The sequence below is a fragment of the Mucilaginibacter phyllosphaerae genome (assembly GCF_004378255.1).
GTDB classification, from domain to species: domain Bacteria; phylum Bacteroidota; class Bacteroidia; order Sphingobacteriales; family Sphingobacteriaceae; genus Mucilaginibacter; species Mucilaginibacter phyllosphaerae.
This window is the reverse complement of the sequence record NZ_SNQG01000007.1, coordinates 230,686-278,198: the sequence shown is the minus strand read 5'-3', so window position 1 is coordinate 278,198 and position 47,513 is coordinate 230,686. Positions and strand designations below refer to the sequence as shown.

At 43.9% G+C, this 47,513-nt stretch carries 52 protein-coding genes and 1 pseudogene (1 of these 53 running past the window's edge); 25 read left to right on the top strand and 28 right to left on the bottom strand.

The genetic code is table 11. The annotated features are described in order from the left end of the window. Positions 1 to 254: 254 nt before the first annotated feature. Positions 255 to 1,628, top strand: coding sequence for an aspartate kinase (locus E2R65_RS18400; RefSeq protein ID WP_134337959.1), 1,374 nt, complete (start codon positions 255 to 257; stop codon positions 1,626 to 1,628). A gap of 36 nt (positions 1,629 to 1,664) precedes the next feature. Here the strand turns inward: E2R65_RS18400 and E2R65_RS18395 are convergent, their stop codons facing one another. From E2R65_RS18395 to E2R65_RS18380, 4 genes are all read right to left on the bottom strand, one after another. Then, entirely contained in the window at positions 1,665 to 3,020 is a 1,356-nt protein-coding gene (locus E2R65_RS18395; RefSeq protein ID WP_134337958.1) for a sensor histidine kinase, read from the bottom strand. Positions 3,021 to 3,163: 143 nt separating this feature from the next. After that, positions 3,164 to 3,385 (bottom strand): DUF6965 family protein, encoded by a 222-nt coding sequence (locus E2R65_RS18390; RefSeq protein ID WP_134337957.1) that lies wholly within the window; start codon positions 3,383 to 3,385, stop codon positions 3,164 to 3,166. A gap of 52 nt (positions 3,386 to 3,437) precedes the next feature. Continuing rightward, positions 3,438 to 5,429 (bottom strand): HRDC domain-containing protein, encoded by a 1,992-nt coding sequence (locus tag E2R65_RS18385; RefSeq protein WP_134337956.1) that lies wholly within the window; start codon positions 5,427 to 5,429, stop codon positions 3,438 to 3,440. A 280-nt stretch (positions 5,430 to 5,709) separates the two neighbouring features. Then, complete coding sequence (locus tag E2R65_RS18380; RefSeq protein ID WP_134337955.1) at positions 5,710 to 6,780, bottom strand: AI-2E family transporter; 1,071 nt, start codon at positions 6,778 to 6,780, stop codon at positions 5,710 to 5,712. A gap of 160 nt (positions 6,781 to 6,940) precedes the next feature. On the opposite strand from E2R65_RS18380, the gene E2R65_RS18375 reads away from it, so the two are divergent. Then, on the top strand, positions 6,941 to 7,360 hold the full coding sequence (locus tag E2R65_RS18375) for a hypothetical protein (RefSeq protein ID WP_134337954.1): 420 nt from the start codon (positions 6,941 to 6,943) through the stop codon (positions 7,358 to 7,360). On the opposite strand, the gene E2R65_RS18370 is transcribed toward E2R65_RS18375, so the two are convergent. Continuing rightward, a complete protein-coding gene (locus E2R65_RS18370; protein ID WP_134337953.1) occupies positions 7,361 to 7,750 on the bottom strand; it encodes a hypothetical protein in 390 nt (129 codons plus the stop codon). It abuts the gene before it with no gap. A gap of 161 nt (positions 7,751 to 7,911) precedes the next feature. Between E2R65_RS18370 and E2R65_RS18365 the strand changes: the two genes are divergently transcribed. Then, positions 7,912 to 8,475 carry a DUF6252 family protein gene (locus E2R65_RS18365; protein WP_134337952.1) on the top strand — a complete coding sequence of 188 codons (564 nt, stop codon included), beginning with the start codon at positions 7,912 to 7,914 and terminating at the stop codon, positions 8,473 to 8,475. Between the two features lie 9 nt (positions 8,476 to 8,484). Here the strand turns inward: E2R65_RS18365 and E2R65_RS18360 are convergent, their stop codons facing one another. After that, a complete protein-coding gene (locus tag E2R65_RS18360; protein ID WP_134337951.1) occupies positions 8,485 to 8,955 on the bottom strand; it encodes a DUF4112 domain-containing protein in 471 nt (156 codons plus the stop codon). A gap of 336 nt (positions 8,956 to 9,291) precedes the next feature. Here E2R65_RS18360 and E2R65_RS18355 point away from each other — a divergent pair, with 336 nt between their 5' ends. From E2R65_RS18355 to E2R65_RS18345, 3 genes are all read left to right on the top strand, one after another. Beyond that, positions 9,292 to 9,618 (top strand): DUF6686 family protein, encoded by a 327-nt coding sequence (locus E2R65_RS18355; RefSeq protein WP_229704609.1) that lies wholly within the window; start codon positions 9,292 to 9,294, stop codon positions 9,616 to 9,618. Positions 9,619 to 9,763: 145 nt separating this feature from the next. After that, positions 9,764 to 9,943, top strand: coding sequence for a hypothetical protein (locus E2R65_RS18350; RefSeq protein WP_134337950.1), 180 nt, complete (start codon positions 9,764 to 9,766; stop codon positions 9,941 to 9,943). A gap of 114 nt (positions 9,944 to 10,057) precedes the next feature. Further along, positions 10,058 to 10,768 carry a DUF92 domain-containing protein gene (locus tag E2R65_RS18345; protein ID WP_134337949.1) on the top strand — a complete coding sequence of 237 codons (711 nt, stop codon included), beginning with the start codon at positions 10,058 to 10,060 and terminating at the stop codon, positions 10,766 to 10,768. Here the strand turns inward: E2R65_RS18345 and E2R65_RS18340 are convergent. The 4 genes from E2R65_RS18340 to E2R65_RS18325 are packed head-to-tail and all read right to left on the bottom strand — an operon-like array spanning position 10,760 to position 14,049. Continuing rightward, positions 10,760 to 12,016: an aspartate kinase gene (locus tag E2R65_RS18340; protein ID WP_134337948.1), complete on the bottom strand. Its 1,257-nt coding sequence runs from the start codon at positions 12,014 to 12,016 to the stop codon at positions 10,760 to 10,762. The two genes, E2R65_RS18345 and E2R65_RS18340, sit on opposite strands and share 9 nt — an antisense overlap. Beyond that, positions 12,003 to 12,821 carry a DUF3298 and DUF4163 domain-containing protein gene (locus E2R65_RS18335; protein ID WP_134337947.1) on the bottom strand — a complete coding sequence of 273 codons (819 nt, stop codon included), beginning with the start codon at positions 12,819 to 12,821 and terminating at the stop codon, positions 12,003 to 12,005. Before E2R65_RS18335 ends, E2R65_RS18340 begins: the two co-directional genes overlap by 14 nt. 2 nt (positions 12,822 to 12,823) lie before the next feature. Next, positions 12,824 to 13,336: a GNAT family N-acetyltransferase gene (locus E2R65_RS18330; RefSeq protein WP_134337946.1), complete on the bottom strand. Its 513-nt coding sequence runs from the start codon at positions 13,334 to 13,336 to the stop codon at positions 12,824 to 12,826. 32 nt (positions 13,337 to 13,368) lie between these two features. Beyond that, positions 13,369 to 14,049: a YggS family pyridoxal phosphate-dependent enzyme gene (locus tag E2R65_RS18325; protein WP_134337945.1), complete on the bottom strand. Its 681-nt coding sequence runs from the start codon at positions 14,047 to 14,049 to the stop codon at positions 13,369 to 13,371. 43 nt (positions 14,050 to 14,092) lie between these two features. Here E2R65_RS18325 and E2R65_RS18320 point away from each other — a divergent pair, with 43 nt between their 5' ends. Genes E2R65_RS18320 through E2R65_RS18310 form a run of 3 tightly spaced genes read left to right on the top strand, consistent with a single transcriptional unit; the run spans position 14,093 to position 17,923 of the window. Continuing rightward, positions 14,093 to 14,491, top strand: a complete 399-nt coding sequence (locus E2R65_RS18320) for a DUF4296 domain-containing protein (protein WP_134337944.1) — start codon at positions 14,093 to 14,095, stop codon at positions 14,489 to 14,491. After that, positions 14,475 to 16,841, top strand: a complete 2,367-nt coding sequence (locus E2R65_RS18315) for an endonuclease MutS2 (protein ID WP_134337943.1) — start codon at positions 14,475 to 14,477, stop codon at positions 16,839 to 16,841. Before E2R65_RS18320 ends, E2R65_RS18315 begins: the two co-directional genes overlap by 17 nt. Before the next feature lie 11 nt (positions 16,842 to 16,852). Beyond that, the gene (locus E2R65_RS18310; RefSeq protein WP_134337942.1) at positions 16,853 to 17,923 is read left to right on the top strand and encodes a GDSL-type esterase/lipase family protein; all 1,071 of its coding nucleotides are present in this window, start codon (positions 16,853 to 16,855) and stop codon (positions 17,921 to 17,923) included. A gap of 68 nt (positions 17,924 to 17,991) precedes the next feature. Here E2R65_RS18310 and E2R65_RS18305 read toward each other — a convergent pair whose 3' ends face one another. Further along, positions 17,992 to 18,531, bottom strand: coding sequence for a hypothetical protein (locus tag E2R65_RS18305; protein WP_134337941.1), 540 nt, complete (start codon positions 18,529 to 18,531; stop codon positions 17,992 to 17,994). Positions 18,532 to 18,765: 234 nt separating this feature from the next. Between E2R65_RS18305 and E2R65_RS18300 the strand changes: the two genes are divergently transcribed. The 5 genes from E2R65_RS18300 (at position 18,766) to E2R65_RS18280 (ending at position 23,275) form a co-directional block, all read left to right on the top strand. Continuing rightward, positions 18,766 to 19,470 (top strand): CoA transferase subunit A, encoded by a 705-nt coding sequence (locus E2R65_RS18300; protein ID WP_134337940.1) that lies wholly within the window; start codon positions 18,766 to 18,768, stop codon positions 19,468 to 19,470. Between the two features lie 123 nt (positions 19,471 to 19,593). Then, entirely contained in the window at positions 19,594 to 20,250 is a 657-nt protein-coding gene (locus E2R65_RS18295; RefSeq protein WP_134337939.1) for a 3-oxoacid CoA-transferase subunit B, read from the top strand. Positions 20,251 to 20,355: 105 nt separating this feature from the next. Continuing rightward, the gene (gene rpe, locus E2R65_RS18290) at positions 20,356 to 21,006 is read left to right on the top strand and encodes a ribulose-phosphate 3-epimerase (RefSeq protein WP_134337938.1); all 651 of its coding nucleotides are present in this window, start codon (positions 20,356 to 20,358) and stop codon (positions 21,004 to 21,006) included. A gap of 167 nt (positions 21,007 to 21,173) precedes the next feature. Beyond that, complete coding sequence (gene serC, locus E2R65_RS18285) at positions 21,174 to 22,241, top strand: 3-phosphoserine/phosphohydroxythreonine transaminase (protein WP_134337937.1); 1,068 nt, start codon at positions 21,174 to 21,176, stop codon at positions 22,239 to 22,241. 80 nt (positions 22,242 to 22,321) lie between these two features. Beyond that, positions 22,322 to 23,275, top strand: a complete 954-nt coding sequence (locus E2R65_RS18280; RefSeq protein WP_183500414.1) for a D-2-hydroxyacid dehydrogenase — start codon at positions 22,322 to 22,324, stop codon at positions 23,273 to 23,275. A 144-nt stretch (positions 23,276 to 23,419) separates the two neighbouring features. On the opposite strand, the gene E2R65_RS18275 is transcribed toward E2R65_RS18280, so the two are convergent. After that, positions 23,420 to 23,866 carry an acyl-CoA thioesterase gene (locus E2R65_RS18275; RefSeq protein WP_134337936.1) on the bottom strand — a complete coding sequence of 149 codons (447 nt, stop codon included), beginning with the start codon at positions 23,864 to 23,866 and terminating at the stop codon, positions 23,420 to 23,422. A 134-nt stretch (positions 23,867 to 24,000) separates the two neighbouring features. Here E2R65_RS18275 and E2R65_RS18270 point away from each other — a divergent pair, with 134 nt between their 5' ends. Beyond that, positions 24,001 to 24,438 carry an Hsp20/alpha crystallin family protein gene (locus E2R65_RS18270; RefSeq protein WP_134337935.1) on the top strand — a complete coding sequence of 146 codons (438 nt, stop codon included), beginning with the start codon at positions 24,001 to 24,003 and terminating at the stop codon, positions 24,436 to 24,438. 151 nt (positions 24,439 to 24,589) lie between these two features. On the opposite strand, the gene E2R65_RS18265 is transcribed toward E2R65_RS18270, so the two are convergent. From E2R65_RS18265 to E2R65_RS18245, 5 genes are all read right to left on the bottom strand, one after another. Then, positions 24,590 to 25,024 (bottom strand): hypothetical protein, encoded by a 435-nt coding sequence (locus E2R65_RS18265; RefSeq protein ID WP_134337934.1) that lies wholly within the window; start codon positions 25,022 to 25,024, stop codon positions 24,590 to 24,592. 118 nt (positions 25,025 to 25,142) lie between these two features. Next, positions 25,143 to 25,352: a hypothetical protein gene (locus E2R65_RS18260; RefSeq protein ID WP_134337933.1), complete on the bottom strand. Its 210-nt coding sequence runs from the start codon at positions 25,350 to 25,352 to the stop codon at positions 25,143 to 25,145. A 162-nt stretch (positions 25,353 to 25,514) separates the two neighbouring features. After that, positions 25,515 to 25,718, bottom strand: a complete 204-nt coding sequence (locus tag E2R65_RS18255; protein ID WP_134337932.1) for a hypothetical protein — start codon at positions 25,716 to 25,718, stop codon at positions 25,515 to 25,517. Between the two features lie 84 nt (positions 25,719 to 25,802). Next, positions 25,803 to 25,997, bottom strand: coding sequence for a hypothetical protein (locus E2R65_RS18250; protein WP_134337931.1), 195 nt, complete (start codon positions 25,995 to 25,997; stop codon positions 25,803 to 25,805). Positions 25,998 to 26,106: 109 nt separating this feature from the next. After that, positions 26,107 to 26,346, bottom strand: a complete 240-nt coding sequence (locus E2R65_RS18245) for a hypothetical protein (protein WP_134337930.1) — start codon at positions 26,344 to 26,346, stop codon at positions 26,107 to 26,109. Between the two features lie 157 nt (positions 26,347 to 26,503). On the opposite strand from E2R65_RS18245, the gene E2R65_RS18240 reads away from it, so the two are divergent. From E2R65_RS18240 to E2R65_RS18230, 3 genes are all read left to right on the top strand, one after another. Continuing rightward, positions 26,504 to 27,070, top strand: a complete 567-nt coding sequence (locus tag E2R65_RS18240) for an RNA polymerase sigma factor (protein ID WP_134337929.1) — start codon at positions 26,504 to 26,506, stop codon at positions 27,068 to 27,070. 19 nt (positions 27,071 to 27,089) lie between these two features. Beyond that, the gene (locus E2R65_RS18235) at positions 27,090 to 28,193 is read left to right on the top strand and encodes a S1C family serine protease (RefSeq protein WP_134337928.1); all 1,104 of its coding nucleotides are present in this window, start codon (positions 27,090 to 27,092) and stop codon (positions 28,191 to 28,193) included. Between the two features lie 115 nt (positions 28,194 to 28,308). After that, a complete protein-coding gene (locus E2R65_RS18230; protein WP_134337927.1) occupies positions 28,309 to 29,337 on the top strand; it encodes a S41 family peptidase in 1,029 nt (342 codons plus the stop codon). Positions 29,338 to 30,060: 723 nt separating this feature from the next. On the opposite strand, the gene E2R65_RS18225 is transcribed toward E2R65_RS18230, so the two are convergent. From E2R65_RS18225 to pdxH, 3 genes and pseudogenes are all read right to left on the bottom strand, one after another. Further along, positions 30,061 to 31,188, bottom strand: coding sequence for an NADH-quinone oxidoreductase subunit D (locus E2R65_RS18225; protein ID WP_221229890.1), 1,128 nt, complete (start codon positions 31,186 to 31,188; stop codon positions 30,061 to 30,063). Positions 31,189 to 31,347: 159 nt separating this feature from the next. After that, positions 31,348 to 31,809: pseudogene (locus E2R65_RS19775) on the bottom strand (NADH-quinone oxidoreductase subunit C); the annotation flags it as partial. Then, on the bottom strand, positions 31,806 to 32,453 hold the full coding sequence (gene pdxH / locus E2R65_RS18220) for a pyridoxamine 5'-phosphate oxidase (protein WP_134337925.1): 648 nt from the start codon (positions 32,451 to 32,453) through the stop codon (positions 31,806 to 31,808). The gene pdxH and the pseudogene E2R65_RS19775, both read right to left, overlap by 4 nt. 110 nt (positions 32,454 to 32,563) lie before the next feature. On the opposite strand from pdxH, the gene E2R65_RS18215 reads away from it, so the two are divergent. After that, the gene (locus E2R65_RS18215; RefSeq protein WP_134337924.1) at positions 32,564 to 33,124 is read left to right on the top strand and encodes a YqgE/AlgH family protein; all 561 of its coding nucleotides are present in this window, start codon (positions 32,564 to 32,566) and stop codon (positions 33,122 to 33,124) included. Between the two features lie 80 nt (positions 33,125 to 33,204). Here E2R65_RS18215 and tatA read toward each other — a convergent pair whose 3' ends face one another. From tatA to E2R65_RS18200, 3 genes are all read right to left on the bottom strand, one after another. After that, positions 33,205 to 33,357 (bottom strand): twin-arginine translocase TatA/TatE family subunit, encoded by a 153-nt coding sequence (tatA, locus tag E2R65_RS18210; RefSeq protein ID WP_183500416.1) that lies wholly within the window; start codon positions 33,355 to 33,357, stop codon positions 33,205 to 33,207. Positions 33,358 to 33,430: 73 nt separating this feature from the next. Continuing rightward, positions 33,431 to 33,925, bottom strand: a complete 495-nt coding sequence (gene purE, locus E2R65_RS18205) for a 5-(carboxyamino)imidazole ribonucleotide mutase (protein ID WP_134337922.1) — start codon at positions 33,923 to 33,925, stop codon at positions 33,431 to 33,433. Positions 33,926 to 34,014: 89 nt separating this feature from the next. Further along, positions 34,015 to 35,154: a 5-(carboxyamino)imidazole ribonucleotide synthase gene (locus E2R65_RS18200; protein WP_134337921.1), complete on the bottom strand. Its 1,140-nt coding sequence runs from the start codon at positions 35,152 to 35,154 to the stop codon at positions 34,015 to 34,017. Between the two features lie 194 nt (positions 35,155 to 35,348). Between E2R65_RS18200 and E2R65_RS18195 the strand changes: the two genes are divergently transcribed. Then, positions 35,349 to 36,806, top strand: a complete 1,458-nt coding sequence (locus E2R65_RS18195; RefSeq protein ID WP_134337920.1) for an NADP-dependent isocitrate dehydrogenase — start codon at positions 35,349 to 35,351, stop codon at positions 36,804 to 36,806. 63 nt (positions 36,807 to 36,869) lie between these two features. On the opposite strand, the gene E2R65_RS18190 is transcribed toward E2R65_RS18195, so the two are convergent. From E2R65_RS18190 to E2R65_RS18175, 4 genes are all read right to left on the bottom strand, one after another. Next, a complete protein-coding gene (locus E2R65_RS18190; RefSeq protein ID WP_134337919.1) occupies positions 36,870 to 38,183 on the bottom strand; it encodes an MFS transporter in 1,314 nt (437 codons plus the stop codon). Positions 38,184 to 38,254: 71 nt separating this feature from the next. Further along, complete coding sequence (locus E2R65_RS18185; protein WP_134337918.1) at positions 38,255 to 38,965, bottom strand: hypothetical protein; 711 nt, start codon at positions 38,963 to 38,965, stop codon at positions 38,255 to 38,257. Continuing rightward, the gene (locus E2R65_RS18180) at positions 38,955 to 39,608 is read right to left on the bottom strand and encodes a hypothetical protein (RefSeq protein ID WP_134337917.1); all 654 of its coding nucleotides are present in this window, start codon (positions 39,606 to 39,608) and stop codon (positions 38,955 to 38,957) included. The genes E2R65_RS18185 and E2R65_RS18180 overlap by 11 nt, the downstream gene beginning before the upstream one ends. 1 nt (position 39,609) lies before the next feature. Beyond that, entirely contained in the window at positions 39,610 to 40,251 is a 642-nt protein-coding gene (locus tag E2R65_RS18175; RefSeq protein ID WP_134337916.1) for a hypothetical protein, read from the bottom strand. Positions 40,252 to 40,294: 43 nt separating this feature from the next. Here E2R65_RS18175 and E2R65_RS18170 point away from each other — a divergent pair, with 43 nt between their 5' ends. Further along, positions 40,295 to 41,308 (top strand): threonine aldolase family protein, encoded by a 1,014-nt coding sequence (locus E2R65_RS18170; RefSeq protein WP_183500418.1) that lies wholly within the window; start codon positions 40,295 to 40,297, stop codon positions 41,306 to 41,308. 64 nt (positions 41,309 to 41,372) lie between these two features. On the opposite strand, the gene E2R65_RS18165 is transcribed toward E2R65_RS18170, so the two are convergent. Continuing rightward, positions 41,373 to 42,317, bottom strand: a complete 945-nt coding sequence (locus E2R65_RS18165) for an ion channel (RefSeq protein ID WP_134337915.1) — start codon at positions 42,315 to 42,317, stop codon at positions 41,373 to 41,375. 293 nt (positions 42,318 to 42,610) lie between these two features. Between E2R65_RS18165 and trpD the strand changes: the two genes are divergently transcribed. The 4 genes from trpD to E2R65_RS18145 all read left to right on the top strand — a co-directional run. Beyond that, positions 42,611 to 43,600, top strand: coding sequence for an anthranilate phosphoribosyltransferase (trpD, locus tag E2R65_RS18160; protein WP_134337914.1), 990 nt, complete (start codon positions 42,611 to 42,613; stop codon positions 43,598 to 43,600). 1 nt (position 43,601) lies between these two features. After that, positions 43,602 to 44,222: a phosphoribosylanthranilate isomerase gene (locus E2R65_RS18155; RefSeq protein WP_134337913.1), complete on the top strand. Its 621-nt coding sequence runs from the start codon at positions 43,602 to 43,604 to the stop codon at positions 44,220 to 44,222. A 50-nt stretch (positions 44,223 to 44,272) separates the two neighbouring features. Beyond that, complete coding sequence (trpB, locus tag E2R65_RS18150; RefSeq protein WP_134337912.1) at positions 44,273 to 45,454, top strand: tryptophan synthase subunit beta; 1,182 nt, start codon at positions 44,273 to 44,275, stop codon at positions 45,452 to 45,454. A gap of 211 nt (positions 45,455 to 45,665) precedes the next feature. Next, positions 45,666 to 47,513, top strand: partial view of an ABC transporter permease gene (locus tag E2R65_RS18145; RefSeq protein ID WP_134337911.1) — the 5' portion only. 582 nt of this gene lie beyond the right edge of the window; the window shows 1,848 of its 2,430 coding nt (coding positions 1-1,848); its start codon is at positions 45,666 to 45,668; its stop codon lies off the right edge, out of view.

Sequence of the window (47,513 nt, the reverse complement as noted above, 5' to 3'; positions counted from 1 at the left end):
TCTACATCCGCAGATTCGCACACCTGCACATCTACCCCGCCGTTCACGTTCACGCGGCGTGAACACCGTGAACAGAACGTAAATACCTGCGGATCAGACCGTTCGTAAATCCGCCCCCTCCGCTACGCTAAACGACTTACAAACACCTCAGAAAGGCCTGGAAACGACCCGAGGGTTAACTGTTGTTAATTCAGGCTGAACAGGTATTAAACTATAAAAAATTTAAGTAATTTTGGCTTTTGTTTGGATACCTTATGCTTACTGTAGAAAAAATTGGCGGCACATCTATGAGTGCGCTTAACCAGGTTATTGATAATATCATACTTTATCAGCGCAGCGGAAACGATCTCTACAACCGCGTTTTTGTAGTATCAGCATTTTCGGGCGTTACTAACTTACTGCTCGAAAATAAAAAGACCAAAGCGCCGGGCGTTTATCACCGCCTGGCCACGCAGCAGGATTATCATACCGCTTTGGCAGAAGTTACCCTGTATCTTAAACAACTGAATGAACGCTACGCAGATTTAGGGCTTGACATTACCGAAGCCGATAAGATGATAGATCTGCACATGGCCAAAGCCAAAACTTATCTGGATAGCGCCACAACCATGCTTGCATCTGGTTACCTGAATGAAGGGATCCTGCTGGCAGCCAGAGAGATCCTGGCTTCGATAGGTGAAACACACTCTGCCTACGTGCTGGCCAGCATCCTGAAAAGGAAAGGCATCAATACCGAACTTGTGGATCTTTCGGGCTTTGACGATCCGAGGGTGATGACCATTAACGAGCGCATCCGGGACGCCTTTAAAAATATCGACCTGCAAACCTGCATTTGTATTGCAACCGGTTATGCCAAAGGCACCGAAGGAATTATGCGCGAGTTTGACCGCGGCTACTCGGAAGTTACTTTTAGTAAAATTGCCGAGATACTGCGGCCTGTTGAGGCTGTGATCCATAAAGAATATCATCTTTCTACAGCCGACCCGGGGTTGGTGGGTATTGATAACGTACGGCCGGTGGGTAATACTAATTATGATATTGCCGATCAGCTGGCTGACGTGGGGATGGAGGCTATCCATCCAAAAGCGGCCAAACCGCTGGAAATGGCCGGCGTGCATCTGCGTATTAAAAATACTTTTGAACCCGCACACCCCGGTACGCTCATCACCCGCGAGTATATTTCTGATTTAAAACGTGTTGAGGTAATTACCGGCACCGGGCAGCAGTTGCTGGTAGATATTTACGACCCGCTAATGATAGGCAACGTGGGCAGCGATCTGCAGATTATGCAGCTGTTTTACAACCATAAGGTTAGCTATACCTTTAAAAGTACCAGTGCCAATAGTATTTCTATCATCATTTGGGAAAATGATTACAATGCTTTGCTGATAGATGACCTGAAAAGCCAGTTTGAAAAGGTAACCTGCGAGCCGGTTGCTATGGTTTGCCTGCTGGGTACCAATATGGATCAGCCGGGTTTACTGGCCCGCAGCGCTTCGGCACTGGCCAAAAATCACATCAATATTATTGCAGCAGGTATGGCAAGCGGCAGGGTAAATATTCAGTTTGTTGTGGCAAGGGAGCAATTTAAAGAAGCTATTATAGCCCTGAATAAAGAAGTTGGCTGATCCTGATCATTTTTAAGGCATCCTTTTATGGCAAGCTTATCCGGCTAAAGGTATTACAATATAAAAGCTTGAGCCACTGGCTGCTGTGCTTTCAAAACCTATTTTTCCATTTTGCCTTTCCATAAATTCTTTACATAATAAAAGGCCTAAGCCAACGCCTTTTTCGTGGTTGGTACCATAAGAGGGCCGGGCGCTAAAAGAAAAAAGAGCAGCCTGCTTTTGCAAAGGGATACCCTGGCCGGTATCGCTGATGGTGATCGTACAATCTGCAGCACTTATTTTTGTATCCACGCGTATGGTTCCGCCAACGGGCGTAAACTTAATAGCATTACTTATCAGGTTACGTACCACCAGCTGCAGCATATCTGCATCGGCAATAACCGTTGCCCGGCTATCTATATCAGGGTAAAATAAAATATTTTTCCCCTTAGCCTGTATCTGTTCCATTTCTAACGTGCCCTGCAATGTTTTTTGCAGGTTTACGGGTTGCAGGTTTACGCTTGTACCTTCTAATTGTGTTTTAGACCAGTATAGCAAATTAGAAAGCATAGACATGGTTTGGTTGGTGGCCGTAAGCAGGCTTTTTTCTAAATCGCGGCGCTGTAAATCATCCAATTCGGTTTCGTTAAGCAATTCCAGATAGTTTTGGATATTGACCAACGGGCTGCGAAAATCATGAGATATGATAGACATCAGTTTATTCTTTTCTGCATTGGTTTGCTCCAATTCATTTTTTTGCTGTAATATTTGCCTGTAATGCGTTTCTACCGTTTGGGTTTTCTGTTCAGCAATGTTGCGCTCGCGTTCATAACTGCGCCTAAAAAATCTTACGATTACAAAAACAGCCAGCACCGGGATAGGGAAAGCAGTTACCCGGTCTATAAACATGCCCTTACCCGTGTTAAAGGGGTGTTTCACCAGGTGCGGATAAGCATAATCTATCACATGAATTATGCTGAACACCAGCAGAAATATACTTAACCAGATTAAATGCTGCCGATAGGGAGAAATGGTAAGAACAAGTAACAGGTAAGCAGGCCAGATAAGATCTGTAGAGCCGTAAATTCCGGAGGTGAAAAAATAGGTTATCGAAAAAACGATAACCCCGGTTAAACCGAAAACCGTACTGCTGTGCATGCGGCCACGAAAGCGCGAGTAATAAAACTGTATGCCAAAAACAATGCAGATAACCATGCTTGACAGCGAGGCGATATACAGTTTTGCAAAATAATTATACGGTATGTAAAAAATGCCTACGATAATAAGGCTGATGCTGATGGAGTGAAATACACGGCTTTCTAACTTAAAGGCATCAGGATGGCCCACCAGCCGTTCCCAGTGCTTTTTAATTTGTGTTAAAAATAATTGAATGCTGTGAACAGGGCTTCGCATAGATGTTAAAACACGTAAATATATCTACTAATACGTAAAAGTAAAACATAGGTTAGCATAGCTTACAGCTTTATAACCTGTTACAGTTTTTTAACAGCCAGGATCAAATAACGCATTACCTATAACAGGCTTAGTTTCCCGGTTCAAAACCGTGGTATTTCGGGCCCGTTGTAGGGGTTTTCCATAGCGTAGGCTATCCTTTTAAGGCGGTGCCTGCAACGATGATCGGTGGTGCTTGCCCTTAGTGTTTCTAAATTAGTGCTTACTGCCTGCTGTACATTATATTGGGTGGTAGCCCTGTCTAAACGCAGGGTTTCCGGTAGCTTTGCGTGCTCAAAGTAGGCAATCAGTTCCTCATCTGTCATGCTGTAAAAGTAAAAATTACCCTAATTTGTAAGGTATAATGTTGATAAAAGGCTAAAATAAACTTACCTGTTCTGCCGCGGGGCCTTGTAGCTGCTGCTGATAGTTGCGAATCATGGGGATGATATGCGGCCCGTATTGCGCCGCCTTTTGAGGGCCTACGCCTTTAATGCCACTAAAGTTTTTTAGGGTTGCGGGTAGCTTTTCGGCAATTGTGGCCAGTGTTTTTTCTGTAAAAACCATCCCCGGCATTATTTTTTGCGCTGCAGCTTCCTGCTCGCGCCAAGTAATTAGTTGTTGGTACAGTTCTTCATTAGGCAAAGCATTCAGTGCTTTCAGGTAAGATCGGTGGTGTGTGTAAACTTTATCTTGCGCCAAAGCCAGGTAAGCGGCTGTAGCAAAAGGGTTTTGCGAAAAATATTCAATCAGCCCAATACGGTTCAATAGCCAAACAATCAACTGGTCGGCCTTGGCGGCGCGCTCTTTAGATTGATCTACCATAAAAGGCAGGTTTTGGTAAAGCAGTGTTGTAGATGCCTGGAGCTTATCTAAAAAATAGGCGGCTGCCTGCATGCTGCGCCCGGCGTTTAACTGCTTGGTAAATTTTTCTGCCACGCCGATGATGTCTTTTTCCAGATCGGGTAAAATGCTTTTAAATTCCTGCAATTTTGCCTGCAAAGGCCCAAAATTAAATAATTCGCTCAACAGGTATTGTTCATATAGTGCAATATCCTGCTGCAGCTGCTCCGCATTTGGCTGCAGGGCCTTGGCCTGTTCGTTAAAACGTGCAACGGCCGGGTCGCCTATAATGTTGTGTGCAGCTACCGGGTTACGCAATACCATACCCGCCAGGCTTCGGCAGCGGCTTAAGGCAACGTAGGCCTGCCCGTGTGCAAACGATTCAGCAACATCTATAATTGCTTTATCAAAACTTAAGCCCTGGCTTTTATGAATGGTAATGGCCCAGGCTAATTTAAGGGGCATCTGTGCAAAGCTGCCTGAGTTGGTTTCGCCTATGGTTTCGCCTTCCAGCTGGTATTTAATGTTTGTCCATTCTACAGGTTCTACCAAAATTTCTTTATCATCTGCGCCGCTGTTTACATAAACGCTGTTGCCATCAATTAAGGTAACGGTGCCAATTTTGCCGTTGTAATAAAGTTTTTCGGCAGAGCTATCGTTTTTAACAAACATTACCTGTGCGCCAATTTTTAATTTCAGGCTGGTATCGGTAGGGTAGGCATCCTTCGGGAAATCGCCCTGAATGGTGGCGGCAAATTCATATTCAGATCCCGGCAGGTTTTGCAAAAATTCTTCGTTAACCTTTTGTGCGATGCCGTTATGCGTGGTCAGGGTGATGTACGGGTCTGCTGCCGTTGGCCGGAAACCCGGCAAATACCTTGCGTTTAACAGATCGAGGCTGGCTTTACTGATGGTTTGGTTACGCACCTCGTTCAGCAAGTCTACAAAAGCCTGTTCTTTTTGCCTGAATACATGATCCAGTTCTATACGCACGTAGCGGGCTTTTTGCATCACCTGGCTGCTAAAAAAATATGGCGTTGCATAATAGGGCCGTAATATGCCCCATTCCTCTTCGCGGATAATAGGGCTTAGTTGCGACAGATCGCCGATGAGCAGTAACTGAACGCCGCCAAACGGAAAGTGCGATGCCTTGATATTCCGCAAGATCAGATCGATCTGATCGAGCACATCCGGCCTCACCATACTTATCTCGTCAATAATAAGCAGTTCGAGGTTAGCCAGCAGCTCTTTTTTCTCGGTATTGTAATGTGCCTCGGGCTGTGCCGTGCCCGATGGGATTACCGGGGCAAAGGATAGCTGAAAGAATGAGTGTATCGTCATCCCGCCGGCATTAATGGCCGCCACACCGGTTGGGGCCACCACGGCCAGTTTCTTTTTTGAGGTTTGCCGCAGGTTTTGCAAAAAGGTGGTTTTGCCGGTGCCTGCCTTACCCGTTAAAAAAACAACGGTGTTGGTGCTTTCTAAATAATCATAAGCCAGCTGCATTGCCGGGTTCATCTCTGTCATCTTTGCAATATTACGATGATCCGGTAAAAAATAAGGCTAATGTGGAAAACCTCCCGGCTCTTTAACCTATTCTTTAACATAGGGCAGGGGCAAGCATTAAAAGCCTCATCCCAACCCTTTTCCAAAGGAGAAGGGCTTAATAAAACAAAAACAGGTTGATTTTTGGCAGGCAAATCATCTACCTTAAATACGATTTGGATGAGGTTTAACTGATGTTTAAAATCAGACTTATCTGCTCATCCTCAATTCACTATATTTATTCTCATGCTAAAAAGCCGGTTTAATCCTCATCGGTTGTTAAGCCTTTGGTGGTTACCAGTTTGCCTTTTTCTTCGGGAATATGATGGATTTTTTTAACGTACAGCTCATCAACCAGTATAACGGTAATGGCCAGCAGCGGAACGGCCATGATAATACCTAAAGCCCCCGAAACAGACCCCATAACCAGCTGACTGATAAGGGTTAGCGCAGGAGGGAGGTTGATCATCTTTTTTTGGATAAGCGGGTTAACGATGTTGGATGTGATAGTTTGCGATACGATGTAAACGATAGCCACAATGATGGCGGTATTGGTACTTACGGTAAGGCCAAGTAATACGCCCGGTATCATGGCAATTACCGACCCCAGGGTGGGCACCAGTTCCAGCAGGCCGGTGATGAGGCCCAGTACCAGCGCAACAGGGATATGGAGGATACTCAAACCTGCGCCGATCATGATAGCCACCAGCACCATCGAGATCATCATCCCCTTTAACCAGCCTTTTAACGACAGGCTGATCCGATCCATAATATGCGTCCCCATTTTTTTTCTGGATGGGGGCACCAGTAATAATATACCGTCTTTGTAAATAGAGGGATTGGTGGTAAAAAAGATCCCTAAAAAAAGGATGATGTAAACATCGCCCAGTACCCCAAAGCTTGTAGAAAAAAAGGATTGCGCCGTAGCCACCATTTTGCCGGAGTTGTTGCCGTCAAAACTTTGCAGTAATTGCCGGCCGATATCGTTTTGAGAGAGTTTCTCTTTTAGGTTATGCACAGTGCCGGGCAGCGAACTGCTCAGTTCATTTACCTGTTGCTGTATTTTGGTGCCCATAAACCAAAACATGGTACTTATAATGATAATGGTGCCCAATACGGCTATCAGCATCGCCCAGATCCTTTTGAGTTTGGTGCGCCTTTCTATCATATCTCCAAGCCCGTGAAAGTAAGTAGCGATCAGCGACCCGGCCAATATCATCAGTAATACGTTAAAGGCAACACGCGCTATAAGAATAGCCGAAACCAGCAGGGCTACGATACCCATAGTTTGCCATACTTTTTGGATGTAAGAACTTTCTTTTGGAGTGCTCATGTGATATGTTTACACAATAAACACCAAACAGGAATATTGTTTGATATTGTTGTAACAGAAATGTGAAGAAGATCGTATTAGAAAGTAATTAGAATGCTAAGGTGCCTGCGCTGTTTATCGTTCTAATGATTATTTTTGATTAACCCCTGATTAAAAAATTATGATGACCCGGAATCTAAGATCTTATGCATGTGCCATTTTACCGGCAAGCGCAGGCTGTATTGTATTTTTATTTATTAAATGGTTATTTACCGGTTTTTTACAATGGTTTACTTACGCCGCTGTAGAAAAGCAGCTTTTTTCGTTTTTTATATTTTTTAGCGTAAGCTGGATCCTGTATCGCCTGGCAACAGAGGGGCTGCAGTTAATGGCCGTAAAGATCCACGCGCCATTACATGCAGTACGGTTTATTATTGTTTTACTGTCTGTAAGCGTGGCTGTTGCACTCATGACCTGGATCTTTAGGTTAGAAAGCCAATCGGCAATGTACGTCAGGATCATGTGCCAGCTGCTGATTATTCAAATGCCGGCCATATTTATTTATGATATGGTTAAAAGGCCGGGCTGTTCGCTTGCATAGTTATAACGCAGGCGATGTATTGCCCTTAAGGCGCTTATCCTGGTCAACTATCCGTTCAATCAGTTGGCTGTGCGATGAGCTGTCATCAGCGGCATCTACGTTAATAGCGCCGTAATTGTTAAGCGCGTCAACAGCTTCCTGCGCCTCTCTTGCATTTACGGCGTGCACAGTTACAATGGAGCCATTGCGGCCCAGGGATGCAAAATGCGCTGCCTGCTTTTCATCATCAATAAGGTGATTGAAGAAGTCGGCGATACGGTCTGGCCCTTCTGCCTGTTGCTGATGGGGATGAAGGTCGATATTTTCGTTTGTAAACTCGTTAGCTAATAAATAGGAACTTGCTTCTTCTGCAAGTTCTGCTTTTTCAAAAATGCCTACTACTGTTATCATGGCTAAATAATAAATATCGTTTAAAATTGTTTGCTTTAGTTTAATTATCAAGTATATCAAATAAGTATCAAGCCGTGGGTGATACTTAATATGTTAAAAAATGTGAAAACTATTTTTTTATGCCCAAATCATTTTAGTTTCGCACCAAATTGTATTGTATAATGAAGAAAACCGCACTTTTCCTGCTATTTATCTCTGCCGTATTTTTATCTCAAAGCTGCAAAAAGGATAAAACCACTACCACCACTACCGTAAGCCCAATCTTTCAGGCCAGTATAGGTTCTGTATCCTGGGTACCGGATACCTTAGCCGCCACACTTACCTACAATACAATCACCAAAAAGAAAACTTTTACCGTTACCGGCCAAAAAACGCAAAAAATGATCCAGATTATTTTTACCGACCCAACCTCGGTAGATGACGAAGGCATTACAACGGGCAATTATAAAGTTGATGGTACCCCGTACCTGCAATTTAATTACTCCACCCAGGTTAAGGATGCCTCGGGTAATTACGTGTTTGAGCCATACGGTACTGTGCAGCCAAATTCGGGCACGTTTAATATCAGCAGTATAGACACTGATAAGAAAACCATTACCGGCAGCTTCAACTTTACCGCATCCAAAATTAATTACGATAGCAATGGCAATATTGTATCCATCAACCTTGCTGCGGTAACCAGCGGCAGTATGCAAATTTTGCCTTATACCTTTGTTAGGCAGTAAAAGCCGGCATTACCGGGTAAACAGCCAGTGCAGGGTTATATAGCTGATGTAAAGCGCCGCAGCTAATACCACAAGCAATATCAGCATCAGCAGTACAATAATACCGTTACCGCTGCCCTGATGCTTGCCTTCGCGGTAATGCTCTTTTAATAACCTGATATTGCGGTTGTTCGCTTTAATATAAAAATCAGATACCTGCCCTAACAGGGGTATGGCGCCAACAATAGCATCTATACTGATATTAATAGCCATCAGGATAAGTACCTTGCGGCTTACTCCGTTTTTTGCCATTACATACAGCAAAGATGCCGAAACGATAAACCCCGATACATCACCGGCAAATGGTATAAGGTTAAGGATCGGATCCAGCCCGAAACGGAAGTTGGTACCCGGCAGCCGGAATTTATCGTCCATTACGGATGCCACCCGTTCTACCCATTTCAGCTGGCCGCTTAGTATTACCTGTTTAGATCTGTCCATAATTAAGTAATGGAATAAACAAGTGCGTTAATTGTTTTAATGCCGCATTTATTTACCCGGTATATGAATATCTTCTTGCCAACCCCCCTTTTTTAAGTGACATATTCTCATAACAATCGATAAACAAATTTTTTATTGTTTATTTTTAATTAGTCTAAATAAATATATACTTTTACAGTGTTGGCAGTGCAATAGTAGATCACTTATACTGGCCGACGATTTAAATAGCTATACATTGAAAAACTAAACAATTAAAGATATCAAGTCCTGATTTTGCCCGCAGTTTAAGGAGCGTTGGCTGCGGGCATGCAGGCACCAATTTTAATACCATCCATTATGTGCGAAACCAGGATACTTACCCAAAGGGGCCAATCGGTAATAAGCCATTGCCCTGAATGCAGTATGTTAAACATATGGCACCAGAATTTAATGTTATGCTTTACGCCCGACCAATTTATATCGTTTCATCGCTTTACGCAGGATATGGATTTTGAGGACAGATGTTTCCCATTCCCCGATGGTTCTGAAAGATTGGTACTGTGCACGCCAAACCGTGATATCAATTTTGTATTTACCGAAGCCGAATGGAATGATTTTAACGCCGGTATGCTGGAAGCAATATACCTGATAGAAGTGTACAGGCAACTGGAGGTTGGTAGCTGATTGTCAGTAGATTAAAGCAGGCGGAAATTTCGCACTCAGAGCCAGCTGCGATAATTGCCTGCCGTAAGTACAAAATGGGTACAGTTGTTGCACAGTTATATGCAAAAAGGCTGCAAAGCCAAATTGTAAACTAAAAATAACTGTTATGAAAGCACAGGAGTTTAAGAACAACACAAGCGGCGGACAAGGTTCGCCAACTGCCGACCGTGAATTTAACGATGCCCGGGAAGCACAAAAGCAAAAGGGGATAAGCAATGGCGGCGGCCAGCGATCTGATCAAACATCCAACAAGGATAATAGCCGTAAACGCGAAAACAAACATTAATAAATTAAAATACCCCGTAGGCGCCTTTAGTTAACTAAAGGCGTTTTTTGTAAAGGCCTAAATAAAACGATATAATACAGCCCACCTAAAATTATTTTTTATGTTTGATCTACGATGCCTTTAACCCAGCTTGTTTTTTTAATAGTACTGCTTGCTGCAAGCTTTGCCAGCTACAAAACAGGTAAGCTAACTGCAGGTGGCGCTTTAACCGGCTGGCTCATTAGCCTGTGTATTTACCTGGGCACAGGTTATGCCGGTGTTGCCATGCTGGCTATGTTCTTTTTACTGTCTGTAATGGCAACATCCCACAAAAAGCATCAAAAAAGGAATTTAGCAGGTGATACCCACCCGGAAAAGCGAAACGCAAGGCAGGTATTGGCTAATGGCGGCCTGCCTGCAATATTAGGCTTACTGGCCTTTGTATTGCCCGGTAATGCTTTGCTGGCAAGTATTTTTATGGCTGCTGCACTGGCATCTGCCACGGCAGATACGCTATCGTCAGAAATGGGTATGGTGTATGGCAAAAGGTTTTATGATATCATTAATTTTAAGCCGGGCCACAGGGGAAGCGACGGGGTGATAAGCCTGGAAGGTACCCTAACCGGTATAGCGGGTTCTGTGGTTATTGCCGGAATTTACGCCCACAACTATGGCTGGAGTGCCGGTATCTTCGCTAATATTATTGCAGCAGGTACCATAGGTAATTTAGCCGATTCGGTTTTAGGCGCCACGCTGGAACGGAAAGGGTGGATGAATAACAACGAAGTGAATTTTATGAACACCTTTATTGCCGTAATGGCATCATGCCTGCTGCTTTTATTTTAAAACTATCTGCACGGTATTCCTGCTGGTTTGTTTCATTAAAATATTTTTCCCTGCTGTTACCTCATCAACAAATGCCGGATTGTAGTGCCTTAAAGTAATGAGGGTAAGCGGGTTATTGTACTTTACCTTAAACGCCAGTTTCAATGCATCCAATAGTTTCTCAAACCGGTCGGCAGTATAATCTATACAGGCGGTAAAGCTTAGTGCCGATGTTTGCATTACGTTTACCTTTACATGATGTTTGGCAAATATCCCGAAGATCTCGCTCAGATGGCTTTCAGATATAAACGAGTAATCGTTTGCCGAAACCGATAACAACACCTGGTTTTGCTTTACAATAATAACCGGCTTATCAAATTTATTAACTGCCCCTTCCTTAATAACTGTACCGGCTGCTGCAGGCTCTGTAAAAGGTTTAACCAGCAAGGGGATGCCAGCATTTTGCAATGGTTTTATAGTTTTAGGGTGAATAACGCTTGCCCCGTAATAGGTCATCTCAATCGCTTCCTGGTAGCTTAGTTCGTCAAACTTAATGGTATCGGCAAAATGTTTGGGGTCGGCATTTAAAATGCCCGGCACATCTTTCCAGGTAGTAACAGATTCGGCACAGAGGCAGGCAGCAATGATAGAGGCCGTATAATCAGATCCCTCGCGGCCTAAAGTGGTTGTAAAGTTTTCTGATGTACCGCCTAAAAAGCCCTGCGTTACCACAATGCCCTTGTTTAAAAGCGCCGGGATGTCTTTTTGGATACTTTCACGGGTTTTGTCCCAGTCTACCACACCTTCGCGGTAGGTGTTATCGGTATGGATGTAGCCGCGTACATCCAGCCATTTGCTGGTAATTCCGGTATGGTTAAACCAGGCGTTTACAATGCGGGTAGATACCAGTTCGCCGATGGATACGATCTGGTCATAAATAAAGTCGTAATCATCATGTGGTTCATCCTCAATCGCCCAGTCTATCTCTACAAAGGTATTGGCAATATCATCAAACACCGGGTGGTTCTCGCCAAACAGCTCATGGGCAATGTGGTAATGATAGGCTTTGATCTCTTCCAAGATCTGGTGCATATTATCAGCACCGTTAAAATAAGCGTTTGTAAGCTTTTCCAGCGCGTTAGTTGTTTTACCCATGGCCGATACTACCACTAAAATCTGGCTGCCGGCGTAACTGTTTACTACCTTGCCTAAATTGATAACACCCTGCGCATCCTTAACAGACGCGCCACCAAACTTAAATACCAGCATTTTTATTTACGTATTGTGAAGCGATAGATTTAGGCTTCATTAATTTTTTAATTTCTGCATAGGGGATAATCAGCTCTGTTTGGCCGGCAGCGTAAGGCTTTATCTCATATTGGTTGTAGATATACCTTAAGCCCATTGGGGTGATAGAGTAGTTATCATTTAAGGCGAACTTACCCTTGTCAAAAAAATAGTTATCTGCAAGTGATGCGGTAGCTGTAAGCTTTTCGTTCTTGCGGAAAATGCGCTCGGCAATTTTAGTTAACCCGGGTTGGTAACCGTCTATCAGGATATCGCCAAGCGTAACATTTTTGTCTGTTTTGCCATCCCAGTTAATAAAACCTGTAAAGCTGCCCCCATGTGCACCCCCCTGAAAAACGTAGCCGCCACACTCCAGCGCCACCAGTGCCGAGTCTTGCCCGATAACTTTAACATAGCTATCCAAAGTATAAAACATTTCAGATCTGGGGTCGCTTTTTTTAGCTTCTGCGTATGATCGAATAAATTTCGCAGCCATCGTTTTCAGGCTGGTATCAGCCTTTTCACTCAACATAAACATGGTAAGCAGCTTATGTTTAATGCTGTCGTTTAAAACGGGCTTGCCTTTAAATACCGGGTATTTTAGGTTAACCGCAGTGCAGGCGCTATCCGGTTTGTTGCCGCAATCTGCCGCGCGCTGGTTAATCGTTTGGTAATTATAGGTAAGCGTATCTTTAAAAATGGCGCTGGGCTGGTCTACAGCCGGTTGGCTGTATCTGCAGGCACTTAGCCCTAAAGCAGCTAAAAGCAGTATGGGTGTAATTTTCATCGTTATAAATTAGCTATCTGTTGTTCAGACAGGGATGCATTAAGCCAACCTGCTTCAATATTTGCGCCATATTTTTCATAAAATTTGATAGCGGGCTCGTTCCAGTCTAAAACCTGCCAAACCATGCCGCTAAAGCCAAGCTCGCGCACTTCCTCAAACAAACGGTCAAACAACAGCTTACCGATGCCTTTACCGCGGTGGCTCTCGGTCACGATCAGGTCTTCCAGGTACAGGCGGCAGCCTTTCCAGGTAGAGTAGCGGATGTAGTACAAGGCAAATCCAGCTATTATGCCGTCTGCTTCTACCACAAAAGCTTTCCAAACCGGGTTTTGGCCAAAGCCGGCTTCCTCAAATTCGGTAAGCGTAACGGTTACTTCCTGTGGGGCACGCTCAAAAAGGGCCAGTTCGTGCACCAGTTCCAGCAGGCGCGGGCAATCGGCCTTTACCGCAACGCGTATCTTTAGCCCCCCACCCCCCTGATGGGGGCGTTCTTTATCAGTAGAGTTATCACTCATTTTGTTAATTCTTTAATTCCTTTAATTCCGGTTCAGACACTCTTTTTTGCCCGGCTGCCAAAAATGGTGCTGCCCAGGCGCACCATATTGCTGCCCTGCTCAATAGCGAGCTTATAATCTGACGACATACCCATCGACAGCGTATCAAAAGAGTCTTCCTTACGGAAAAAACTTACCTTAATGCCATCAAAAAAGGTTTTAAGCTCGTAATATTCATCTTTTATCTGCTTATCGCTATCGGTGTTGGTGGCAATGCCCATTAAACCACGTATGCGGATGTTTTTAAGGGCGGTGTATTCTTCGCTGCGTAAAAGTTCAATAGCCTCATCAAAGCCCAAACCAAATTTGGTTTCTTCGTCGGCAATATAGATCTGTAAAAGGCAATCGATCACCCGTTTGTTCTTTTCGGCATGCTTGTTTATTTCTTGCAGCAGCTTCATAGTATCAACAGATTGTATCATGCTGATGAACGGGGCAATATATTTAACTTTATTGCTTTGCAAATGGCCTATCAGGTGCCATTCAATATCTTTTGGTAACTGCTCCTGTTTCTCCACCATTTCCTGCACGGTGTTTTCGCCAAACAAGCGCTGGCCCGCATCGTATGCCTCCTGCAGGTCGGCCGCGGGTTTTGTTTTAGAAACCGCCAGCAGGGCCACATTTATTTCGCCGGTTTCCTTTTTTAAGCTTTTGATACTCTCTGCAATGCTCATTTATCCGTAATTTTGCTTTATATAAACGCCGCTAAATTACAGAATGCAAAAATATATAACCTTGTTTTTTTCAGTATTGCTTTATTTAACTGCCTGCAGAAGCGGCAGCGCACCGCAGGGTGTGCTGAATGAGCCGCAAATGATCAGCCTGCTTACCGATCTGCATATTGTAGACGGATCGCTTTACACCATACCGCAGGTGCCGGATAGCATGTACAAATATGGCAGCGCTAAATATGTTCAATTGTTTAAGCAGCACCATACCACGCCGGGTACTTTTAAAACCAGCCTAAAATATTACGCCACACAGCCGGATAAGCTGCAGGAGATGTATGCTAAAATAGATGTTACGCTAAAAGCTAAGATAGATTCGCTCAATCGTGCCAATGCACCCAAACCACAAACCCCGGTAAAGAATAATAAAAATGCTGTATCCAAATAATAGTGCAGATAAGCTTGGCTTTACCGAGGTTAAAGAACTGATAAAAGCACATTGCCTGAGTGTAATGGGGCAGGACATGGTGGGCAAGATACAGGTGATGAGCAATTATGACCTGATAGCCAAATTCCTGAACCAGGCCAACGAGTTTAAGAACATCCTGCAAAATGATGATGCCTTGCCCATCAACAACTTTTACGATATTAAATCACTGGCAAATAAAGCCCGGATAGAGGGCGCTTTTTTATCCGAAGAGGAGTTTTTTCAGATCCAGGCATCGCTTACTACGGTATTTGCGGTTATAGGCTATTTTAACGAGCGCACCGGTGTTTACCCAAACCTGGAAGCCCTGTTTGAGCATTTGCCGATAGAAAAGGCTATCCTGAAAAAGATAGATGTGGTGATTGACCCGAAAGGCAAGATCCGCCATAACGCCTCGCGTGAATTGATGGAAATAACATCGGGCATTGCCAAAGCCGAGCAGGAAGCGCGTAAAAAGATAGACCAGATCTTTAAGGCCGCATCCGGTAACGGGTGGACGGCAGATGGATCGCTTACCGTGCGCGACGGGCGCATCTGTATCCCTTTGCTGGCCGAAAACAAGCGCAAGCTAAAAGGTTTCATCCATGATGAATCGGCATCGGGCCAAACAGTTTATATGGAGCCCGAGGAGGTTTTCTCGCTCAACAACCGCATCCGCGACCTGGAGTTTGACCGCCGCCGCGAGATCATCAAAATACTGACTGCCTTAACAGATGAACTAAGGCCCTATGCGCCGCTCTTGCTATCTTATCACGGCCTGCTTACCAAGCTGGATTTTGTACGCGCCAAAGCGCTGTTTGCTATTGATATTGAGGCCGAAATGCCAAAGGTGGTTAACGAGGCCAGGCTGAGATTATTTAATGCCCGCCACCCTTTGTTGCTGTTGAGTTTTAAAAAGGACCATAAAACCGTTGTGCCGCTAAATGTTGGGATTGACGAGGGTACACGCATTATTGTGGTATCGGGGCCCAACGCCGGCGGTAAATCTGTTTGTATGAAAACGGTGGGCCTGCTGCAAATGATGGTGCAGGCAGGTTTACTGATACCCGCCGGTGCCGATAGTGTGGTAGGTGTATTTAAGCAGCTTTTTGTTGACATTGGCGATGACCAATCGATAGAAAGCGATTTGAGCACCTACAGTGCGCATCTCTCAAAAATGAAAAAGTTTGTAGAGGATGCCAACGGCAAAACCATGATACTGATAGATGAGTTTGGTACCGGTACCGATCCGCAGTTTGGCGGGCCGATTGCCGAGGCCGTTTTGGAAGCCCTAAATCATAAAAAGGTGAGGGGGATGGTTACTACCCACTATTCAAACCTTAAAATATTTGCCAGCAACACCGAGGGGATTGAGAATGCATCGATGCTGTTTAACAATACCGAAATGAAGCCCCTTTACATGCTGGAGGTTGGCAAGCCCGGCAGTTCTTACGCGTTTGAAATAGCACAAAAGATAGGTTTGCCCCAAAACGTGCTTAACCTGGCTAAAAATAAAATAAGCAGCGGCCAAAAAAAGGTAGATAGTTTGCTGGTTGACCTGGAGCGCGAGAAAAAAGAGATATTTGACACCAAATTAAAGCTGGATAAGCAGCAGCGCCGCGTGGATACCCTGCTTGCCGAGAACGAAGAACTGAAAAGCTTTTTGGATGAGAACCGCAAGAATCTGCTGCGCGAAGCTAAACAGGAAGCCAAAACCATTATATTAAATGCCAATAAGCTGGTAGAAAACACCATTGCCGAAATTAAAAGCAGCAATGCCGATAAAGAGGTAACCAAAAACCTGCGCGAAAATTTAAATAACGAGGTTAAAAAGAATACTGTTAAAACCGAAGCACCAAAACCAACCGCCAAAGCGGATGAAGAGATAAAGCCGGGCGATTGGGTAAAGCTGATAGACGGTGATACCACGGGGCAGGTAATGGAGGTGATAAAAGATAATGTGGTGATAGCCATGGGCGATCTGCGTACGGTGGTGAAGAAGAAACGTGTAGAGAAGGTTGCCAAATCTACCGTGCCTAAAGAGATCGTAAGGCGCAGCAGCAACAGCCATACCAATGATCTGGCTAACTTCAGCCCCGAGATTGATGTACGCGGCATGCGTACCGAAGATGCCTTGTTTGCCATAGAAAAACTGTTTGACCGTGCTTTGATGATGAGTTTTGGCACCCTCAAAGTACTGCATGGCAAAGGCGACGGCATCCTGAGGAAGATGATACGCCAATACCTTAAAAAGTACGATCAGGTTGACCGCATGGAAGATGAACACCCCGACAGAGGCGGGCAGGGTATTACGTATGTTTATTTAAAATAGAAGATATATTGATGATAAAGCAATTCAACTTAATTGTAGTAGCGCTGCTCACCTTTACTGCATTTGGCAGCAACGCACAAACGCTTGTAAACTTTAACAATCCCAAAATTCATTACATGGGCCGCACGCCCGTAACCGATAGCACGGCAGAACTATCGTGGACGGCAGCATCAGTGGTGATCAGGTTTAACGGTACGGCTGTTAAGGCAACCCTGAATGATGAGAAAGGCCTTAATTATTACAATGTTGTTGTTGATAACAAGGTGGCAAAGGTTATGCGTTTAGATAAAGGTAAAAAGGAATATCAGCTGGTAACAGGTTTAAAAGCCGGCCCGCATCAACTGCAACTATTTAAACGCACCGAATACGACTGGGGGCGTACCTGGTTTTATGGCTTAAATATCAGCGGTAAGCTGCTTGCGCCGCCAACATACCGGCATAAAATTGAATATTACGGCGATTCGATAACCTGCGGTATGGCCGATGAGGATACCACGGGTAAAGACAGGGGCGATAACACTTACGAAAATGGATATGCCAGTTATGCCAACGTAGCTGCCAGGTATTTTAACGCCGATGTTAGCTGCATCTCTAAAAGCGGCATTGGGGTAACCATAAGCTGGTTTGACTACGTAATGCCCGATATTTATGACCGCGTATATGCCCATGATACCACCCGCTGGGATTTTAAAAGGTACACCCCGGAATTAGTGGTTGTCAACCTGTTTCAAAACGACTCCTGGCTGGTTAAGAACACCAAGCACGAGCAATTTAAAAAGCTGTTTGGAGATACGCCGCCAACGCCGGAATTTATCATCAGCCGTTATCAATCTTTTATAAAAAGCATCCGTAATAAATACCCAAAGGCAAAAATTGTATGTGCGCTTGGCTCAATGGATGCCACCAAAACAGGTTCGCCCTGGCCGGGATACATACAAAAGGCCATTGCCGGTTTAAATGATAAAGGTATTTATACACACTTTTTTGCCTATAAAAATACCAATGGGCACCCCAGCGTAAAAGAGCAGCAGATTATGGGCGATGATCTAACTGCATTTATCAAAGAGAAGATGAAGTGGTAACTTAATAGAGAATAGTGAGTGGAGAATGGGCAGCAGTTAAAACCACTCATCATTCTCCACTCACTCATTTATTCTCCAACTTTTTGCTGATCGGGCAATTCACCGTATCCGGCAACGTCGCCTTCGCTGTTGGTGCCGGTAGTAGCGCCATCATTGTCTGCTGTACCTTCCTGGTAAGTTTCGCTTTGCTGGTGCTTGTTCTCGTCGGCTTCTTCCTGTTTCGGTCCTTCATTTTCTTCGTCAGATTGCCCTGTGGGGGCGGCGCCTGTAGCTTGGGTGTAATTAGGTTGCCCCAACTGGTTCGGATCTTTAAAGTTGTTATGTTCCGGGTGCTCTTCTGATGGTTCTGTACGTTTAAAATAATCATTCCCATAACCTGCATTTTGCGACGGATTATTTTTGTCATCTCCGGATGGCGTATTGCTGTTCTCTCCAAAGCGATGGCCGCCCGCTCCGTTAGATTCCATGCCGGGTTCTTCACCACTTTTTTCTTCGCTGCCAAACATAAACGTAGTTTTACGCAGGTCTTTCTCTTCCAGGTTGCTATCGTCGTCTACGCGGTAACCCTGTGGTTTATTTTGCTGGTCATTATCATTATACTCTGCCATGATGTTATAAATTGATATATTAGTATAAAGGCTTGAGTTTATTATTTGTTTGTATTTTTTAATTGGAAGTTAATGCCGGGCGCTGTATTCTATTCTATTGATAAATATGTCCCGGTTTTTAGCTGCATCCCGCTGAAGATGGGTAATACATATTATAAAATATTATGCTTGCATAGTATTTTACTGGTAAGGCTGGTTCAAAATGCCTAATTTTACCGCAACCAAAAATAAACCATGAATAAAGTAGTGAGCGGCGCCGACGAGGCCATACGCGATATAGAAGACGGCCATACGCTGATGCTGGGCGGCTTTGGCATGTGCGGCCTTCCCGAAAAAACCATTCTTGCCCTTGTTAAAAAAGGCGTTAAAGATCTTACCTGCATCTCTAATAACGCCGGTGTTGACGATTTTGGGATAGGGCTGTTGCTGCACCGGCGCCAGGTTAAAAAAATGATCTCATCTTACGTTGGCGAGAATGCCGAATTTGAACGGCAGCTATTAAGCGGCGAACTGGAAGTAGAACTGATTCCGCAAGGTACTTTGGCTACCCGCTGCATGGCGGCAGGTTACGGTATGCCAGCCATTTTTACCCCGGCAGGCATTGGTACCGAAGTAGCCGAGGGTAAAGAAGTACGTAATTTTAACGGTAAAGATTACCTGATGGAAATGGCCTTTGATGCCGATTTTGCCATTGTAAAAGCCTGGAAAGGGGATAGGCTCGGCAACCTGGTTTACCGGTCTACCGCCCGCAATTTTAACCCCGTAATGGCTATGGCCGGCAAAGTTACCATTGCCGAGGTAGAAGAATTGGTAGAACCCGGCGAACTTGATCCGGATAATATCCATACCCCCGGCATTTACGTGCACCGTATTTTTAAGGGAGAAAATTACGAGAAGCGAATTGAACAGCGCACGGTAAGAAAGCGCAACCAGTTATAACCATAAACCAATACCATCAAACCCCACGCGTTATGTTGCGACGTACGAAGCAATTTACGGATAGAAAAGCAGCATACCTGTTAAAATTGCTACGCTATCGCAATGGCGCTTAAAATATAAAACATGTTAGATAAAGAAGGCATCGCAAAGCGAATAGCTAAAGAGATAAAAGACGGTTACTACGTTAACCTGGGCATCGGCATCCCAACTTTGGTAGCTAATTATATTCCTGATGAAGTGGATGTGATCCTGCAATCAGAGAATGGTTTACTGGGGATGGGCCTGTTCCCATTTGAGGGGGAAGAAGACCCCGACACCATTAATGCAGGCAAGCAAACCATTACCCGGCTGCCCGGTTCTGCGGTGTTTGATTCTGCCCTGAGCTTTGGGATGATCCGCGCTAAAAAGGTAAACCTTACCATTCTCGGCGCCATGGAGGTATCCGAAAACGGTGATATAGCCAACTGGAAGATCCCCGGTAAAATGGTAAAAGGTATGGGCGGCGCTATGGACCTGGTAGCATCCGCAGAAAATATTATTGTAGCCATGCAGCATGTAAACAAAGCCGGCGAATCTAAACTATTGCCCAATTGTACCTTGCCATTAACCGGCGTTAACTGTGTTAAAAAAATTGTGACCGAATTGGCCGTATTGGATGTTTTACCACAAGGGGGTTTCAGGCTGGTGGAACGTGCGCCCGGCGTAACGGTAGAAGAAATAAAAAAAGCCACAGCCGGTAAACTGATCATTGATGGCGAAGTGCCGGAGATGGTCATCTGAACCTGACTTTTAACAATTAGGTGAATGTGAAGAGAATCACAGAATTCTGTAAATTCTTCTATTCGGTAAATTCTGGTTCAGACAAATTCGCCTATATTTACCGCCATGAACCACCTGATAGCTCCATCTATATTAGCTGCCGATTTTGCAAACCTGCAGCGCGATATTGAAATGATAAATAACAGCCAGGCCGACTGGTTTCACGTAGATATTATGGACGGGATGTTTGTGCCAAATATTTCTTTTGGGTTCCCCGTGGTAAAAGCCACTAAAAAGCATGCTGCCAAACCGCTGGATGTGCATCTGATGATTGTAGACCCCGATCGTTATCTTAAAGATTTTGCGGATGCCGGTGCCGATAGCATTACGGTACATTACGAGGCCTGCCCGCATTTGCACCGTACCGTACAGGCCATTAAACAACTGGGTTGCAAAGCTGCAGTTGCCATTAACCCGGCTACACCTACAGCGCTTTTAAAAGATATTATTGCCGATGTGGATATGGTGCTGGTAATGTCGGTTAATCCTGGTTTTGGCGGGCAAAAGTTTATCGAGCATACCTATACTAAAATAGCCGAAGTTAAAGCTATGAGCGCCAACGCCAACCCAAATCTTTATATCGAGGTAGACGGCGGGGTAGATGGCCACAATATTGCCAAACTAAAGGCAGCAGGCGCCAATGTTTTTGTTGCCGGTAATGCGGTGTTTACGGCTGCAGATCAGCCGGCTTTTATTGCCTCGTTAAAACAGGCATAATTATCATAATAGTAATATAAATTACCTTTAAAGGCATTTGTCTCATCTAAATCTGGTTTTTTATTAAATTATAAAAAATAGTCTATAAAACTTGTCGGATTTATTATCTTCGGCCTTTCTTAATACAAAGTTGATAATTAGTTATTAGTCAAATATAGTTCAACATTATGAAACACAATTTCGGTGCCGGCCCCGGCATATTACCTCACGAAGTTTTAAAACAGGCTGCTGCTGCAGTAATTGATTTTAACGGAACCGGTCTGTCCCTGCTGGAAATTTCACACCGTTCGCCGGAATTTGAAGCAGTATTGGATGAAGCCGTAAAACTGGTTAAAGAACTTTTCGGCGTGCCAGAAGGTTACTCTGTTTTATTTTTACAAGGCGGTGCAAGCACACAGTTTGCATTGGCCCCTTACAACCTGTTGCCCGATGGTGGCAAAGCCGCTTACCTGGAAACAGGTGTTTGGGCAAATAAAGCTTTAAAAGAAGCTAAATTTTTTGGCGAGGTAGAGGTTGTTGCTACTTCAAAAGAAAGCAACTTTACTTACATCCCTAAAGATTTTACCATCCCTGCGGATGCAGCTTATTTCCACATTACATCAAACAATACCATTTACGGTACGCAGTTACAACAGTTCCCAAAATCGCCGGTACCGGTGGTTTGCGATATGTCGTCAGATATATTCAGCCGTAAGGTAAACGTTGCCGATTTTGGTTTGATCTATGCCGGTGCGCAAAAAAACATGGGCCCGGCCGGTGTTACCCTGGTAATTGTTAAGGATGATTTGCTTGGTAAAACCGGCCGTAAAATACCGGCTATGTTTAATTACCAGGTACAGATAGAAGGTGGTTCGATGTATAACACGCCGCCTTGCTTTGCCATTTACGTATCTATGCTTACCCTAAAATGGTTAAAAGCAAAAGGCGGTGTACCGGCTATCGAATCAGAAAATAATGAAAAAGCCAGAGTGCTTTACGAGGAAATAGACCGTAACCCGTTGTTTAAAGCAGTTGCAGTGGTTGAAGACCGCTCACGTATGAATGTTTGCTTTGTTGCCGAAAACCCCGAACATGAAAAACCATTCCTGAAACTTTGCGACGAGAAAGGCATTGTTGGCTTAAAAGGCCACCGGAGTGTAGGCGGTTTCCGTGCTTCTATATATAATGCATTGCCCATCACCAGCGTTTATGTGCTGATTGATGCCATGCGCGAATTTGCTGAGAAAAATAAATAATTACCCCCCTAACCCCCTAAAGGGGGAATAGAATTTTGCTCGCCCTTTAGGGGGCTGGGGGGCTTAACCATTATAAAATCATGATCAAAATATTAGCTAACGACGGTATAGACCCGATTGGTAAAAAAATGCTGGAGGATGCCGGGTTTTTTGTAGAAACCAATAACATCCCGCAGGATGAGCTCCCTGTACGTTTACAGGAGTTTGATGCCATTACTGTACGCAGCGCCACCAAAGTGCGCGCTGCCCTGATAGATGCCTGCCCAAACCTTAAACTGATAGGCCGTGGCGGGGTAGGTGTAGACAATATTGATGTTGACTACGCCAAGGGAAAAGGCATTGGCGTTTACAACACACCGGCTTCATCGTCATTATCTGTTGCAGAACTTGTTTTCGGCCATTTATTTGGCGGCGTGCGTTTCCTGCCGGATAGTAACCGCAAAATGCCGGTAGAAGGTGCAGCCAAATTTAATGACCTGAAAAAGGCTTATGCCAAAGGCGTTGAATTGCGTGGCAAAACTTTAGGCATTATGGGCTTTGGCCGCATAGGCCGCGAGGTAGCTAAAATTGCTATCGGCGTAGGGATGGAAGTTTTAGCTTATGACCTTTTTCCGTTTAACCCCGAAGTTGAGGTGGTTTTAGGTGGGGGCTTTGTGGCTAAGGTTACCGTTAAAACTGCAACTGCCGAAGAGGTGTTTAAACAAGCCGACTTTATTAGTTTACACACACCGTTTGTAGATAAGCCCTTAATTGGCGCTGCAGAATTTGAGATCATGAAAAAAGGTGTTGGTTTGGTGAACTGCTCACGCGGTGGCCTCATCAACGAGTTGGAACTGATAGATGCCTTAAACGCCGGCAAAGTATCATTTGCTGCATTAGATGTATTTGACAATGAGCCGGCTCCCCGCCAGGAGATCCTGTCTCATCCCAAAATATCATTAACCCCGCACATTGGCGCTGCCACAAACGAAGCGCAGGAACGGATTGGTGTTGAACTGGCAGGCCTCATCATTCAGCATTTTCTTAAAAAATAAATAGCTTTGCATATACTAATAAAGCGCCCCAGCTAACAGCATGGGGCGCTTTGTTTTTAATGGTATCTGATCTGTACGGTATCAGCTAATTTGAATACATTCAGGATTGTGGTGTTCAATTAGTTTTTGATGCATCGGGCACGATTAATTTGTGTTCAGGATCAACCTTGGTTCGTCATAATCGATCATGTTTTGGCGGCCCTCTTTTGGGATAGGGACAGATCGGTTAGATGTATAATCATAGCTGATGCAAGTGGTTTTACAGGTTGTGCAAATCTCGTGGCCTTTATCAGTTACCTTGGTCAACACGTGCATCACATCAAAACTGCTGTTACCTATCCGGATAACCCGCACATAGCAAACAAGCACATCATCAATGGTAACCGGTTTTAGATAATTAATCTCCGACCGGCCTATCACGATACCAATTTCCTTTAAATTCCAGCGGGCAACATCGCGCCAGTAATTAAAACGGGCTACTTCAAAATAAGTTAAATATACGGCATTGTTTACATGGCCGCGCGCATCAATATCAGAGAAGCGGATGATTATATCTGTTTGATACTTATAATCTGTTAATTTTTCAGTCATAATAAGACGTTTTGTCTGTAAGATATAAATTTTACAGACAGATTGTCGTGCAAAATTGGATTTTTATCCATTGGTACAACAGTTGAATATAGCTTTATAAATTAATAAAACAAAATTAAAAGGAGATATAAGCCATGACTTTAGTGAAATTTAACAACGGATTAAAAAGCAATGCTCACCCATTCTTTAACGATGTATTCGATTCTTTATTGAATGATTCGTTTATTGGCGACAAATTAGTTAGCCGCGTGCCTGCAGTTAACATTGCCGAGAATGAAAACGAGTTCCATATCGAGTTGGCAGTACCCGGTTTAAAGAAAGAAGATTTTAAGATCAATCTGGATAAAAATATCCTGACCATAGCTGCCGAGAAAAAGGCGGAAGATACAGCCGAAACAAAAAAATACACCAAACGCGAATATAGCTACAGCTCTTTTGTAAGATCCTTCACTTTACCCGATTCTGTAGATCATTCCAAAATAGAAGCTGATTATGCCGACGGTATCTTAAAACTTACCGTAGCAAAAAGAGAAGAAGCTAAATTCCAGACCAGGGAAATAGCTGTAAAATAATAAAATAAGTTTTCCGGGCCTTGGTGATTCAGTTTTGTGTGTAGCGAAGATCCGAAAACATTAAAGTGTTTTCATAAGTTGGTTTAGTAAAAAACCGCCTTCCTAACCGGGGCGGTTTTTTTATACTTTACGGTTTCTGAACGTAGGGTGCCTATTTGATAAGTATATCAACCAGTTTCCAGCTTTTGCGGTCGGCCCAGTCGCCGCCGGTGTAAGATAGTTTAACCTGCCATTCCGATTTGCTCATCCGCCCGCTGCTATCCTGCTCATCAACAGTTGATGAGATGTAATAACTGTTTTGCGCGGTATCGATGGTAGATTCAAAATCACTTTTAGGGAAGCTTGCTGTTGCGGGCTGTTTTAATTTATCATTCACAAAAACTTTGGCTATGGCAAAGGCTTCTTTAGCGTTTGGTTTCCGGTTAACATGCATGCGGCGATTTTGAAACACGCGAAGCATAAAAACAATAAATACCAGCGCAAATAAAATACTGAATATGGTAGCTGTACGTACGTGGGGGCGGCGGCGCCAATGGGTGTTCTTTTTATCTTCTTGGCTTAAATTATTCCATTCGGAGTATTTCATGTATCGGTGCTTTGTGCATTAAACAATTATACAGGCGAATGTTTTTTAAGGGCAAATTAAATGCATAAAAAAACGCCCTGCGAATAAACTCAGGGCGTTTTTTTTAACACAAAAGAAATTACATTTTTTTTGTAGTGTCTTTTTTAGTAGTGTCCATTTTTGCTGTAGTATCCATTTTAGCAGCAGTATCTGTAGTTGCAGCTGAATCCATTTTAGCTGAATCCATTTTAGCTGAATCTGCAGCAGCAGAAGAACCAGAACCTTTACAAGCAGCAGCTGAAACAGCGATAGCCAAAGCTAAGAAAGCGATTTTGAAAGAATTTTTCATCGTTTTTTGTTTTTTAAGTGATTTAATAGTTTTTCACCTGTTAATACCCGAAATAAAAAAAGGTAACCCAATTTTTTAAAAAAAAAATCAGATTACCTTTTAAAAACTAAAAAATTAAAAATTAACGATGTAATTATTTAATTTTTAACTACCTGGGTTAAATTATTTTTTAGTTGTATCTTTTTTAGTAGTGTCAACTACAACAGTAGTATCTTTTTTCACAGTTGAATCAATTACAACAGTAGTATCTTTTTTAGAAGTATCAGCAGCTGAATCAGCAGAAGAAGCTGAACCAGAACCTTTACAAGCAGCAGCAGAAACAGCGATAGCTAAAGATAAGAAAGCGATTTTGAATGAATTTTTCATGTTTTGTGTTATTATAAATTAAAGTATTTTATTCTTGTTTGTTGTTAATACTCCTTTTGTGAAAAGGTAACCCGTTTATTTTTTTTATTTTTTTGTAGTATCAACTTTAACGGTATCAGCACCTTTAACAACAGTATCTTTAGTTACAGTTGAATCAACCTTAACAATAGTATCGTTTTTGGTGCTGTCAACAGTTTCTGCAGGTTTTTTGCTTTCGCAAGATGCAGCGGTAAAAGCAATGGCTAAAGCTAAAAATGTGATCTTGATTGAATTTTTCATGTTTTGAGATTAATGATTTTTGTAGTGTTAATACGCAAAGCATAAAAAGGTAACCCAACAAAAAAGCCCGCATTAACAAATCCGGGCTTCGAGCATACGATTATAATAATTAGCGCGGAAACTCTTGCCGCTTGCGTCCTTGCTTAAGGGTGTCGGTGCCTCCCGATGCTGATTTATCCAGCCCGCTGTCTATACCCGCGGCAGAACCATTTTTACCCCTGGTAGTATCCAGTTGAGCAGAGTCGGCCCGGGTGCTGTCGGGCGGATGGGTAGAGTTATTGCCGCTGCATGCCGCCATACCCAAGCTTACTATTATTGCTGCAAAGCTAATTTTTAGTGAAGTTTTCATACTTAAATATTTTGTTACTAATTATCAGGCTCAAATTTAATGCCGCTATACTATAACAATTAAATCCCGATATTGCAGCTTTGGCCAATGGCCGAACCCCGCACAAAAAAATAAATGATAATGTTGGGTTACAATTAGGTTTAAAAAGTATTAAGTAGTGAATAATCAGATAAATGTGGAGATACCGTCAGATAGTGAAGTGATCATTGGGATACTTAATAATTCTGACAGTGTTTTGAAAAAGTTATACCTGGCTTATTTCCCGATGGTTTTACAGCTTGTTATCAATAATAACGGTGATGAGGATGAGGCCAAGGATGTTTACCAGGAAGCGATAATAGTTCTTTATAATAAGGTTAAGCGGGGCGATTTTGAATTGAGCAGCAAACTAAAAACCTACATATATTCGGTATGCAGGCGTTTATGGTTAAAGCGGCTTAAACAGTTGAACAGGTATGGCGGCGACATTAAAGATTTCCAGGAATACCTGGTGGTTGAGGATGAACTGGAAAAGCACGAAGAACGGGATCTGCAGCTCAACAAAATGGGCGATGCATTGAAACTTTTGGGCGAGCCCTGCAAAACCATTATGGAAGATTTTTATATGCATAGCCGCAGCATGCAGGATATTTGCGAACGGTTTGGCTACACAAATGCAGATAATGCAAAAACGCAGAAATACAAATGTCTGCAAAGGCTGAAAAAATTATTTTTTCAGCAATAACGAGAAGAGGAGTTACAATATGAAAGATGATCAACTTTTAGATATGATAGAGCGCTATCTGAGCGGCGAAATGCCTGCTGCAGAACGCACTCAGTTTGATGCATTATGTAAAAAGGATGCAACGATAAGTGCTAAAATAGCCGGGCATAAAGAATTTACAGGTTTGATGAAGCAATATAACGATCGCTTAAACCTGCAGAACCGATTGGATAAGATCCACCAGGAGATTGATGTGCACATGCTGAAGGACGATCTGATGGCGCATCCGTCATGGGTAGTGCAAATGTGGCGCAATCATCACTCGAAAATATCTGTGGCAGCCTCTGTGGCCATACTTGCCGTGCTGATTATTTTGTATTTTACAGGCGACCTGAGCAACCGCGACCCGCGTTTCCAACAGTTAAAGGCTGATGTGGAGCGTGTGAAGAAAGAGCAGGATAAGCTGGGCGCTAAAACAGATAATATTATTAAAGCTGGTAAAACAACCGGCCCTGCAATCTCTGCTAAATTCAGGGGTACAGGTTTTGCGCTTACCGGTAACGGGTACATCGTAACTAATAACCATGTTGTAAACGGTGCCGATTCTGTTTACGTGCAAAATGCCGAAGGCGAATCATTCCACACCAAAGTAGTTTATACCGATCCGTTGTATGATGTGGCTATCCTGCAGATAAACGATGCGGCTTTTAAAAACCTGGGGGCTGTGCCTTATAGCTTTAAGAAAACCAAAAGCGATTTAGGTGAAGCCGTTTATACCTTAGGCTACCCCGGCGATGATCTTAAATTTGGCCCCGGTGCCTTAACCGCCGGTACAGGTTTCCATGGTGATACTACTGAATATGAGTTGTTTATTCCGGTTAACCCCGGCAACAGCGGCGGCCCTTTATTAGATGATAAAGGCAATATCATTGGGGTAATAAACGGTAAACAAACCCAAACACAAGGTGCTGCTTTTGCGGTAAAATCAAATTACCTTTTAAAAGCCATTCAAAGTATCCCGGCCGATTCATTAAATAAATCGCTTACGCTAAACACCAAAAATACTTTAGCCAACCTAACCCGTACCCAGCAGATCAAAAAACTGCGTAACTATGTGTTTATGGTGAAGGTTTATAATCAGTAAAAATCAACAATTAATATAGCTAAGAGGGATGCAAGAAATTGCGTCCCTTTTTTTTGGGGAAACAGTAACTAATTATCTTCTCTATCGTCTTAATTAAACAGTACTATTGATTTGTATGATGAAATTTAAACTACTTATTTGCCTTTTTATACTTCCGTTTGTAGGTTTAGCTCAAAAGCAATTAACCGGCGCCGATAGTGCCCGCAAGCTTATAGATACGGCCTTGTCTTACGCTAAACAAAATTCCATATACCGCGACAAAATAAACTGGGCTGTACTAAATGATTCTGTACTTAAGCGTAGCGCGGCTGCCAACAGCATTACCGAAGCTATGCCCGCAGTAGCATTAATGTATGAGATGTTGGGCGATTTTCATGGCATGGCTTTATATAATGGCAAAAAATATAAGTGGAATACCACAATTGTAAAGGCAGATAAAGTGCTTTATAAGGAATTGTTTGCTAAATTTAAAAAAGGTAAACCGGCTATAGAAACCACTATGCTGGAAAATGGGTATGGTTATTTATTGATACCCGGAAACAACCCCACCCAACCAGGCGAGATACAGAAGATAGCTTCGCAGATACAAGATTCACTTGCTAAACTTAATCCGTCAAAACTTAAGGGTATTGTTATAGATCTAAGATTAAACACCGGCGGTAATATGTGGCCAATGATATTAGGAGTAGGTAACCTGGTAAGTAAAGGTAAGCTGGGATATTTTATATATCCCGATGCATCTAAAAATGAATCGTGGCTGGTAAAGGATACCAGCATCTATTCGGATACTACAAAAGTATGCACGATAAAGGCCTTGGCCAAAGTAAACCCGAAGATAAAAATAGCCGTATTGACATCACCATACACGGCCAGCTCCGGCGAGGCAACGGTCATTACTTTTAAAGGCCAAAAAAATGCCCGCATTATTGGTGATACTACAGCAGGATATACCACGGCAAACGAGTCTTTTGGGTATTACGGGGTTGAGTTTATTATGGCACAGGCTGCCGAGGCTGACAGAAACGGCAACATCTATTACAAAAATGTACCGCCCGACCAGGATGTTATTGCCGGCGATAATTTTAATGATTTTACTAAGGACGAAAAAATAATAGCTGCCTTAAAATGGTTAAAAGGCAAATAAGGTCATTCGAAGACTTGTCAAAGCGGCTAATGGTTCGACAGGCTCACCATGACATCTGCATTATGTCCGTTTGAGCTTGTCGAAGACTTAGCAAAGCGGCTAATGGCTCGACAGGCTCACCAGGACATCTGCATTATGTCCGTTTGAGTTTGCCAAAGACTTAGCAAAGCGGCTCATGGTTCGACAGGCTCACCATGACAATCCCATCATGTCAGTCTGAGCTTGTCGAAGACTTGTCAAAGCGGCTAATGGTTCGACGGGTTCATCATGACATCTGCATTATGTCCGTTTGAGCTTGTCGAAGATTTAGCAAAGCGGCTAATGGTTCGACAGGCTCACCATGACATCTGCATTATGTCCGTTTGAGCTTGTCGAAGACTTGTCAAAGCGGCCAATGGTTCGACGGGTTCATCATGACAATCCCATCATGTCAGTCTGAGCTTGTCGAAGACTTAGCAAAGCGGCTCATGGTTCGACAGGCTCACCAGGACATCTGCATTATGTCCGTTTGAGCTTGTTGAAGACTTGTCAAAGCGGCCAATGGTTCGACAGGTTCATCATGACAATCCCATCATGTCAGTCTGAGCTTGTCGAAGACTTAGCAAAGCGGCTCATGGTTCGGCAGGCTCACCAGGACATCTGCATTATGTCCGTTTGAGTTTGCCAAAGACTTAGCAAAGCGGTTAATGGTTTGACAGGGATTTACAATTACGCTCTAATACCTTATCTATCCACTTCACCCAGCACAAAGTCAATAGAGCCGATGATTGCAATAACATCGGCTATCATCACACCTTTGGTAATGGCCGGCACTACAGACAGGTTGTTGTAGCTTGGCCCTCGTGCTTTGGCACGAAACGGGATCTCGGACCGTTCGTTATCATGAATAAAGTAAAAACCCAGTTCGCCCTTTGAGCCTTCGGCACGCATGTAATAATCTTGCGGTTTAGGCGTAAGTTTGCGCGGCAATTTTGCACGCGGGTCAAAATCGGGGGTGCGTTTTAATTCTTTTTGCAACCTGTCCAGGCATTGTTCAATCATCCGTAACGATTGTTCTATTTCGTCAACCCTCACTTTGTATCTGTCCCAGCAATCGCCAACGGTGCCCATTGCGCCCGTGCCAATCGGTATTTCAAAATCCAGTTCGGGGTAGGCAGAATAATTGTCTATGCGGCGCAGATCGTACCTTAAGCCCGATCCACGTAACACGGGGCCGGTGCAGCCATAATTTATAGCTACATCCAATGGCAATACGCCTACATTTGCCGTACGGCTGATGAAGATCTGGTTATCGGTTAAAAGCTGGTTAAGCTCAACCATTTTGGGCTTAAAATAATCTACAAATTCGCGGCAGCGTTCTTCAAAGCCAACTGGCAAATCGTAAAACAAACCGCCAACCCATATATAATTATACAGCATGCGCGAGCCCGACGCCCATTCCAACATCCCCATAATATGCTCGCGATCGCGAAAGCACCATAAAAAAGGGGTAAAGGCGCCAATATCAATACCATAGGTACCTATGGCTATCAGGTGGGATGCGATACGGTTAAGTTCGCAAACCAGCACCCGGATGTATTCTATCCGTTTAGGAATTTCTTTATCAATACCCAGCATCCGCTCAACGCCCATAACCCACGCATGGGCGTTGGTCATGGCTGCCAGGTAATCCATCCTGTCTGTAAACGGGATGGTTTGCTGGTAGGTAAGGTTTTCGGCATGTTTTTCAAAGCAGCGGTGCAGGTAACCCACATGCGGGATAACTTCTTTTACGATCTCGCCATCGGTGATGAGTTCCAGCCGTAAAACGCCATGGGTAGATGGATGCTGAGGCCCCATATTTAACACCATATCCTCTACAGCGGCATCAGCTATTTTTTTGTGATAGCGATCTAATGCCCCGGTATATTCAGGGTTTTTAGGCTGCGGTTGCTTGTAGTTTACCTGTAAGGCTTTATCATCGGGTTGCACCGGATAATCTATCCGGATGCCTTTATAATATTCGGCAGCTACATAATCTTTTCTTAACGGATATCCTTCCCAATCATCGGGTAATAAAATCCTGCGCAGATCCGGGTGGTTTTCAAAAAAAATGCCTACCAGGTCATAAGTTTCCCGTTCATGCCAGTCGGCTGTTTGGTAAACCGGGGTTAAACTCTGGAAAGATGGCAGATTTTGCTCGTTACGGTCATTATCGCGGCTAACTTTTAAGGTAAGCAGTAAATTATATGGGATGGATGATAGTTGATATACCACGCCAAAACGGCCGGCTTCCACACCATAATCTACCCCGCTAATGCAGTTAAGAAAGTCGAAATATGTTTTTGGGTTATTGCGTAATTCCATACAAACCTCAACAATATGATCGGGGTTTATAAGCAGGGCAGGTTGCAGGCCGGTGCGCTCTTCACCAATTATTACATCCTCACCAAACTTTTGGATAAGCAATATTTTAATATCATCAAAACTCATGGCGCAAGGCGAACGATCTTCCAGGCTTTATTATCGGTTTTTTTATAAACAATCCTGTCATGCAGGCGGCTGCGGCGGCCCTGCCAAAACTCTATCAAGCGCGGCTTTAGTACATATCCGCCCCAGTAAGATGGTTTGGGCACTTCCGTTTCGGCATATTCTGCCTCCAGTTTAGCCATACGCTCTTCCAAATCCTGGCGGCCGGATATTTCCTGGCTTTGCGGCGAAGCCATAGCGCCTATCTGGCTCAGTTTTGGGCGCGAGTGAAAGTATTTTTCAGAATAGTGCTTATCAAGTTTTTCTATGGTGCCCTCAATACGGATCTGCCGCTCCATATCGCCCCAAAAAAATATCAGCGCCCCCAATGGGTTTTTAGCAATTTCTTTCCCTTTTCGGCTCAGGTAGTTGGTGTAAAATTTAAAGCCATCGTCACTAAATCCCTTTAATAAAACTATCCTGGCAGACGGGCGGCCATCGTTGGTAGCGGTAGCCAGGGTCATGGCATTAGGCTCGTGCACCCTGGCGTTAATGGCTTCATTAAACCATTTATCAAACTGGCGCATGGGGTTGGCATCTACATCGGTTTCGTTTAACGAAGCGGCGCTGTAATCCTGCCTTAAATTTTCTATATCTTTTTGGTCCATTATCGCAAACTTACAAATTAATTATACCGTACATATCAGTGCACCATTCATTTTAATCATTAATGAACATATTTTTACATTAATTGTTATTGATATATAATTTTGCACCTATGCTAAGTCCAATTTCAGCCGCGGCAGGCCGTTTATTAATATCAGAACCATTTATGCCCGACCCTAACTTTAAGCGGTCGGTTATCCTGCTTACCGAATATTCTGAAGCGGGCGCAATGGGTTTTATCCTTAATCATCAAACCGAAATGATGCTGGGCGATATCCTTCCCGATCTGTCGTATTCAGAGATCCCTGTTTACATGGGCGGGCCGGTGGCCGAGAATACGCTGCATTATATACACCGCTGCCCCGAAAAAATACAGGGAGGCATTGAGATATGGGGCGGTATTTACTGGGGCGGAGATTTTGAACAGATCAAACAGCTGATCACCAATTATCAGCTTACCGAGGATGAGATTAAATTTTTTACAGGTTACTCCGGCTGGACACCGGGGCAACTGGATGAAGAGCTGCGCGAGGATGCCTGGATAGCATCTAATAAATTTGAGGCCGATAATATCTTCAGTAACGAAAACAACCTTTGGAAAGAGGTGGTGATAAGCCTGGGCCAGCGATATGCGCATATCGCTAATTTCCCCGAGAACCCGATGCTGAACTGACAGGAATATCTGTATCTAAAAAAAGGCCTGTAACTTATCTTAGCTACAGGCCTTTCTTAGTATCAGATTGTATCGGCTTATTATTCTTTTACAGTGGTGGTTTCAGCATCGCCTTTGGCATCTTTAAAAGATTTTACGCCTTCACCAAGGCCGCGCATAAGTTGTGGTATTTTTTTACCGCCAAACAATAGTAAAATAGCAATGATGATTAAAATTATTTCTGGTGCTCCCATGATTTTTAATTAATATTTGGTTGTTATGAATAGATACGTGGTATTGGTAGGAAAGGTTTTAAGATAAAGATATTTATTTTCCTTCCATCTCGGCAGCCGATGCTTCTACTACCTGTTTTAATTTTTCTTTAAAGGCGATAAGGTTGGCAACAAGATACTCATCGGCTGTAGATAAGATCTGTGCAGCAAGGATCCCCGCATTTTTAGCTGCGTTTAAAGCTACTGTAGCCACCGGAATGCCATTAGGCATCTGCAGGATAGAAAGAATAGAATCCCACCCATCAATAGAATTGCTTGATTTTACAGGTACACCAATAACAGGTAAATGTGTTAATGATGCCACCATGCCCGGTAAATGCGCCGCGCCGCCGGCGCCTGCAATAATTACCTTGATGCCACGGTCGGCAGCGGCACGGGCGTAGCTAAACATCCTGTCGGGTGTGCGGTGTGCCGATACAACGGTTATTTCGTAATCAACACCCAGTTCTTTTAAAACATCAGCAGCATCCTGCATAATGTTTAAATCTGATTTGCTGCCCATTATAATGGCGATCTTTGGTTGGCTCATAATTTTGTTAATAGACCATGGACCATCGCCCATAGTGTTTGTTTTATTTAATTGATCTATGGACTATTGACCATAGACCATGGACTACTCTACGCGATCACCTTCAACGTTTGCTGCACATAACGTGCTTTTTCTATGGCTTTTTCCCTGTCGTTATCTATAATAGTAACATGCCCCATCTTGCGGAAAGGTTTGGTTAAAGCCTTGCCGTACAGGTGTACATAAACACCGTGGCATTTTAATATTTTTTCTATCCCCTGGTAAACTGCGGGGCCTTCGTAACCGGCTTCGCCTAAAATGTTTACCATAATGGCATTGCTCAGGCAGGCGGTATCACCTAAAGGCTGGTCAAAAATGGCGCGCAAGTGCTGCTCAAATTGCGACACAACGTTACCTTCTATGGTTTGATGTCCGCTGTTGTGAGGGCGCGGGGCCAGTTCGTTCACCAGGATCTGCCCGTCTTTGGTCAGGAACATCTCTACCGCCAGTATGCCAACAATATTTAAGGTTGATGCGATGCGCTTGGCAATATTCTCAGCCTCCATCTGTACCTCGAAGGGCAGGGTAGAGGGCGAGATCAAAAACTCCACCAGGTTAGCTTCCGGGTTAAACTCCATCTCCACCATCGGGAAGGTTTTCACTTCACCGCTTTCGTTACGGGCCACAATTACGCCAATCTCTTTTTCAAAATCAATCAGGCGCTCCACAAGGCTGGGCTCGGTAAAGGCGTTGGCCAGGTAACTTTCGTCAACCACTTTGTACACGCCTTTGCCGTCGTAACCATCCCTGCGCAGCTTTTGTATGTAGGGAAAGGGGATATGGCTTGCCCTCAATTGCTCGGGCGATGCGATCACCTGGAACTCGGCAGTTGGGATCTCATTTTCCTTGAAAAATTGTTTTTGCAGGCCTTTATCCTGTATCAGGCGGATGATGCGCGATTGCGGGTAAACTGCAACGCCCTCTTTTTCCAACTGCTCCAGGGCATCCACGTTTACCTTTTCTATTTCGATGGTGAGCAGGTCAACCTTTTTACCAAAGTTGTAAACGGTTTCGTAATCGCTTAACGAACCTACAACAAACTCGTTGCAAAGCCTGCGGCAGGGTGCCTCACGATCCGGGTCGAGTACCTTTACGGTAACGTTATAGTTTATTGCCTGTTGTATCAGCATGCGCCCCAGCTGGCCGCCGCCTAATATTCCTAATTTTAAATCGCCGTAAAATGCTTTCATGTATAGGGTGCAAATTTACCTAAATCTTTTAAATAGCGGCCCAAGAATTATTTGTTGTTGAGATGTTATGAAAAAAATGTGTTTGCGGGCATTTTAAACGTCATATTCAGCACATAAATGACTTTAAAACGCTTTCAAATCACCCCCAAAAAGCCTACCTTTGCAGCGTTTTTACACACCTCATATTATCATCCATGAAAACTAAAATAGCAGTAGCAAAAGGCGACGGTATCGGCCCGGAAATTATGGCCGCCGTGCTCCGCATTTTCGAAGCAGCAAACGTACCGCTTGATTACGAGTACGTAGAAATGGGCAAATCTTATTTTGATGCAGGCCACTCTACCGGGATGACCGCCGCAGCCAAAGAAACCATCGAGCGTTTGGGCCTGCTTTTTAAAGGCCCAATGGAAACCCCAAAGGGCAAAGGCGTAAAAAGCATCAACGTTACTGCCCGTAAAGTTTGGAATACTTATGCTAATCAACGCGATTTCAGATCATTGAATGGTGTGGACACCGTATTTTCAAAAGCCGGCATCCCGATCAACCTGACCATCGTTCGTGAAAATATTGAAGATACCTACGGAGGCATCGAGCACTTGTTAACTAACGACGTTGCCGTTGGCCGCCGTATTATTACCCGACCGGGCTCGGCCCAGGTGATCCGTTATGCTTTTGAGATGGCCCGCCGCAAGGGTTATACCAAACTGGCATGCGGCCACAAAGCCAATATCATGAAACTAACCGACGGATTATTCCTGGAAACGTTTTACGAAATAGCAATGGAATACCCGGATATCGAATCATCTGATATCATTGTGGATGATCTGTGTATGAAACTGGTATCGCGCCCGGAGATCTTCCAGGCGATTGTGTTAACCAATTTGCAGGGGGATATCGTATCTGACCTTTGTGCCGGTTTAGTAGGCGGCCTGGGTTTTGCGCCATCTGCAAACATTGGCGATAACATTTCTATTTTTGAGGCTGTACATGGTACCGCACCGGATATTGCCGGCCGTGGTATTGCCAACCCAACTGCGTTATTGCTATCAGGCATCCTGATGTTGCGTTACCTGGGCTTTACTACCGCTGCTGCCAATATCGAAAACTCCTTATTATACACTTTGGAGCAAGGCATACACACCGGCGATTTTGGTGATAAAGCGGTAGCATCTGTTAATACAGAAACTTTTGCTGATGCGGTGATCGCTAACCTTGGCCAGGTGCCTGCTAAAGGCGAAGTTATTGCACAGCCGGATATGGAAGTGAAAGCCAATCATGATCATCCTCTGAAAAATAAACTGACCGTTACCAGCACTACCACTACCGAAGAAATGGTAGGCGTGGATGTGTTTGTAGAATCCAGCAAGCAACCTAATGAACTTGCTGAGATAGCCCAAAGCAAACAAACGGATATTTTTAAATTGGTGATGATATCTAACCGGGGTACCCAGGTTTGGCCTACTGGCTCTATTTTTACCGAGCTGGTGAACGAATACCGTATCCGTTTTGAGAAAAAGGACGGTACCGAGATCACCCAGAAAGAAATATTGCAAATAGCCGCCGAGTTATCTGAAGACCTGAAAGTGTGCTCGGTAGAGTTCCTGATGAAGTTTGACGGTAAAATAGGCTACACGCTGGCACAAGGGCAATAAAGTCAAAATTTAAAAATAAAAATTCAAAAGGTCTGCCGGTAATGGCGGGCCTTTTTTTGTTGGTTAGATTCCTCTGAATTTGTAAAGCATGCTGGGTTTGGCTTCGCGGGGCATGTTTAAGATCTTAACAAACACCACTAAAAATATTAAACAGCCGCAGGTTACGCCAATCACCGGTGCGGTAGTGTAGGTCATGGCCCAGCCGGATAGGTAAGAACCCATCACATCGCAAAAGTTTACCATGGCCATATAAGCCGTAAATTGCGATCCTTCCACCTTTTTAAGGCAAAGTGCCATTAAAACCGGCATAGCAGCCACGCTAAACATCGGGTCGGCAAAATTCCAAAGCAGCAGGCCGCTGATAGTGAATACCTTATGGAACCACATCGCGCCAAAACTATTAAACAACACCAGGAATAAACAAATACCCAGCATAACCCGCAGCTGCAGCTTTGCAGGCCCCATTTTATCGGCAATTACGCCGCCGCCTATGGTAACTATCAGGGTGGCAAAAGTACCCCAGCCGCCCTGCAGCACAGATACGGCATTATCTGCCCAATGCAGGTTATGGATGAGGTGAAAAGAAAACGACCGGATGAATATGCTTAGGCAAGTATAAACCAGCGCTATGGCCCCAAAGGTTTGTAAGCTTTGATTTGCTGTAATACCGGTGTATAATTGTTTAAAAAGCCATTTTAGTTTGGGGTTGCCGAGCATTTCATGTTCTGCTTTTACACTTTTACGAAACCTGAAGGATGGAATGTAGCCATCTGTACTATCCAGCCGGATGAGGAATGTTAGCGCTGTTAGGATAAGCAGCAGGGCCGACTGTACCAACGCCGCGTAAAAAAAGCCGTAATAATGCAGCACGGTAGATAGCCCCGCCGAACCAACGGCAATCCCCATTAAATATCCGCCACGCATAAAGGCATTTACCCGGCCACGCTCGGCATCCGGTACAATAGATATGGCGATAGCATCTACACTGGCATCCTGCACGCTGGCAAAATTGCTGTGAATAAAAAACACTACCGACATTAAGGTTAACTGGCTAACCGGATCATGAACCAATAATAAGCTTAAGGATGCGAAAAAGGCCATTACCTGTGTAAGTACTACCCAATGTTTACGATGGCCTATTACCGAAAACTGGTAACGATCTATAATTGGCCCCCAAATGAACTGGATGATCCAAGGGATGCCTACAATAGCTACAAAAGTACCAATAGCATGGGATGAAACGCCCTTTGCAGCCAAATAGTTTGCTACAGCAGTTAAGGCAAAACCCGATGGGATGCCCTGCATAATATAGAGATAGAAAAACGTAAAATACCGCAGCTGGGCGCTCTCTTTAAGTACCGGTAATTTTTTTAACAAGCCTATTTAAGTTTATAATTATTAAATACTAAAACTTAAATTTTTGTTTTAAGAAAAATCGGCCGGTGTAATTAATTTGAATGCGAAGCTTTAACCTTATTGAAATAGGCTATCAGTTTTTCTACATTACCAATACCGAAATTATGGTTACGGATCTGTTCTACAACCTCGGGCTCGTCGGCCATGGCTTCGCTCATTACATCAATGAAATTTTCGCCGGTAAGGTGTTTCATATTGGCAGTATTGGTGCCATAGTAATAGCTTAGTTTAGATTTGTTACTGCCGCCACCGCCGCCTATACTTATACCCAGGCCGCCGCCATAAGCGGTGCCATAGGTGCCTGTGCCAATACCTACTGCGGGTGCTACCTGCACCTTTTTACCACCACCGCCGCCACTGTCTGCGCCGCGGGTGGCATATATTTTCATGTCGCTGTTTACAGCAACACGCACAAAATCAAACTCCTTTTTTGCCCAGGTTTCGTTACCGGGGGCATGGGCTACCACAAAACTATCGCGGCCGGCTACAAAGCATTGCAGATCGCTGGTGCTTAAATAATACGGGGTAGATTTTTCTTCATCCCTGAATGAAATAAAGCCTTCGTTTTTAAAAGGCCCGCTGCCGCCCGGGTTAGGATAAATATAGCCTTCGGTTTTTACACCTTTAACATCAATAAAATATCCGGGCAGCCATTTTTGTGCGGTTGCTGCCTGGCCGGTTAACATCATAAATAATAGCGCCAGGGCCGGTAAAGGCAAATAGTTTTTATAATTAGCGGTCATAAGATCTTTTGGGCATCTGGCCTGTAAAGTAATAAGTTAGCAGGTCCTGCATATCACCGTAACGGAAAGTTTTATCTTTAATTTTAGCAACTACTTCGGGCTTATCAGCCATCATGCCGCTCATTACCTCCATAAATTGCTTTTTATCCAACTTGGTTAGCTTATCGGCATTGGTACCATAGTAATAAGTAGTTTTTACACCGCCGCCAATAGATGTACCTACACCGATACCCATGCCCACATTGCCAGAAAAGCCGCCGGTATTGATGATGAGCGGAAAACCGTTCTTCAGGATCTGGTTTGCATATAGCTTGGTAGGGTTATCCAACAGTACCGTCATAAACGGGCTGTTTTTAAATTGCACGTTGTGCGATACCACAATGCTGTCATCGCCCATTACAAAAGAATTGATCTTGTAATAGGGGATAGGGAATACTTCGGCTTTTTCATCGGCACAGTAAAATATGCGGTCGCCGTCCTCATATTCGCCTTTACGCGGCGGTGTCCATGATACCAGGCCGTCGAAAACTTCGCCGCTGGTATGGTAAACGCGTCCTTCAAACCATTTGCGGTTATCGGGGTTTTGTGCACGGGCCGTAAACGCACCTGCAAGTAGGAAAATTATGAACAGCGTTTTACGCATTTTATAACATTGATTTAGGGTATTGGTCTGTTCTATAGAAATACAACAGTTCTTCTAACTTACTTATTTTAAAAGTTTTGTCTTTTATTTTGGCAACCACATTGGGTTTGCCTGCAAGTAAGCAGCTCATTATTTCCACAAAATTTTTCTTATTTAAAACGGTTAAACTATCCGGATTAGTACCATAATAATATTTTATAATATTGCCGCTATATCCGGGTGAAAACATCATTAAGCCGGCAGCGTTGGGAGCCATATTAGGGCTTGAATTATTTACGTAAGAAACGTATATTTTGGTATCATTGTTAAACAATACCATTAAAAAGGGTTTTTTCTGGAAATCTTTATTTTTGGTTACAACAAAGCTATCAAGCATCGTATTATCGTTTTTTAATAAAAAGGATCTTATCTCGCTATTCTTTAACTTTATTTTTTCGCCCTTTTTACCGTTTTTGTAAAATATATTATCCCCTTTACCTTTAAAAAGGTTATTTGCAGACGGCGGGTCCCAGGCTATTAACCCTTGGTGCTTAACCCCGGCCGTATCGTAATAACATCCTTCTATCCAGTTTTTGCTAAATAGCTGTGCTTTGGCTGTTAGTGTAATACTTAAAATACAAAGCAGCAGTAAAATTTTGCGCATAATGGTTTAGATTTGAAACCAAATATAATAGATTTTTTTTGACATGATAACAGTAGATCTGCGCAGCGATACCGTAACCAAACCTACGCCGGGAATGCTTGATGCCATGTGGAGCGCCAAGGTGGGCGATGATGTTTTTGGCGAGGATGAAACCGTTAACGCGCTGGAAGAAAAGGCTGCCGCCATGTTTGGAATGGAAGCCGCCATTTATTGCCCATCAGGCACGATGACCAACCAGATAGCCATCAAATGCTTTACCCAGCCGCTGGACGAACTGATAGCCGACCAAACCGCACACGTTTACCGGTACGAGGGTGGGGGCATTGCCTTTAACTCCGGCGTATCTACCCGTTTGTTAAACGGTTACCGTGGCATACTAACAGCAGAAATGATAGCGCCGGAGATAAACGCAGATAACATCCATTACCCGCATACCAGCCTGGTGGTGTTAGAAAACACAGTTAACAAAGGCGGCGGCAGCTGTTACACGCTGGAGCAGATTAAACCCATTGCCGAATTGTGTAAACAACGCGGGTTAAAGCTGCATTTAGACGGGGCCCGTATATTTAATGCACTTGCCCATACCGGCGATAATGCAGCCGGCTATGGCACTTGTTTCGACGGGATATCGGTTTGCCTGTCTAAAGGCCTTGGTGCCCCTGTAGGCTCTGTTTTACTGGCAGATAAAGCAACTATTAAGTATGCCCGCCGCATCCGTAAGGTTTTGGGCGGAGGTATGCGGCAGGCGGGTTTCCTGGCTGCCGCCGGGATCTACGCGCTTGATCATCATGTAGAACGTTTAAAGATAGACCACGCACATGCCCGCATTTTAGGCGAAGAACTTGCCCGGTGCAATTGGGTAAGCAGCGTGTTACCGGTAGAAACTAACATTGTTTTATTTGATACCACCGAACCTGCCGATACGGTTTTAGCCAGGCTGCAGGCCAAAGGTATTAAAGCCGGCAGTACCGATACACACCGCATCCGTTTTGTAACCCATTTAGATGTGCATGCCGAACAGGTAGAATATGTGGTAAATACTTTAAAAGGCTTTTAAACAGGCCGAATCAGGTGATGAGAATTTATGGGATACTTTCTGCTTAAAACGGCAGGCTTTACAACTATGTAAGTAAATGATAAGCACTTATTTTGCTCATATCCAAGGCTATTCTTCCGTCATCCTCCCGGTCAAACATCGGTATAAATCTGGCGTTCCAAACCATATCCTGTGCTACGTAGGATGTGCGCGAATGCACCGTTTGCGAGAAGGTATCGTCAAATGCTTTTAATAAAACCGAAAAACTTGCCTGGGAGGATTCCAGGTCTTCGTTGGTCATTTCTATCAGCGGGCTGCCGGCATTTAAAGGGTGCACTATCGTCCAGTTCAGGGTAAGCAGGCTTACATATTTACGTTCGAGTTCCAGCGGGAAAAAACGGCGGATAGGTTTGCCATCCACAAATTCGTTATAAGAAAATATGATCTCGATATCCAGGTCTATCAGTACATTCTTACGGATGTTTGCCAGCCTGAACATCAGCCCACGGCTGTTATCCCGGTAGGGGGCAACCAGTAAGTTCTCGCTGTAAACAATTTTGGCAGATGGTTTGGAGAAACGGCCGTAAAGCAAGCCTGTTGCCAGTGCGAAGGCCAGTAAACCTATCATCGATTCAAAAGCAGCTACGCTGTTGGCCACCACGCCATGCGGGCTGATATGCCCGTAACCCACCGTTGATATGGTTTGCGCCGAAAAAAAGAAAGCATCCAGAAAATGGCTGCCCGTGGTATCGCCGGATGCACCTTCAAGGCTATCCATGCCTATTAAAACATATACAGAGGCAAATAAAAGGTTAGCAACCAGGTAACCGCTTAGTACCACCACCCAAAACTTTCCCCAGCTCATTTTAATAAGGGTGTGATAGTTATCGGCTGTATTAAAGCGCGAGAGGCCCTTGCGTTTCACATTTACCGAACCATCTTTATTGATCAGCGGTTGGTTTTTGATCACCGGCTGCGGGCCAAAGCCAAGGTCTTTTTCGGGATTGGTTTGCTGGGTATGTATAGCCATTAATTACAATGTGATGAGTTTGATTTAGCGATCTGTAAATTAAAGATATGTGCCGGGTTCGTAAAATCAGTTATTTAATAAATGGCTAAATCAATAATTGCTCCCTGTAAAAATATTATAATGCTTGCATTTAGTGAAAACAATTTCCATATTTGCTAACAATAATATGAAAGCGCAAATATTAAACAACAATTGGTGGTGGCTTAACGAGAATTCGTAAGGCAGCCTCATTTTTTGTTTTGATAAATATACAGAAGGGTTGCCACATGGTAACCCTTTTTTTATGCCCGGTTATGAAACAGATACTTAATCATCTTTTTGAACATAAAACTTTTACCCGCCAACAATCTAAAGATATCCTGAAGGATATTGCACTGGGTAAGTTCAACAATTCGCAAATGGCAGCCTTTATGACGGCCTATTGCATGCGCAGCATCACCGTGAATGAACTGGAAGGTTTCCGTGATGCCATGCTGGAACTTTGCCTGCCGGTTGACTTGCAGAACGGCGAACTGATTGACCTTTGCGGCACCGGCGGTGATGGTAAGGATACCTTCAATATCTCTACCCTGGCATCGTTTGTGGTTGCCGGGGCGGGTTACAAGGTGGCCAAGCATGGCAACTACGGCGTATCATCGGGCTGTGGTTCATCTAACGTAATGGAACACCTGGGTTATACTTTTACCAATAACACCGATGCGCTTAAACGTAGTGTAGATAAGGCAAACATCTGCTTTTTACATGCCCCCTTATTCCACCCGGCCATGAAAACCGTGGCACCCATCCGCAGGGAACTGGGCGTAAAAACCTTTTTTAATATGCTGGGCCCGCTGGTAAACCCCGCCAAGCCCCAAAACCAGATGGTTGGCGTTTTTAATTTGGAACTGGCGAGGATCTATGCCTACCTGTACCAAAAATCAAACGTAAAATACACAATACTGAATGCATTGGATGGGTACGACGAGATCTCGCTTACCTGCGATTTTAAAACCTTTTCGTCCGAAGGCGAAAAAATAAACAGTATAGAAAGCCTGGGCTTTGATAAACTAAATGAAGACCAGATAACCGGCGGCCATACCGTAGGTGATTCGGCAGAAATATTTATGAAAGTATTGCAGCATGAAGCAAGTGCAGCACAGATCAGCGTGGTGTTAAGCAATGCAGCAATGGCCATTAAAACCATCCACCCCCAAAAAAGCTTTGCAGATTGCTTTTACGAGGCCGAAGAATCGTTGGTGGCCAAAAAGGCGCTTAACAGTTTTAAAACTTTGATAGCCGGTTAACATGAAAATTAAGGTTTGCGGATTAAAATATAGGGATAATATTAAAGCTGTTGAAGCTTTGGCGCCAGATTATATGGGTTTTATCTGTTATGCACAATCGCCGCGTTTTATTGGCGGGATGGCTGACGACGAGTTGGTAAATATCCCTACAGATATTATTAAGGTAGGCGTTTTTGTGAACGAAGATGCCGACAGCATCAGTAAGATGATCTATAAATACAAGTTTGATGCGATACAGCTGCATGGCAGCGAAAGCCCGGAGTTTTGCGATATGTACCGGCACGAGGTGCAGGTTATTAAAGCTTTTGGCGTTGATGAAAACTTTGATTTTGCACAACTGGAAGCTTACAGGAATAGCGCAGATTATTTCCTGTTCGATACTAAAACGCCGGTGCACGGCGGCTCGGGCGTAACATTTAACTGGGATATTTTAGATCAATATAAGCTGCATGTACCTTTTTTTTTATCGGGCGGTTTAAGTTTGGATAACCTGGAGGAGATAAAAAAAATAACCCACCCGGCGTTTTACGGCGTAGATCTGAACAGTAAATTCGAGCTGTCACCCGCATTAAAGGATACGGATAAATTAACAAAGGCATTTAATAAGGTAAAAGCGGAGTAGTGATTTGCTTTTTTAAATCACTGATCCATTAAATCAATAATTATTTTCGGATGAAGTACGGAGTTAACGAACAAGGCTATTATGGTGATTTTGGTGGTGCATATATACCCGAAATGCTATACCCCAATGTAGAAGAACTAAGGGCAGAATACATCAAGATATTAAGCGACCCCGAGTTTAAGGCTGAGTTTGACCAGCTGTTGAAAGATTATGTGGGCAGGCCTTCGCCTTTATATCATGCCAAAAGATATTCAGAAAAATATGGTGCCAATATCTTCTTTAAACGCGAAGATTTGAACCATACCGGCTCACATAAAATAAATAATGCCATCGGGCAGATACTGTTAGCCAAACGACTGGGTAAAAAACGCATTATTGCCGAAACAGGCGCCGGCCAGCACGGGGTAGCCACAGCTACTGTTTGCGCCTTAATGGGCATTGAATGTATAGTTTACATGGGCGAGATAGATATGGAGCGCCAGGCACCAAACGTAGCCCGTATGAAAATGCTGGGCGCTACGGTAGTGCCGGCAACATCGGGCAGTAAAACGCTTAAGGATGCCACTAACGAGGCCCTGCGCGACTGGATTGGCAACCCGGTTGATACACATTACATTATCGGCTCGGTAGTGGGCCCGTACCCTTATCCGGATATGGTTGCCAGGTTCCAGGCAATTATATCTGCCGAAACTAAAAAGCAGCTTTTGGAACAAACGGGCAGTGAATTGCCGCAGTATGTAATGGCTTGCGTGGGCGGCGGCAGCAACGCCATGGGGATGTTCTATCATTTTTTAGATGATGAGGAGGTAAAACTGGTTGCTGTTGAGGCAGCAGGCAAGGGTGTAAACAGCGGCCACTCGGCAGCAACTACCTTTTTGGGCCGCGAAGGGGTACTGCACGGCAGCCGTACCATACTGATGCAAAGCGACGACGGGCAGGTTGTAGAACCATATTCTATCTCGGCCGGGTTAGATTATCCGGGGATAGGCCCGCAGCATGCACACCTGTACAAAATTAACCGTGCCACATACGTAAGCATTACCGATGATGAAGCTTTAAACGCCGGCCTGCTATGCTCGCAAATGGAAGGTATTATCCCCGCGATAGAGACCGCGCATGCTTTGGCTTACCTGGAGAAAATGACTTTCCAAAAAAATGATAACGTGGTGATCTGCCTGTCGGGCAGGGGAGATAAGGACCTGAGTACCTATATCAAACACTTTGGCTTTTAAGTTCGCGATTAAAGAGACCGGGTAGGGCAGACCTGCCCGGTCTCTCTCGATCATCAGCCCTCCATCATTACCACCTACTGTATCATAACCGAACACAGGGTGTTACACAGGCGTACATAGCGTACGCTTTTTTATTTTATTAAAGTATTGATAATGAATTAGTTGTTGTTTTGGTATGTGTTTTAATCTATGTAAGCAAATATCATTACAAATGTTAAAAAACTACTTTAAAATAGCCTGGAGAAATGTTGTACGCCACAAGGCACACTCTATTATCAATATTTCGGGTTTAAGCGTAGGTGTAGCAGCCTGCCTGCTTATATTTGTTATCCTGCAATTCGAGCGCAGTTTCAACACTTCTTATGCCAATTACAAAAACATCTACCATATTATAACAAAGCAGGTTGCAGATGAAGGGATCTTTTATAATCCCGGCGTATCTGTACCGGCAATTGATGCTTTGCGTACCGATTTTCCGCAATATAAATTTGCGGCATTAAATACAAGTTATGGCAGCCAAATAACCGTGCCGGATAATAGCGGCAATAACGGTACCGCCGATAAGAAATTTACCGAAGGCTTTGGCGTGTTTTTTATAGAGCCGCAGTTTTTTGATATTTTTCATTCTACCTGGTTAGAGGGCGACAAAAAGTTTTTGGCCGAACCCAATATGGTTGTTTTAGATAAAAGAACGGCCACCAAGTACTTTGGCGATTGGAAAAAAGCCACAGGTAAAAACCTTAAAATGGATAACCTGCTATCCCTGCGCGTGGCTGGTGTAGTAGATAATGCCCCGGATAACAGCGATTTTCCTTTAAGGGTAATGGTATCTTACATCACTTTAAAGCAAAATGCAAATACCTATGGTTTCAGGAACGACTGGCATTCCCTGAGCAGCAATCACCAGATCTTTACAGAATTGCCGGCAAATGTAAACCCCGATAATTTTACCAAACAACTGGTAGGTTTTACAAACAAACAAAGCGATTTAAACCAGCAAAAGCAATCGCGCATACACTTGTTGCAGCCGTTAAGCGAATTGCATTTTGATACCAGGGTAGGCAATACCGTCGGCGATCATATCACCAGCAGGGCCACCCTGAACACGCTGACATTTATAGCCGTGCTCATCATCATTATGGCGTCTATCAACTTTATTAATTTATCTACGGCACAATCTGTAGGCAGGTCTAAAGAAGTAGGTATCCGCAAGGTTTTGGGTAGCACGCGTAAACAGCTTATTGCCCAGGTAATAGGCGAAACCACACTGGTAATTATGGTATCGGTATTACTGGCTGTGGCCATAGCAAAAATTGCCTTGCCTTATCTAAAAAATATTGCCAGCGTGCCGGATGAAATTGCTTTATTCAGCACAGGCACGGTTTTGTTTTTAATAGTTATAACCATTGTTGTGATACTATTATCGGGTATTTATCCTGCTTTGGTGGTATCGGGCTTTAAACCTGTGCAGGCATTAAAAAATAAAATTACGGCCGCATCCATCGGCGGCATACCGCTGCGCAGGGCGCTGGTGGTGGCGCAGTTTGCCATTGCACAACTGCTTATTATAGGCACTATAGTGGCCGTAAACCAAATGAACTTTGTGAACGAGGCCGACCTGGGCTTTAATAAAAATGCAGTATTGATCATTCCGGGTTCTGCAGATAGCCTTAGCCTAAGTAAAATGCAGGCGTTTAAGCAACAGCTTCTGCTAAAGCCCGAAGTTAAATCGGTAAGTTTTGCATCAGATGCACCCTCATCAGAAAACAACTGGGGGCAAAACTTTTACTACGACCATTCTGAGAAAGACCCGCAATTTAATGCCTTTCTTAAATACGGCGATGCCGATTATTTTAAAACGTTTGAATTAAGGTTTGCAGCCGGCAAAGGGTACGACCCAAGCGATACCATTCGCCAATTGGTAGTGAATGAAACTTTTATACATAAGCTGGGCATTAAAAAAGCCGGGGATGCCATTGGCAAAGCCGTGCGTATGGGTGCCAGGGGCACCTGGGCGCCTATTACAGGCGTGGTAGAAGATTTTAAGACCAATTCTTTA

Coding starts and splice junctions, on each gene's coding strand:
- E2R65_RS18185 (WP_134337918.1), bottom strand. CDS start 38,965: ATGACCGCTAATTATAAAAACTATTTGCCTTTACCGGCCCTGGCGCTA.
- E2R65_RS18345 (WP_134337949.1), top strand. CDS start 10,058: ATGCCTTTAACCCAGCTTGTTTTTTTAATAGTACTGCTTGCTGCAAGC.
- E2R65_RS18225 (WP_221229890.1), bottom strand. CDS start 31,188: ATGGTGTTAAATATGGGGCCTCAGCATCCATCTACCCATGGCGTTTTA.
- purE (WP_134337922.1), bottom strand. CDS start 33,925: ATGAGCCAACCAAAGATCGCCATTATAATGGGCAGCAAATCAGATTTA.
- E2R65_RS18235 (WP_134337928.1), top strand. CDS start 27,090: ATGAAAGATGATCAACTTTTAGATATGATAGAGCGCTATCTGAGCGGC.
- E2R65_RS18155 (WP_134337913.1), top strand. CDS start 43,602: ATGAAAATTAAGGTTTGCGGATTAAAATATAGGGATAATATTAAAGCT.
- trpB (WP_134337912.1), top strand. CDS start 44,273: ATGAAGTACGGAGTTAACGAACAAGGCTATTATGGTGATTTTGGTGGT.
- E2R65_RS18170 (WP_183500418.1), top strand. CDS start 40,295: ATGATAACAGTAGATCTGCGCAGCGATACCGTAACCAAACCTACGCCG.
- E2R65_RS18330 (WP_134337946.1), bottom strand. CDS start 13,336: ATGAGTGATAACTCTACTGATAAAGAACGCCCCCATCAGGGGGGTGGG.
- E2R65_RS18320 (WP_134337944.1), top strand. CDS start 14,093: ATGCAAAAATATATAACCTTGTTTTTTTCAGTATTGCTTTATTTAACT.
- E2R65_RS18400 (WP_134337959.1), top strand. CDS start 255: ATGCTTACTGTAGAAAAAATTGGCGGCACATCTATGAGTGCGCTTAAC.
- E2R65_RS18265 (WP_134337934.1), bottom strand. CDS start 25,024: ATGAAATACTCCGAATGGAATAATTTAAGCCAAGAAGATAAAAAGAAC.
- E2R65_RS18385 (WP_134337956.1), bottom strand. CDS start 5,429: ATGACAGAGATGAACCCGGCAATGCAGCTGGCTTATGATTATTTAGAA.
- E2R65_RS18230 (WP_134337927.1), top strand. CDS start 28,309: ATGATGAAATTTAAACTACTTATTTGCCTTTTTATACTTCCGTTTGTA.
- E2R65_RS18350 (WP_134337950.1), top strand. CDS start 9,764: ATGAAAGCACAGGAGTTTAAGAACAACACAAGCGGCGGACAAGGTTCG.
- E2R65_RS18200 (WP_134337921.1), bottom strand. CDS start 35,154: ATGAAAGCATTTTACGGCGATTTAAAATTAGGAATATTAGGCGGCGGC.
- E2R65_RS18365 (WP_134337952.1), top strand. CDS start 7,912: ATGAAGAAAACCGCACTTTTCCTGCTATTTATCTCTGCCGTATTTTTA.
- serC (WP_134337937.1), top strand. CDS start 21,174: ATGAAACACAATTTCGGTGCCGGCCCCGGCATATTACCTCACGAAGTT.
- trpD (WP_134337914.1), top strand. CDS start 42,611: ATGAAACAGATACTTAATCATCTTTTTGAACATAAAACTTTTACCCGC.
- E2R65_RS18315 (WP_134337943.1), top strand. CDS start 14,475: ATGCTGTATCCAAATAATAGTGCAGATAAGCTTGGCTTTACCGAGGTT.
- E2R65_RS18360 (WP_134337951.1), bottom strand. CDS start 8,955: ATGGACAGATCTAAACAGGTAATACTAAGCGGCCAGCTGAAATGGGTA.
- E2R65_RS18215 (WP_134337924.1), top strand. CDS start 32,564: ATGCTAAGTCCAATTTCAGCCGCGGCAGGCCGTTTATTAATATCAGAA.
- E2R65_RS18380 (WP_134337955.1), bottom strand. CDS start 6,780: ATGAGCACTCCAAAAGAAAGTTCTTACATCCAAAAAGTATGGCAAACT.
- pdxH (WP_134337925.1), bottom strand. CDS start 32,453: ATGGACCAAAAAGATATAGAAAATTTAAGGCAGGATTACAGCGCCGCT.
- E2R65_RS18325 (WP_134337945.1), bottom strand. CDS start 14,049: ATGAGCATTGCAGAGAGTATCAAAAGCTTAAAAAAGGAAACCGGCGAA.
- E2R65_RS18375 (WP_134337954.1), top strand. CDS start 6,941: ATGATGACCCGGAATCTAAGATCTTATGCATGTGCCATTTTACCGGCA.
- E2R65_RS18340 (WP_134337948.1), bottom strand. CDS start 12,016: ATGCTGGTATTTAAGTTTGGTGGCGCGTCTGTTAAGGATGCGCAGGGT.
- E2R65_RS18195 (WP_134337920.1), top strand. CDS start 35,349: ATGAAAACTAAAATAGCAGTAGCAAAAGGCGACGGTATCGGCCCGGAA.
- E2R65_RS18175 (WP_134337916.1), bottom strand. CDS start 40,251: ATGCGCAAAATTTTACTGCTGCTTTGTATTTTAAGTATTACACTAACA.
- E2R65_RS18250 (WP_134337931.1), bottom strand. CDS start 25,997: ATGAAAAATTCAATCAAGATCACATTTTTAGCTTTAGCCATTGCTTTT.
- E2R65_RS18255 (WP_134337932.1), bottom strand. CDS start 25,718: ATGAAAAATTCATTCAAAATCGCTTTCTTATCTTTAGCTATCGCTGTT.
- E2R65_RS18270 (WP_134337935.1), top strand. CDS start 24,001: ATGACTTTAGTGAAATTTAACAACGGATTAAAAAGCAATGCTCACCCA.
- tatA (WP_183500416.1), bottom strand. CDS start 33,357: ATGGGAGCACCAGAAATAATTTTAATCATCATTGCTATTTTACTATTG.
- E2R65_RS18260 (WP_134337933.1), bottom strand. CDS start 25,352: ATGAAAAATTCTTTCAAAATCGCTTTCTTAGCTTTGGCTATCGCTGTT.
- E2R65_RS18165 (WP_134337915.1), bottom strand. CDS start 42,317: ATGGCTATACATACCCAGCAAACCAATCCCGAAAAAGACCTTGGCTTT.
- E2R65_RS18355 (WP_229704609.1), top strand. CDS start 9,292: ATGTGCGAAACCAGGATACTTACCCAAAGGGGCCAATCGGTAATAAGC.
- E2R65_RS18390 (WP_134337957.1), bottom strand. CDS start 3,385: ATGACAGATGAGGAACTGATTGCCTACTTTGAGCACGCAAAGCTACCG.
- E2R65_RS18295 (WP_134337939.1), top strand. CDS start 19,594: ATGTTAGATAAAGAAGGCATCGCAAAGCGAATAGCTAAAGAGATAAAA.
- E2R65_RS18310 (WP_134337942.1), top strand. CDS start 16,853: ATGATAAAGCAATTCAACTTAATTGTAGTAGCGCTGCTCACCTTTACT.
- E2R65_RS18280 (WP_183500414.1), top strand. CDS start 22,322: ATGATCAAAATATTAGCTAACGACGGTATAGACCCGATTGGTAAAAAA.
- E2R65_RS18180 (WP_134337917.1), bottom strand. CDS start 39,608: ATGCGTAAAACGCTGTTCATAATTTTCCTACTTGCAGGTGCGTTTACG.
- E2R65_RS18305 (WP_134337941.1), bottom strand. CDS start 18,531: ATGGCAGAGTATAATGATAATGACCAGCAAAATAAACCACAGGGTTAC.
- rpe (WP_134337938.1), top strand. CDS start 20,356: ATGAACCACCTGATAGCTCCATCTATATTAGCTGCCGATTTTGCAAAC.
- E2R65_RS18275 (WP_134337936.1), bottom strand. CDS start 23,866: ATGACTGAAAAATTAACAGATTATAAGTATCAAACAGATATAATCATC.
- E2R65_RS18395 (WP_134337958.1), bottom strand. CDS start 3,020: ATGCGAAGCCCTGTTCACAGCATTCAATTATTTTTAACACAAATTAAA.
- E2R65_RS18370 (WP_134337953.1), bottom strand. CDS start 7,750: ATGATAACAGTAGTAGGCATTTTTGAAAAAGCAGAACTTGCAGAAGAA.
- E2R65_RS18245 (WP_134337930.1), bottom strand. CDS start 26,346: ATGAAAACTTCACTAAAAATTAGCTTTGCAGCAATAATAGTAAGCTTG.
- E2R65_RS18335 (WP_134337947.1), bottom strand. CDS start 12,821: ATGAAAATTACACCCATACTGCTTTTAGCTGCTTTAGGGCTAAGTGCC.
- E2R65_RS18300 (WP_134337940.1), top strand. CDS start 18,766: ATGAATAAAGTAGTGAGCGGCGCCGACGAGGCCATACGCGATATAGAA.